49 protein-coding genes (2 of these 49 running past the window's edge) are annotated in these 55938 nt (G+C 65.0%); 20 read left to right on the top strand and 29 right to left on the bottom strand.

What is annotated here, in order from left to right; all coding sequences use genetic code 11:
- The 3 genes from C8C98_RS05255 to C8C98_RS05245 all read left to right on the top strand — a co-directional run.
- On the top strand, positions 1–1000 hold the 3' portion of the coding sequence (locus C8C98_RS05255) for a serine endopeptidase (protein ID WP_233574459.1). The gene continues 125 nt to the left of window position 1, outside the view; 1000 of the gene's 1125 nt are visible here — the last part of the coding sequence; its start codon lies beyond the left edge, outside the window; it ends in the stop codon at positions 998–1000.
- A 29-nt stretch (positions 1001–1029) separates the two neighbouring features.
- Positions 1030–2259 carry a toxic anion resistance protein gene (locus C8C98_RS05250; RefSeq protein WP_121453418.1) on the top strand — a complete coding sequence of 410 codons (1230 nt, stop codon included), beginning with the start codon at positions 1030–1032 and terminating at the stop codon, positions 2257–2259.
- Positions 2260–2322: 63 nt separating this feature from the next.
- Positions 2323–2775, top strand: coding sequence for a YiaA/YiaB family inner membrane protein (locus tag C8C98_RS05245; protein WP_121453417.1), 453 nt, complete (start codon positions 2323–2325; stop codon positions 2773–2775).
- Positions 2776–3079: 304 nt separating this feature from the next.
- On the opposite strand, the gene C8C98_RS05240 is transcribed toward C8C98_RS05245, so the two are convergent.
- The 4 genes from C8C98_RS05240 to araD all read right to left on the bottom strand — a co-directional run bounded on the left by C8C98_RS05240 (position 3080) and on the right by araD (position 8129).
- Positions 3080–3886, bottom strand: a complete 807-nt coding sequence (locus tag C8C98_RS05240; protein ID WP_147436328.1) for a hypothetical protein — start codon at positions 3884–3886, stop codon at positions 3080–3082.
- Between the two features lie 234 nt (positions 3887–4120).
- Positions 4121–5149, bottom strand: a complete 1029-nt coding sequence (locus C8C98_RS05235; protein ID WP_121453415.1) for a tripartite tricarboxylate transporter substrate binding protein — start codon at positions 5147–5149, stop codon at positions 4121–4123.
- A gap of 303 nt (positions 5150–5452) precedes the next feature.
- Positions 5453–6169, bottom strand: coding sequence for a ribonuclease activity regulator RraA (locus C8C98_RS05230; RefSeq protein ID WP_199726552.1), 717 nt, complete (start codon positions 6167–6169; stop codon positions 5453–5455).
- A 220-nt stretch (positions 6170–6389) separates the two neighbouring features.
- On the bottom strand, positions 6390–8129 hold the full coding sequence (gene araD, locus C8C98_RS05225; RefSeq protein WP_121456044.1) for an L-arabinonate dehydratase: 1740 nt from the start codon (positions 8127–8129) through the stop codon (positions 6390–6392).
- A 52-nt stretch (positions 8130–8181) separates the two neighbouring features.
- On the opposite strand from araD, the gene C8C98_RS05220 reads away from it, so the two are divergent.
- Complete coding sequence (locus tag C8C98_RS05220) at positions 8182–8883, top strand: GntR family transcriptional regulator (RefSeq protein ID WP_121453414.1); 702 nt, start codon at positions 8182–8184, stop codon at positions 8881–8883.
- Positions 8884–8910: 27 nt separating this feature from the next.
- Here the strand turns inward: C8C98_RS05220 and C8C98_RS05215 are convergent, their stop codons facing one another.
- The 3 genes from C8C98_RS05215 to C8C98_RS05205 all read right to left on the bottom strand — a co-directional run bounded on the left by C8C98_RS05215 (position 8911) and on the right by C8C98_RS05205 (position 11787).
- Positions 8911–9459, bottom strand: coding sequence for a hypothetical protein (locus C8C98_RS05215; RefSeq protein WP_121453413.1), 549 nt, complete (start codon positions 9457–9459; stop codon positions 8911–8913).
- A 247-nt stretch (positions 9460–9706) separates the two neighbouring features.
- Positions 9707–10714, bottom strand: coding sequence for a tripartite tricarboxylate transporter substrate binding protein (locus C8C98_RS05210; RefSeq protein WP_121453412.1), 1008 nt, complete (start codon positions 10712–10714; stop codon positions 9707–9709).
- Positions 10715–10881: 167 nt separating this feature from the next.
- Complete coding sequence (locus C8C98_RS05205) at positions 10882–11787, bottom strand: TIGR01777 family oxidoreductase (RefSeq protein WP_158600137.1); 906 nt, start codon at positions 11785–11787, stop codon at positions 10882–10884.
- A gap of 269 nt (positions 11788–12056) precedes the next feature.
- Here C8C98_RS05205 and C8C98_RS05200 point away from each other — a divergent pair, with 269 nt between their 5' ends.
- Positions 12057–13412 carry an MFS transporter gene (locus tag C8C98_RS05200; protein ID WP_121453410.1) on the top strand — a complete coding sequence of 452 codons (1356 nt, stop codon included), beginning with the start codon at positions 12057–12059 and terminating at the stop codon, positions 13410–13412.
- 87 nt (positions 13413–13499) lie between these two features.
- Here C8C98_RS05200 and tgt read toward each other — a convergent pair whose 3' ends face one another.
- Positions 13500–14672 (bottom strand): tRNA guanosine(34) transglycosylase Tgt, encoded by a 1173-nt coding sequence (gene tgt / locus C8C98_RS05195; protein WP_121453409.1) that lies wholly within the window; start codon positions 14670–14672, stop codon positions 13500–13502.
- Between the two features lie 143 nt (positions 14673–14815).
- On the opposite strand from tgt, the gene C8C98_RS05190 reads away from it, so the two are divergent.
- A complete protein-coding gene (locus C8C98_RS05190; RefSeq protein ID WP_121453408.1) occupies positions 14816–15277 on the top strand; it encodes a universal stress protein in 462 nt (153 codons plus the stop codon).
- A 102-nt stretch (positions 15278–15379) separates the two neighbouring features.
- Here the strand turns inward: C8C98_RS05190 and C8C98_RS05185 are convergent, their stop codons facing one another.
- The 4 genes from C8C98_RS05185 to C8C98_RS05170 form a co-directional block, all read right to left on the bottom strand.
- A complete protein-coding gene (locus C8C98_RS05185; RefSeq protein WP_121453407.1) occupies positions 15380–15766 on the bottom strand; it encodes a hypothetical protein in 387 nt (128 codons plus the stop codon).
- Between the two features lie 394 nt (positions 15767–16160).
- Positions 16161–17441, bottom strand: a complete 1281-nt coding sequence (locus C8C98_RS05180; protein ID WP_121453406.1) for a phospholipase A — start codon at positions 17439–17441, stop codon at positions 16161–16163.
- Complete coding sequence (locus C8C98_RS05175) at positions 17372–17731, bottom strand: hypothetical protein (protein WP_233574458.1); 360 nt, start codon at positions 17729–17731, stop codon at positions 17372–17374. Before C8C98_RS05175 ends, C8C98_RS05180 begins: the two co-directional genes overlap by 70 nt.
- A 170-nt stretch (positions 17732–17901) precedes the next feature.
- Entirely contained in the window at positions 17902–19977 is a 2076-nt protein-coding gene (locus tag C8C98_RS05170) for an ATP-dependent helicase (RefSeq protein ID WP_121453404.1), read from the bottom strand.
- Positions 19978–20325: 348 nt separating this feature from the next.
- On the opposite strand from C8C98_RS05170, the gene C8C98_RS05165 reads away from it, so the two are divergent.
- From C8C98_RS05165 to C8C98_RS05135, 7 genes are all read left to right on the top strand, one after another.
- Positions 20326–21048 carry a hypothetical protein gene (locus C8C98_RS05165; protein WP_121453403.1) on the top strand — a complete coding sequence of 241 codons (723 nt, stop codon included), beginning with the start codon at positions 20326–20328 and terminating at the stop codon, positions 21046–21048.
- Complete coding sequence (locus C8C98_RS05160; protein WP_370450337.1) at positions 21045–21614, top strand: ATP/GTP-binding protein; 570 nt, start codon at positions 21045–21047, stop codon at positions 21612–21614. The genes C8C98_RS05165 and C8C98_RS05160 overlap by 4 nt, the downstream gene beginning before the upstream one ends.
- Complete coding sequence (locus C8C98_RS05155) at positions 21611–22012, top strand: roadblock/LC7 domain-containing protein (protein ID WP_121453402.1); 402 nt, start codon at positions 21611–21613, stop codon at positions 22010–22012. Before C8C98_RS05160 ends, C8C98_RS05155 begins: the two co-directional genes overlap by 4 nt.
- 113 nt (positions 22013–22125) lie before the next feature.
- A complete protein-coding gene (locus tag C8C98_RS05150) occupies positions 22126–22485 on the top strand; it encodes a hypothetical protein (RefSeq protein WP_121453401.1) in 360 nt (119 codons plus the stop codon).
- 208 nt (positions 22486–22693) lie between these two features.
- Positions 22694–23917: an ABC transporter substrate-binding protein gene (locus C8C98_RS05145; protein ID WP_370450336.1), complete on the top strand. Its 1224-nt coding sequence runs from the start codon at positions 22694–22696 to the stop codon at positions 23915–23917.
- 105 nt (positions 23918–24022) lie between these two features.
- Positions 24023–24976, top strand: a complete 954-nt coding sequence (locus tag C8C98_RS05140) for an AEC family transporter (protein ID WP_121453400.1) — start codon at positions 24023–24025, stop codon at positions 24974–24976.
- Between the two features lie 144 nt (positions 24977–25120).
- Positions 25121–27079 (top strand): gamma-glutamyltransferase family protein, encoded by a 1959-nt coding sequence (locus C8C98_RS05135; RefSeq protein WP_121453399.1) that lies wholly within the window; start codon positions 25121–25123, stop codon positions 27077–27079.
- 170 nt (positions 27080–27249) lie between these two features.
- On the opposite strand, the gene C8C98_RS05130 is transcribed toward C8C98_RS05135, so the two are convergent.
- From C8C98_RS05130 to C8C98_RS21490, 5 genes are all read right to left on the bottom strand, one after another.
- Entirely contained in the window at positions 27250–27522 is a 273-nt protein-coding gene (locus C8C98_RS05130; protein WP_121453398.1) for a cupin domain-containing protein, read from the bottom strand.
- A 293-nt stretch (positions 27523–27815) separates the two neighbouring features.
- Positions 27816–28625 carry a hypothetical protein gene (locus C8C98_RS05125; protein ID WP_121453397.1) on the bottom strand — a complete coding sequence of 270 codons (810 nt, stop codon included), beginning with the start codon at positions 28623–28625 and terminating at the stop codon, positions 27816–27818.
- Positions 28626–29006 carry a hypothetical protein gene (locus tag C8C98_RS05120; protein WP_121453396.1) on the bottom strand — a complete coding sequence of 127 codons (381 nt, stop codon included), beginning with the start codon at positions 29004–29006 and terminating at the stop codon, positions 28626–28628.
- A gap of 227 nt (positions 29007–29233) precedes the next feature.
- Complete coding sequence (gene priA / locus C8C98_RS05115) at positions 29234–31396, bottom strand: primosomal protein N' (RefSeq protein WP_121453395.1); 2163 nt, start codon at positions 31394–31396, stop codon at positions 29234–29236.
- A 343-nt stretch (positions 31397–31739) separates the two neighbouring features.
- Positions 31740–31955 carry a hypothetical protein gene (locus C8C98_RS21490; protein ID WP_147436327.1) on the bottom strand — a complete coding sequence of 72 codons (216 nt, stop codon included), beginning with the start codon at positions 31953–31955 and terminating at the stop codon, positions 31740–31742.
- Positions 31956–32103: 148 nt separating this feature from the next.
- Here C8C98_RS21490 and C8C98_RS05110 point away from each other — a divergent pair, with 148 nt between their 5' ends.
- Positions 32104–32541, top strand: coding sequence for a hypothetical protein (locus tag C8C98_RS05110; RefSeq protein ID WP_147436326.1), 438 nt, complete (start codon positions 32104–32106; stop codon positions 32539–32541).
- A 758-nt stretch (positions 32542–33299) separates the two neighbouring features.
- On the opposite strand, the gene hemE is transcribed toward C8C98_RS05110, so the two are convergent.
- From hemE to C8C98_RS05095, 3 genes are all read right to left on the bottom strand, one after another.
- On the bottom strand, positions 33300–34415 hold the full coding sequence (gene hemE, locus C8C98_RS05105) for a uroporphyrinogen decarboxylase (RefSeq protein ID WP_121453393.1): 1116 nt from the start codon (positions 34413–34415) through the stop codon (positions 33300–33302).
- A 129-nt stretch (positions 34416–34544) separates the two neighbouring features.
- Positions 34545–36125, bottom strand: a complete 1581-nt coding sequence (locus C8C98_RS05100; RefSeq protein WP_121453392.1) for an MFS transporter — start codon at positions 36123–36125, stop codon at positions 34545–34547.
- A gap of 1020 nt (positions 36126–37145) precedes the next feature.
- Positions 37146–38030 (bottom strand): LysR family transcriptional regulator, encoded by an 885-nt coding sequence (locus tag C8C98_RS05095; RefSeq protein ID WP_121453391.1) that lies wholly within the window; start codon positions 38028–38030, stop codon positions 37146–37148.
- Between the two features lie 175 nt (positions 38031–38205).
- Between C8C98_RS05095 and C8C98_RS05090 the strand changes: the two genes are divergently transcribed.
- The 3 genes from C8C98_RS05090 to C8C98_RS05085 are packed head-to-tail and all read left to right on the top strand — an operon-like array spanning position 38206 to position 39922.
- Complete coding sequence (locus tag C8C98_RS05090) at positions 38206–39189, top strand: TerC family protein (RefSeq protein WP_121453390.1); 984 nt, start codon at positions 38206–38208, stop codon at positions 39187–39189.
- Between the two features lie 12 nt (positions 39190–39201).
- The gene (locus C8C98_RS21850; protein WP_199726550.1) at positions 39202–39363 is read left to right on the top strand and encodes a hypothetical protein; all 162 of its coding nucleotides are present in this window, start codon (positions 39202–39204) and stop codon (positions 39361–39363) included.
- Positions 39364–39370: 7 nt separating this feature from the next.
- Positions 39371–39922: a DUF2062 domain-containing protein gene (locus C8C98_RS05085; RefSeq protein WP_121453389.1), complete on the top strand. Its 552-nt coding sequence runs from the start codon at positions 39371–39373 to the stop codon at positions 39920–39922.
- Between the two features lie 17 nt (positions 39923–39939).
- On the opposite strand, the gene C8C98_RS05080 is transcribed toward C8C98_RS05085, so the two are convergent.
- From C8C98_RS05080 to C8C98_RS05065, 4 genes are all read right to left on the bottom strand, one after another.
- Positions 39940–40908, bottom strand: a complete 969-nt coding sequence (locus C8C98_RS05080) for a tripartite tricarboxylate transporter substrate binding protein (protein WP_121456041.1) — start codon at positions 40906–40908, stop codon at positions 39940–39942.
- Positions 40909–40997: 89 nt separating this feature from the next.
- Complete coding sequence (locus tag C8C98_RS05075) at positions 40998–41255, bottom strand: DUF2783 domain-containing protein (RefSeq protein ID WP_121456040.1); 258 nt, start codon at positions 41253–41255, stop codon at positions 40998–41000.
- Between the two features lie 14 nt (positions 41256–41269).
- Positions 41270–42922, bottom strand: a complete 1653-nt coding sequence (locus C8C98_RS05070) for an FAD-dependent oxidoreductase (RefSeq protein WP_121453388.1) — start codon at positions 42920–42922, stop codon at positions 41270–41272.
- 197 nt (positions 42923–43119) lie between these two features.
- The gene (locus C8C98_RS05065; protein ID WP_121453387.1) at positions 43120–44079 is read right to left on the bottom strand and encodes an MBL fold metallo-hydrolase; all 960 of its coding nucleotides are present in this window, start codon (positions 44077–44079) and stop codon (positions 43120–43122) included.
- A 142-nt stretch (positions 44080–44221) separates the two neighbouring features.
- Between C8C98_RS05065 and C8C98_RS05060 the strand changes: the two genes are divergently transcribed.
- Entirely contained in the window at positions 44222–45019 is a 798-nt protein-coding gene (locus C8C98_RS05060; protein ID WP_121456039.1) for an IclR family transcriptional regulator, read from the top strand.
- 204 nt (positions 45020–45223) lie between these two features.
- Here C8C98_RS05060 and C8C98_RS05055 read toward each other — a convergent pair whose 3' ends face one another.
- Complete coding sequence (locus C8C98_RS05055) at positions 45224–45661, bottom strand: CoA-binding protein (RefSeq protein WP_121453386.1); 438 nt, start codon at positions 45659–45661, stop codon at positions 45224–45226.
- A gap of 194 nt (positions 45662–45855) precedes the next feature.
- Here C8C98_RS05055 and C8C98_RS05050 point away from each other — a divergent pair, with 194 nt between their 5' ends.
- Positions 45856–46983, top strand: a complete 1128-nt coding sequence (locus C8C98_RS05050; protein ID WP_099656819.1) for a branched-chain amino acid ABC transporter substrate-binding protein — start codon at positions 45856–45858, stop codon at positions 46981–46983.
- Positions 46984–47062: 79 nt separating this feature from the next.
- On the opposite strand, the gene C8C98_RS05045 is transcribed toward C8C98_RS05050, so the two are convergent.
- The 4 genes from C8C98_RS05045 to C8C98_RS05030 form a co-directional block, all read right to left on the bottom strand.
- Positions 47063–47683, bottom strand: coding sequence for a hypothetical protein (locus C8C98_RS05045; protein WP_121453385.1), 621 nt, complete (start codon positions 47681–47683; stop codon positions 47063–47065).
- Between the two features lie 125 nt (positions 47684–47808).
- Entirely contained in the window at positions 47809–50052 is a 2244-nt protein-coding gene (locus C8C98_RS05040) for a protein-disulfide reductase DsbD (RefSeq protein ID WP_121453384.1), read from the bottom strand.
- 177 nt (positions 50053–50229) lie between these two features.
- Complete coding sequence (locus tag C8C98_RS05035; RefSeq protein ID WP_121453383.1) at positions 50230–54177, bottom strand: DUF748 domain-containing protein; 3948 nt, start codon at positions 54175–54177, stop codon at positions 50230–50232.
- A gap of 265 nt (positions 54178–54442) precedes the next feature.
- Positions 54443–55204: an alanyl-tRNA editing protein gene (locus tag C8C98_RS05030; RefSeq protein WP_121453382.1), complete on the bottom strand. Its 762-nt coding sequence runs from the start codon at positions 55202–55204 to the stop codon at positions 54443–54445.
- Positions 55205–55293: 89 nt separating this feature from the next.
- Between C8C98_RS05030 and C8C98_RS05025 the strand changes: the two genes are divergently transcribed.
- Positions 55294–55938, top strand: the 5' portion of a protein-coding gene (locus C8C98_RS05025; protein ID WP_121456038.1) for a creatininase family protein. It continues 195 nt past the right edge of the window; 645 of the gene's 840 nt are visible here — the first part of the coding sequence; the start codon lies at positions 55294–55296; its stop codon lies beyond the right edge, outside the window.

Below are 55938 nucleotides of genomic sequence, written 5' to 3'. Positions count from 1 at the left end.
GCGGCCGCTGCAGGTGGACGACTTTCTGGACAAAGCCCAGGCCCAGGCGCTGCGCGACAAGATCCGCACCCAGCGCGAGGCCGAGCAAGACGCCCAGACCGTGCTGGAGCAGGCCCAGTTGCAACACCGCAAGGCGCAGAGCGACAACCAGGCCGAGCGGGAGACCTTTAGCAACTGGCTGGCCACCCGCCGCGTGACCGAGCGTGCGGACCAAGACCCCGAGGTGATCCGTCGCACGCGCACGCTGGATGAACTCAAGCAGGCCGAGCGCCAGGCCCTGCGCGCAGTAGAAGCCCAGCAGCAGGCTGCACTCGATGCGCGCCAGACAGCGGCGGCCACGCAGCGGCAACTCAGCGATCTGGAGAGCCAGGGCTATGCGCGCATGCAAGCCGAAAGCCGCAAAGTAGAGCTGCGCGTGTTTTTGTACCGCCTGGCCCTGACATTGCCACTGTTGGTGGCGGCGGGCTGGCTGTTCGTCAAAAAGCGCAAGGGCACTTACTGGCCGTTTGTGTGGGGCTTCATCTTCTTTGCGCTGTTTGCCTTCTTTGTGGAGCTGGTGCCTTACCTGCCCAGCTACGGCGGCTACGTGCGCTATGTGGTGGGCATTGGCATCACGGTGCTGGTGGGGCGCTACGCCATCCTGGCGCTGAACCGTTACCTGGAGCGCCAAAAGCTGGCCGAATCCCTGCCCGATGCCCAGCGCCGCGAAGAACTGGGCTACGACGTGGTGATGGCCCGCCTGGGCAAGAGCGTGTGCCCCGGCTGCGAGCGGGCGGTGGACCTCAAGAACGAGGCCATCGACTACTGCCCCCACTGCGGCCTGTGCCTGTTTGACCGCTGCGGCCACTGCAGCACCCGCAAGAACGCGTTCTCGCGGTACTGCTTTTCGTGCGGCACGCCCAGCGCTGCGGAAAGCGCGGCTGATAGCGCCGCAGAGGGTGTTGCGGAGATACCCCAAGGGGCCGCGATGGGCCGCCCTGCAGCCCCTGTTCGTCCCTAGAATCACCGAGCAACCGAGGAGAGAAGCGCATGTCCAACCCGACCCCCGTGCAGACAGCACAGCCTGTACAGAGCGCCAGCGCCGCAGGCACCTTTCAGCTGACCCCCCCCGAGGTGGTGCAGCCCGTCAGCAACGAAGTGGCCAGCACGGCCGTGCCCCTGGCCCCCGAAGTGGCACGCGCTGTGGAAGACCAGGTGAGCCGCTTTGTTGACAGCCTCATGGCCGAAGACGTGCAAAGCGAAGGCTTTCGCGCCAAGCTCGACAGCGCCTTTGCCCTGGGGCGCGAAGAAATCTCGGTGGCCGCCAGCCTGATGCAGGGGCGCTTCATGGAGCGCAACTTTGTGGGCGTGGAAGACGGCACCGCCTTTCGCGCCATCCAGGATATGCGCCGCCAGCTCGACACGCTCAACCCCGGCAAAGAGGGCGACCTGTTCCAGCCGCAAAAGCTGCTGGGCTTTATCCCCTTTGGCAACCGGCTGCAAAACTACTTTCGCCGCTTTGAAAGCGCGGGCGGCCAGTTGCAAAAAAGCATGGAGCAGCTCTACGCCGCGCGCGACGACATGCAGCGCGATGTGGTCGAGATCGAAGCCACCCGCACCAAGCTGTGGGACGCCATGCAAAAGCTCACCGGGGCCATGCGCTTTGCGCAGGTGCTGGACGAGCGGCTCATGGCCAAGGTCGAATCGCTGAAGGCCACCGAGCCCCAGCGCGCCAAGGCGCTGGAGCAAGAGGTGCTGTTTTATGCCCGCCAGAACCTGCAAGACATGCTGACCCAGCAGGCCGTGTGCACCAACGGCTACCTGGCGCTGGACGTGCTCAAAAAAACCGGGCGCGAGATGATGAACGGCTGCTCACGCGTGGCCACCACCGGCATGAGCGCGCTGGCCGTGGCCCAGACCGTGGCCCGCGCCACGGGCAACCAGATCAAGGTGATGGAGATGCTCACGGGCGTGAACAGCACCATCGAGAACCTGATTGCTGAAACTGGCCGCCAGCTCAACACCCATGTGGACAAGACCACGCAGTTTGCGCAGAACCCTATGGTGGGCATCGACAAGCTCAAGGAAATGTTCGACCAGACCTTCAAGGCCATGGACGCGATGGACGACTTCCGCTCCAAGGCCATCGTGGTGATGGGGCAGAACAACGCGATGATCGCGTCCGAAATCCAGCGCGCTGAGCAGTACATCGACAAGGTGCGCATGGAGCAGGCCAAGAAAGCCACTTCGGCGCAGCTCAGTGGCCCGGTCAAGCTCTGACTTTGCTGATGTCCCGTACCTCTCCCGTATCCCTTATTTTTAACCTGACGAAGGAAAACTGAAATGGCAACCCGCTACATGGTTCAACGCGACACCACCGCCTGGCGCCTGCAAGTGCGCATCTCTTTTGCCTTGTCGGTGCTGTGCGCCGCCATCGGTGTGATCAACCTGCCCGGCCAGGAGCTGGACCGCGCCTTCCTGGCCATCGGCCTGTTCTTTTGCCTGTTCAGCACCTTTGCCGTGGCCAAAACCCAGCGCGACAACCGCGACGGGGCGGTGGACACATCGCAGTGGGTCATCACCGTGTGGGTGGCCTTTGCAGCGGCCATCTTGCTGACCGGCTGGGGCCTGTGGCGCATGAAGATCGACGAATGGCAGAAGTACTACATGCTGGTGAGCTGGCTGTTCCTGGTCAGCTCCACCTTCACGCTGTCCAAGACCGTGCGCGATGCGCAAGAGGCTGAGTTGCTGGAGCGCCGCGCCGCCCGTGCCCGCGAAGGCAGCGACGCGTCCTGATCCTAAGGCTGGCCTTGCGCCAGCTCATCCCCAACCCTGCCCGTTCGGGCTGAGCCTGTCGAAGCCGGGGCACAGTCTGCGCAGCCCTTCGACAGGCTCAGGGTGAACGGGGTGGTGGGTATTCAAGCCAAGGCGTTCTATCCCATGGCTGACCCGTTCGTCCGCACGCTCACCCCACCCCACCCCACCCCACCCCACCCCGGCCCCGGCCCCAACTCCGCCCGTTCGGGCTGAGCTTGTCGAAGCCAGGGCATGCTGCCTGCGCAAACCTTCGACAGGATCAGTGCGAATGGGTCAGGGGTGATCAGCGCGATTTCTTGGATTCGAGAAACCGCTGCTGCCTTGCAAGCTCCTCGGCCGCACTGCGGCCGATTTTCTTTTCGCGGGCCAGAATTTCACCGTGCAGCAAGGCCAGTTGCTGCAGCAGCGCATCGTGGGCCGAGGGCTGGCCTTCGTGCAGCACCTGGCGGCGCTGCGCAGCGGGCACGCGCAGGTAGGCTTGCAGCGTGTCGGGCAGGTAGCGGCGTAGGCACTCGCGCAGAAACAGGCGGTCTTCCACCGTGAAGTGCTCGTCGTGCGTGGGGCGCTCGTGGCCCATGCGTTGGAAGGCTTCCTTGGTCTCTAGCAGGCGCTGCGTGGCCTGCTCGCCCAGCTCGGGCGCGGCGGCCTCCAGGGCACGGTCAAAGGCTTGCAGGGCTTCCGTGTCAAACAAAGCCGCCGCAGGTGTGGCACTGCGGGCGGGTTGGGCAGGGCGCGTGCGCCACCAGCCCAGCGCACCCAGCACGGCAATGCCAGCGCCCGCAGCCAAGGGCAGCATGGCGGCCTGAATCACCCCCAGCAAGGCGACCACGCCCCCTCCCGCCGTCACCACGCTGGTGGCAATGTGCAAGGCAGACGGCGCAGCCTGTGCAGGCGCTGGGGCCGCAAGGGACTCAGCCAGCGGCGTGCCCAGCTGGCTGCGTGCATGCACCCTCTGCAGCCGCTCGGCCAAAGGCGAGTGCTCCGGGGGCTCCTCGGTGGCGCGGGTTTGGCGCTCATGCAGCAGCGCGGTGCGGCGGTTGACGGGGCCATCACCGGCCACAAAGCGGGAGTCGTCCTCTGGAGAGTTCATCAAAGGGGCCAGGGTGAATGCAAAAAGGTGAAGCGAGATTACAAAGGCGCGGGGCTGCAAAGGCAAGCGCGGCGTTCTCGGGTGTGCGATTTTGGATCAAATTGGCATGCTGCGCATGTCAGGAAAGCGCAGGCTGCTATTGAAATCGTAGCTGTGCAGGTGCTGAAGGAGCTGGCTTGGCAATCGCAGAGGGATGTGTTCAACGCCCTCCCTTCCGCTCCGCGATGGTTAAAGTCAGTCCGGCGTTGCGCCCGACTTCTTCACCAAATCCGCCCAGCGCGGAATCTCTTTGTCCATGTGCGCGGCCAGCTCTTCGGGCGTGCTGCCCACAATGTTCATGCCCAGCTGGTCGTGCAGCTTGGCCTGCACGTCGGGCAGCTTCAGGGCCTTGACGATCTCGGCGTTGAGCTTTTGCACAATGGCCTTAGGGGTGCCCTTGGGGGCGTAGATGGCCTGCCACGACGACATCTCAAAGCCCGGCACGCCGGACTCGATCATGGTGGGCAGTTCGGGCGCGAGGGTGATGCGCTTGCCGGTTGTGACGGCCAGCAGCTTGACGCGGCCCGCCTTGGCCAGGGGCAGCGCGGCGGTCATCTGGTCGAACATGAATGTCACCTGGCCTGCCGCCACGTCGGTGAGTGCGGGGGGCGTGCCTTTGTAGGGGATGTGCGTGAGCTTCACTCCAATCAGGTCGCCAAACATTTCGCCCGCCAGGTGGGTAGAGGTGCCTGCACCCGAGGACGCGAACATGCGCTTGCTCGGGTCTTTCTTGAGCAGCGCAATCAGCTCGGCCACGGTGTTCACGCCCAGCGAGGGGTTGATGATGAGCACATTGGGCAGCGTGGCGACCAGGGCCACGGGCTCAAAGTCTTTCACGGGGTGATACGACAGGTTTTTGTACAGGCTGGCGTTGATGGCGTGCGTGCTGATGGTGCCGCCAAACAGGGTGTAGCCATCGGGCGCAGCCTTGGCTGCAAACGATGCACCAATGCCGCCGGCCTGGCCGGGCTTGTTCTCGACCACCACGGCCTGTTTCAGCGACTCTTGCAGCTTGTTGGCGATGGTGCGGCCAATGATGTCGGTGGAGCCACCGGCGGTGAAGGGCACCACGTAGGTGATGGGCTTGGCGTTGGGCCAGTCGCCCGTCTGGGCTTGGGCCGGGGTGGACGTCAGTGTGCCCAGGGCGGGCAGCAGCGCTGCAGCGCACAGAGCCAGCGCGGCGCGGCGCAGTGGGTGGTGAAGGGTTAATGGAACGGGTTGCATACATGTCTCCTGCAAAGGATGAAAAGGCCAGGGCCTCTGCGGGCCCTTGGTTCGGGGGGAGCGGCTCAAAAAACTCTTCTGGCGTCGTTGCGTCTTGTCGTACTACTCGTATTGCCTGCGACGCAGCGCCTAGCCAGAACCGCTGCGCTGAGTTTTGTGAACCGTTCTTCGCACTTGTGGATCCGGTGTGAACCTACTTGAACTGTTCACGCTGAGCCTGTCGAAGCGCCGCGCAAGGTTTCGACAGGCTCAACCCGAACGGACATTTCAAGTTCAAAGCGGCCGGATCCGTAGTGGCACGTGTCAGCGCCCGTGCGCCTGCCGCCAGGCGGCAAAGTCGGTCAGCGCCTGCGGGTTGGTGGGCGGGTACAGGCCAATGATGGTGCGGCCCTCCATCACCTTCTCGGTCACGAAGTCTTCAAACGCCGTCATCTCGGTGGCCTCGGCGGCAATCTCATCGGCCAGGTGGGCGGGGATGACGATGACGCCTTCGCTGTCGCCCACCACCACATCGCCGGGGAACACGGCCACGTCGCCGCAGCCAATGGGCACGTTGATGTCGATGGCCTGGTGCAGCGTGAGGTTGGTGGGGGCCGAGGGGCGGTGGTGGTAGGCAGGCATATCGAGCGCCGCAATGTCGGGCGTGTCGCGAAAGCCGCCGTCCGTCACCAGCCCGGCCACGCCGCGCTGCATGAGGCGCGAGGCGAGGATGGAGCCTGCCGATGCGGCGCGTGCGTCCTTGCGGCTGTCGATGACCAGCACGGCACCGGGCGGGCAGTCTTCCACCGCCTTGCGTTGGGGGTGGTCGGGGTTCTGGAACACGCTGATGGGGTTGAGGTCTTCGCGGGCCGGGATGTAGCGCAGCGTGAAGGCTTCGCCCACCATGTTGGCGCGGCCGGCGCGCAGCGGGTGCACGTCTTGCAAAAACTGGTTGCGCAGGCCGCGCTTGAAGAGGGCGGTGCACAGCGTGGCGGTGCTGACTTTCATCAGCTGGGCGCGGGTGGTGGGGTTCAGTGCCATGGGGGTGGAGCTCAGTGCAAAAAAGGTGAGGGCTGAGAGGGAGGGGGCGGATTCGCGTTCAATTCATCAGAGTCCGAACCAGAACCCAAACCGTTCGGGCTGAGCTTGTCGAAGCCTTGCGCGGCGCTTCGACAAGCTCAGCGTGAACGGGTTGGGGCCTTAGCGCAAACGGTGTGGGTCTCCGGGTAAACGGTTTGGGGTGTTGGGGTGCATACAGGCATCAGAAGATGTCGGGCTCGGGCACAGGCGCGCCAAAGCCGGTTTCCAAAAAGTCAAAGTCGCAGCCCTGGTCGGCTTGCAGGATGTGGCGGCTGAACATCCAGCCGTAGCCGCGTTCAAAGCGCGGTGGCGGTGGTACCCAGGCGGCGCGGCGGCGCTCCAGCTCGGCGTCGCTCACTTCCAGGTGAATGCGGCGCGCAGGCACGTCCACGGTGATGAGGTCACCCGTTTTGACCAGCGCCAGCGGGCCGCCGATGTAGGCCTCGGGCGAGGCGTGCAGGATGCAGGCGCCGTAGCTGGTGCCGCTCATGCGCGCGTCCGACAGGCGCAGCATGTCGCGCACACCTTGTTTGACCAGCTTGGTGGGGATGGGCAGCATGCCCCACTCGGGCATGCCGGGGCCGCCTTGGGGGCCCGCGTTGCGCAGCACCATGATGTGCTCGGCCGTCACGTCCAGGTCGGGGTCTTCCACCGCGGCCTTCATGCTGGGGTAGTCGTCAAACACCAGCGCCGGGCCGGTGTGCTGCTGCAGGTGCGGGGCGCAGGCGCTGGGCTTGATGACCGCGCCGTTGGGGGCGATGTTGCCGCGCAGCACGGCCAGTGCGCCTTCGGCGTAGATGGCGGTTTCGGTGGTGCGGATCACGTCGTCGTTGAACACCTTGGCACCTTCGATGTTCTCGCCCAGCGGCTTGCCGGTGACGGTGGCTGCGCCCAAATGCAGGTGCTCGCGCATGCGCGACATCAGGCCCAGCAGGCCGCCTGCGTAGTAGAAGTCTTCCATCAAATACGTGTCGCCACTGGGGCGCACATTGGCCAGCACGGGCACACGGCGGCTGGCGGCGTCAAAGTCATCCAGCGTCACGGCGCAGTGCGCACCGGCGCGGCGCGACATGGCCACCAGATGCACGATGGCGTTGGTGGAGCAGCCCACCGCCATGGCCACGTTGATGCCGTTCAAGAACGACTCGCGGCTGAGCAGCTTGGCCGGGGTGTCGTCCTGCCACACCATCTCAACAATGCGGCGGCCGCTTTCGGCGCTCATGCGCACATGGTTGGCATCGGGCGCGGGGATGGACGATGCGCCCGGCAGCGTCATGCCAATCGCCTCGGCAATCGCCGTCATGGTGGCGGCAGTGCCCATGGTCATGCAGGTGCCGTGGCTGCGGGCAATGCCGGCCTCCACGCCCAGCCATTCGGTCTTGCTCAGGTTGCCTGCGCGGCGCTCGTCCCACAGCTTCCAGGCGTCCGAGCCCGAGCCCAGGATCTGCCCGTTGTAGTTGCCGCGCAGCATGGGGCCTGCGGGCACAAAGATGCAGGGCAGGCCTGCACTCATCGCACCCATCAGCAGGCCGGGGCCGGTCTTGTCGCAGCCGCCCATCAGCACCGCGCCGTCCACCGGGTGGCTGCGCAGCAGCTCTTCGGTCTCCATGGCCAGCATGTTGCGGTAGAGCATGGTGGTGGGCTTGACGAAGGCCTCTGCCAGCGAGATGGCGGGCAGCTCGATGGGGAAGCCCCCGGCCTGCAGCACGCCGCGCTTCACGTCTTCGACGCGCTGCTTGAAGTGGCCGTGGCAGGGGTTGATGTCGGACCAGGTGTTGACGATGGCAATGATGGGCTTGCCCACCCAGTCCTCGGGCGCGTAGCCCATTTGCATGATGCGGGAGCGGTGGCCAAAAGAGCGCAGATCGTCTGGTGCAAACCAGCGGGCGCTGCGCAGGGAGTCGTAGGTGCGGCGAGTCATGCAAAACATTAAAGCACTAATATATTAGTGCGTCAATGCGACAATCCCGCCCATGCCCGTGATTGAAAAAGTGATCGAAAAAGTCCGCCTGGACCGCTCGCGCCATGCCGCGCCCCAGGTGTTTGAAAAACTGCGCGAGGCCATCGTGGCGCTCGACCTAGTGCCCGGCACCGTGCTGGCCCGCGCCGAACTGGCCGAGCAATTCGGCATCAGCCAGACCCCCATCCGCGATGCGCTGCTCAAGCTGGGCGAGGAAGGGCTGGTCGATATCTTTCCGCAACACGCCACCGTGGTCAGCCGCATCGACATCAGCGCGGCCAAGCAGGCGCACTACCTGCGCCGCTCCATCGAGCTGGAGGTGGTGCGCACCCTGGCGCTGCAGCCCGACCCCGCCACGCTGGAGCGCCTGCGCGCTCAGGTGGAGCGCATGGTTCTGGTGATGGGGCCTGAGCACTACAGCGAGTTTGTGGCTGCCGACCAAGACTTTCACCGCCTGATGTACGAGGCTGCTGGGGTGGTCGGCCTGTGGGACTTGGTGCGCCGCATGTCCGGCCATGTGGACCGGCTGCGCCGCCTGCACCTGCCCACCGAGGGCAAAACCGCCGCGGTGGTGCAAGACCACCGTGCCATCGTCGACGCCATTGCCGAAGGCAACGCGCCCCGGGCGCAGGATCAGCTGCGCGCCCACCTCTCAGGCACGCTGAGCCAGCTCGACGAGATTTGCGCCCGGCACCCGGACTACGTGGTGGCGTGAGCTGAGAGTTGGGAGCTATGGGCTGCGCTACGCCCCCGGGCCGGGCGGAGTGTGGTCACGCCACCAGAGCCGCCAGCGCAACCGCAGTCGCGTGCCCAGCCGCCGCTTGATGGCGCGGCCCGCCCGCCAGGGCCAAGAGGCGCGTGCTCGGGCCAGCAGCGGGTCTTTGAACCCCACCCAGCCCGTGTACAGCCAGGCAAACCAGTGCAGCTGCATGAGGGCCGGGCGCGTGAGCGTAAACAGCCGGGCCAGCACGGCGGTGCCCAGCACTTTGGCTGCCAGGATGATGAGCATGCCCAGCCCCACGTGACCATGCCCCATGGCCCACAGGGCCAGCAGCTTGATGGGCAACAGCAGCAGCGAAGGCAGTACAAACAGTGCCAGCGCCGCCCAGGGCGGCAGCGTGCGCACAAACCCCTCAATCCACCGAAACCCGGGCCAGCGCCCGATGCGCGCGAGCACGCGCTGCAGTGGCTCCCAACCCCATTCCTCAAAGGCCACCAGCACGGCCAGCAGCCAGGTGCCCAGGTGGGCCAGCCAGCGCACAGGGATCAAAAGCCAGTGGGGTTTAGGCATCAAATAGACCTCTGGCGCATATAAATCATGCGCTGGCAGCTATAAAAAATGTAGCGTTTGCACCGGCTGCACCGGCTGCACCGGCTGCACCGGTGATTGAGCCGGCGCTTGTGTCGGTGGGTAGTACCGGGGTGGCAGCCGCCGTATGCCACCAGATGAAGCCAGGCCGGCGCTTCTCAAGCAGGTGTTTTCTCCCGCCGTGGCGCTGGCCTATCTTCAGCACAGGTTCTTCAGAGGCGCCGCCGCGTCAGGCGGGCGATTGAATGCCGGCGACCTTCACCACCCGGCGCCAGCGTTCGATTTCCTTGCGGATGAAGTCGGTGTAATCGACAGACCGGGACACGACCACGACAAGCCCTTGCGCTTCGAGTTGCTTGCGGGCCTCGGTGGCCTTGAAGGCGTTTTCCATTTCCTTTTCAAGCCGGGCCACGACGGCGGGTGGCGTGCCCTTGGGGGCCGAGATGCCGACCCAGGACACGGCCTTGAAGCCGGGGTAGCCTGCTTCGGAAATGCTGGGCACATCGGGCAGTTGGGGGTTGCGGAACAGGCTGGTCACCGCCAGGGCGCGCAGTTTGCCGCTGCGCACCAGGGGCGCCACGGCGTCCAGGTTGGTGATCAACATGCTGACCTTGTTGTCTGCCAGTGCCTCCAGGGCAGGTTTGGCGCCTGTGTAGGGCACGCCCGTCAGCCCCAGCGTTGTGCAGTTGCGGGTGCCGGTAGAGCCGCTCACGCAGGTGCTCACGGTTTGCTTGAGCAGCTCCATCGACAAATGCCCCGAAGAGGCATGCACCTGCGCATAGGTCAGTTTGCCCGGGTTGGCCTTGCCCGTTTCGACCAGGTCTTGCAGCGACTTCAGCGGCGATGCGGTGGCCACAGCCAGCACGTTGGGGCCTTCGGACAGCTGCGAGATGTGCACGAAGTCCTTGAGCGAGTCGTAGTCGAGGTTGGGGTTCAGCGCGTGGCTGATGGCGTTGGTGCCCACGCCGGAAAGCACGAGTGTGTAGCCATCGGGCGCAGCCCCGGCCGCTGCCTTGGTGCCTTTGCTGTCGGTGTTTTCGACCTGCACCGGCTGCCCCAGCTTTTGCCCCAGTTCCTTGGCCATCAACCGCCCCAATTGGTCGCTGCTGCCCCCTGCCGGGAAGGGGATGATCAGTCGCAACGGTTTGGTTGGCCAGGTCTCTTGCGCCAACGCGGGCAGGGCGAAGGATGCGGAAAAAGCGGCGAGCACGCACACCGCAGCATTCAAGAATTGCATGAGTCAGGTCTCCAGTCGTTGTTGTCACCATGCAGGCATGGCGTGCAGGTCTGCGGCTGGGTGTTGGGCACTCCCGGCGCAACCGCCTTCACTGGTGCGGGAGTATAGGAGGGGATGTCGGATGGCTCGTCAATCCTCTTGGTGAAGCGCCGCGCTGCGGTGGGTGCCTAGACCAGGCTGCGCAAGGCTTGCCGAAGGGTGGGGTGGGCAAAAGTGAACCCCTCACGCTGCAGCCGGGCTGGCAGCACGTTTTGCCCATCCACAAACAGTTGTGCCATTTCGCCCATCGCCCAGCGCAGCGGAGCTGCGGGCACGGGCAGCCACACGGGGCGGTGCAGCAATTGGCCTGCGGTGGCGGCGAAGGTGGCCTGGGGCACGGGCTCGGGGGCGGTGGCGTTGTAGATGCCCTGCATCGGTGGGCTGTTCTGCGGGCTTTGCAGGGCGGTGGTGATGAGCGTCAGGACATCGTCGCGGTGGATCCAACTCATCACCTGCTGGCCTGAGCCCATGCGCCCGCCCAGCCCCAGCCGGATGGGTAGCAGCAGCGGCGGCAGCGCGCCGCCAGGCCCCAGCACCACGCCCAGGCGCAGCACCACTTGCCGGATGCCCTGGGCGGTGGCCTGCGCGGCGGCTTGCTCCCAGCGCACGCACAGCTCTGACATGAAGCCCTGGCCAGGCGTGCTGGTCTCGGTGAGGATCTCCTCGGGTGGGCGCACGCCGTAAAAACCGATGGCCGAGGCCTGCACCCACACCGATGGGCGTTGCCCTGTCTGCTGCAGCCACTGAAGCAGGGCTTGGGTGGTGCCGATACGGCTGTTCAGCAGCACCTGGCGCCGTGCGGCCGTCCAGGGTGGGCCCACCACGCGGGCCCCGGCCAGGTTGACGATGGCGTCAATGCGGTCTGTGGCAGCAATGGCATTGAGCGTGGACACGCACCGCACGCCTGCGCCCAGCTGGCGGGCGGCCTGCGTGGGGTTGCGGCTGCAGACGGTGACGGCGTGGCCCGCTGCAATCAACCGTTGCACCAGGGCCTGGCCGATGAACCCGGTGCCGCCTGTGATCAAGACCTGCATGGTGGGAATTTCCTTGTGTCTGCGTGTTTGGGGAGGATGCCCCGTTGCGCCCATTGTGCGCAGCCTGTGGGCGCCGCGGGCTTGCACGCCCAGGATGGCCTGTCGGCAGACTGTGTTTTGCCATCGTTCGATGCGAAGTGTGACATCTTGTATGGAGATGCTGGAGGGTGGGCCTCTTCCTAGGTGCGTGGGCGCTGGTTTTTAAAATCGAGGGTTTTCCCTAGGCGGGAGTCCGGGCGGTTGCCCGCCTTCTGCTGCGAAAGGTTTTGATGTCTGCTTCCCCCGCCAGCGCAGCTGATGCGCCGCACACCCCCCCCCGCAACTCACCCCAAAAGGTGGCCGTTGCCTCGTTGATCGGCACGGCCATCGAGTTCTACGACTACTACATCTACGCCGCTGCGGCGGTGCTGGTGTTCAACTCGCAGTTTTTCCCCAAGGGCGACCCGGCGGTGGCCACGCTGCTGTCGTTGTCCACCCTGGCGCTGGCGTTTTTGGCGCGGCCCATTGGTTCGGCGCTGTTTGGGCATTTTGGCGACCGCATTGGCCGCAAGCAGACGCTGGTGGCTTCGCTGTTGACCATGGGGCTGTCCACGGTGGCGATTGGTCTGCTGCCCAGCTACGAGCAGATCGGCCTGGCCGCGCCGCTGCTACTGTGTGTGTTCCGCATCGGCCAGGGCATTGGCTTAGGAGGCGAGTGGGGCGGTGCCGCGCTGGTGGCCACCGAGAATGCGCCCGCGGGCAAGCGGGGCTGGTTTGGCAGCTTTCCGCAGCTGGGGGCTCCCATTGGGTTGTTTGCGGCCAATGGCGTGTTCTTCATCATCACGGCTCTCATTGGCCCTGACGCCATGATCGCCTGGGGCTGGCGCATTCCGTTCGTGCTGTCCATCGTGCTGGTGGCGGTGGGCTTGTATGTGCGCCTGACGCTGCATGAAAGCCTGGTCTTCCAGGATGTGGAGAAGAGCGGGCGCAAGCTGGCCGCGCCTGTCAGTGCGGTGTTCACGCAGCATGGCGGCAAGGTGCTGCAGGGCGCACTGATCATGACGACCACCTATGTGCTGTTCTACCTGATGACGGCGTTTGTGCAGGTGTATTCCAAGAGCCCGGCGGGCGTCTCGGCCGCAGGCCACCCCACAGGGCTGGGTATCCCGGCCAACACGTTCACCGGCATCCTGTTGATTGGGGCCATCGTGTTTGGCATTTTCTGCATGGTGGCCGGGCACCAGGCCGACCGCTGGGGCCGCCGCCGCTGGATGATGGTCGTCACCGTGGGCATCATGGCGTTTGGTGCCCTGATGCCCGCCTTGCTCACCCATGGCACGCCAGGCTCGGTGCTGCTGTTCATCGTGATCGGCATGGCGCTGATGGGCTGCACCTTTGGCCCCATGGCTGCGTTGTTGCCCGAGCTGTTCCCCACCGAGGTGCGTTACTCGGGCGCGTCCATGGCCTACAACCTGTCGTCCATCGTGGGGGCCTCGTTGCCCACCTTGATTGCGATTGACCTGAACAAAGCCTATGGCCTGGGCGGCGTGGGCTTGTACCTGGCGGCCAATGGCTTGTTCACGCTGGCTGCGCTGTGGACCAGCCGCGAAACCAGCCAGATTGATCTGGCCGACGCAGGCCGCTGAAAGCACAAAGCCGGTGGGCGATCTGATGAGATCGGCCCTACCGGCTCTGGTCGATTGCGCTGCCGCAAAGGCAGCGCCAAGAGGGGGTCAAACGCCGCGAGCCCGGTCCGCCTTGAACTGGGCGCGGAACTGGCTGAAGGTGCCCGCGTCCAGCGCCTCGCGCACTTCGCGCATCAGGTTCAGGTAGTAGTGCAGGTTGTGCACGGTGGTGAGCATGGGGCCCAGCATTTCGCCGCAGCGGTCCAGGTGGTGCAGATACGCACGCGAGAAGCCGCCGCGCCCGCCCGCGTCCCAGGCCACGCCGTCTTTGCCTGCGCAGGCGTGGCAGGTGCAGCTGGTGTCGAGCGGCTGGTGGTCGGCCTTGTGGCGTGCGTTGCGGATCTTCAGGTCGCCGTAGCGGGTGAACAAGGTGCCGTTGCGCGCATTGCGCGTGGGCATGACGCAGTCGAACATGTCCACGCCCTGGGCCACGCCTTCCACCAAATCCTCGGGCGTGCCCACGCCCATCAGGTAGCGCGGCTTGTGCGCGGGCAGGCGGTGCGGCGTGTGGGCCATGATGTCCAGCATCTCGTCCTTGGGCTCGCCCACGCTCACGCCGCCCACGGCGTAGCCAGGGAAGTCCATCTCGACCAGCGCTTCCAGCGACTCCTGGCGCAGGTTCTTGAACATGCCGCCTTGCACGATGCCAAACAGCGCGTTGGGGTTCTCCAGCCGCTGGAATTCGTCGCGCGAGCGCTTGGCCCAGCGCAGGCTCATTTCCATGCTCTTGCGCGCCTCGGCTTCGGTGGTGAGGTGGCCCTTGGTCTCGTACGGTGTGCACTCGTCGAGCTGCATCACGATGTCGGAGTTGAGCGTGGTCTGGATCTGCATGCTCACCTCGGGCGACATGAAGAGCTTGTCGCCGTTGACGGGGCTGGCAAAGGTCACGCCTTCTTCGGTGATCTTGCGCATGGCGCCCAGGCTCCAGACCTGAAAGCCGCCCGAGTCGGTGAGGATGGGCTTGTCCCATTTTTCAAAGCCGTGCAGGCCGCCAAAGCTCTGCATCACATCGAGGCCAGGGCGCATCCACAGGTGAAAGGTGTTGCCCAGGATGATCTGCGCGCCCATGTCGTGCAGGCTTTGCGGCATCACACCCTTGACGGTGCCATAGGTGCCCACGGGCATGAAGATGGGGGTTTGCACCACGCCGTGGTTGAGCGTGAGGGTGCCACGGCGGGCGTGGCTGGAGGGGTCTGTTTTGAGGAGGTCGAACTGAAGCATGGGTGCAATTGTCCCAGAGCCTCGGCCGAAACCTCCAGACACCGGAATTTGCAGCCCGTTTGCGTTGGGTCTGAAAGGGCTTGTGCGGCATGACTACACTGTCCTAGAACAAGTTCTTTTCAGCAACGCACAAGGAGAACAGCATGCTCAAGATTCTGGTGGCGGTGGACGGTTCGGAGTTGTCGCTGGACGGGGTGCAACACACCCTGCAATTGCTCAAGCAAGGGCTGCAAGCCAGCGTGGTGCTGGCCCATGTGCAAGAGCCCGCCACGTTGTACGAGCTGGTCACCAGCCGTGACCCGGACCTGATCGCGGCAGCGAGTGTGGAGGCGGGTGAACACCTGTTGGCCTCAGCGCGCGCGCTGCTGGATGCGGCGGGCGTGGCCTACGAAACCGACATTGGTGTGGGGGATGTGGCCCACACGCTGGTGGACATGGCCGAGCAAAATGGGGCCGATATGGTGGTCATTGGCGCCAAGGGGCATGGGGCCTTGAGCAGCGCGCTGCTGGGCTCGGTGTCGCAAGAGGTGGCGCGGGCCAGTGCCGTGCCGGTCACCATCGTCAAGCACGCACAGGTGGTGGAGCTGCCGGACGCAGAAGACTGAGGTTGACCCGCCCGGTGGTCTTTGTGATCGCCCAGCAAAAAGGCCGCGATGCGGCCTTTTTTGTGCCCCGCGCTACGGCTGTGGGGGTAGTTGATGGCCCGCTCAGGCGGCCTTGCGAAACGGCTCGGTAGGGCGCTGCAGTTTGCCGTGGGGCAGGGTGGCCAGGCGCGAGAACATGCGGCGCACGTAGCCGTTGACCCACAGGCACTTGTTGAGTTCGTCCACCGGCAGGGGGCCGGACACCACGACGATGTCGTTGGCCTCTTGCTGCGCACCGGCTGCACGCAGGCGGCGGCGGGTGTTGTTGGCCCAGGACTGGATGCGTGTGGGGCTGCCGTGCTGGTGCACCTGGCCCGTGTGGGCATCAAAGGCAATGGCGACGGTGTCCGTCTTGAGCTTGAACCTGCGCTCACCCGTCACGGCGCTGGGCGTTTCACGCATGTCGTACAGGTAGTAGCTGCCTGCTTTGAGCTGGTATTGCATGTCCATGGGTGTGTTCCTCTTGATCGGCATTGTCGAGGGCGCACGGAGCAGGCAATGGCTGGTTAAACGATGGGAAAGGGGCTCTTATCGAGCGCTTTTCACAGAGGGCTACGCCTGTTGCTGTGCGCGTGCCATTGTGGCGGCCCGTCGGCACCATTCTGTGAAACTTGAGGAAGATGTCGTAACGAGTTGTGAGTGGGTGTTAGGGCTGCGTTCACCGGTGGTCTTTGCACTGAGCCCTGAGCAGTTCGCAAGGGGGCGCGGCGCACGAAATGGGCGCTGCCCCAGCGCGGGACGCCGAGCAAGGGCCGCCCCGCAGCGAGGGCGTCGTCCCCCTTCCCGACTCGCGCAGCGAGGAGAGAGAAGGGGGAAGCGGCGCAGCCGCTCAGGGGGATGACCGCTAGAAATCCACCAGACTCAACCCCAGGCTGAACACGGTGCGCTTGCGGTTGTAGTCGATCATGCTGTCGCCATAGCCGCTGAACAACGCGGTGTGCAGGCGCAGGTTGCTCTTGCTGCCCCACAGGCCGCTGCCCAGGGTTTGCATCCATTCGAGTCGCACCGACCCCCGGCCGCTGCTGGAAAGCGAGCTGCGCAGCGTGGCGCCCAGGGTGTTGTCTTTGTTGGCGTTCCAGAACACGGACAGCTGGCCCCGGCCGACGTAGTCGCTGATGCCGGGGTTGTCGTCGCTGTCCGCGCTTTCAGACAGGCGCTTCCACAGCTTGGCGTTCACGCTCCAGCGGTTGTCCAGCTCCATGCCCGTCATCATGTACACGCGGTTCCAGCTGCGCGACAGGGGCTCGCTCTGGCCGTTGGACTGGTGCACCAAGCCCACGCCGCTGTAGCGCCAGCGCCAGCCAAAGGGCAACTGGGCCGTGGTGGGGTAGACGTACATCACCTCGGGTTCGTGGTCGGTGGCGCGGAAGGGGCGCGAGATTTGCGGCGTGAACAGTTGCCAGTACGACTGCTGCGAGTAGCCAAACCACACCGAATCCTTGAGCGTAGGGTGCCCTTGCGTGAGTAGCCCCTGGGCCACTTTGGTGCGCACCGACAGCTGGATGCGGTTTTCGGTGGTGCGGTAGGGTGTGCTTTCGGTGGCCGAGTGGCCCGGCGAGGGCGATGTGGGCTGCCGGTTGACCGAGTCAGACGCCACCACCGACACGGTGATGGGGCGATACCCCCGGAAGCTGAAGGTGCCGCAATCGCTGCCCGACTCCAGCTCCCAAAAGCGGGAGAGGTCGCTGTACTGTGGGTCGCGGCAGCCTTCGGTGCGGGCCACTTCGATGATGCGGGTGGCGGGCAAAGTGGTGTCCACCGGGGTGGTGGGGGCGTTGGCATCGGCCACGGGTTTGGTGCTGGACGGCGTGCCAGCGGCAGAAGCTGATGCTGACGCCGAGGCCGCTGGGGCTTGCCAGGCTTGCTGCCCGGCCCAGGCGTCAAAGCAGGCCAGGCGGGCCGTGCTGTCGCCCGACAAGGCCGTGCAGCGGCGCCAGGCGGCCTCGTTGGCGGATGTGGGGGCGGTGGGCGCAGTCTGCGCCATGGCGGCAGCAGGGGCCAGCAGCAGGGCCAAGGCTGCAGGCCAAGTGCTGCGGCGGCCCGAGTGGGCGGGGGTTACTGCCAGCCCGCCTGCTTGCGCAGGACGAAGGGCTGCTGGGTGTTGGGTGTTTGGGCGTTGTTCCATGTTCCGCGTATTTCCTTGCCGCAACTGCCTTCCACCACCCGGCCTGTCCAGGTGGCGCTGATATTGGTGCCGTTGATTGATTCTTCCAGCGTCAGGTCGCCGTCATCGACGTCGCCGCTGACCTGGGCTGTGGTGCCGTCGCGCTGCACGGTACCACGCACGCTGTGTGCCAGCTCGGGGTGCGGGCCCAGTTGCAGCACGGCCAGGGTGGGCTGTGGCTGGGGCGTCGCACCGTGCGTGGTCGCTTGAAGCTCAGCGTTCCAGCGGCCTTGCAGGTGCTGGTGGGTCATGACCACCGCCGCCGTGCAGGCTGCGCCGGATTGTGGGGCGTTTTGGCCGGTAGCGCTTGTAGGACAAGCGCTGATAGCTATCAAAATCAAAGCAACCGTTGTCAACAAGCGATCGGGTGCGCAGCGGGCGGAACGTTTCATGGGGCGAACTCTCAGGGGCGCGAAGCCGGTCAGGCGCTGGGTGGCGCGCTGTCCGTCAGCGCCTTCTTGGCGGCGAACTCGGCGCGCAGGGCTTTGAGCTTTTCGCGGGGGTCTTCGCGCACGGTGGTCTTGTCCAGGCCCATCTCGGCGATGAAGCGGCTGGGCTGCGCGGCCACCATTTCGCGGCCCTTTTTGCGGCGCTTGGTCCAGCTCACGGCCAGCGTGCGCTGGGCGCGGGTGATGCCCACGTACATCAGGCGGCGCTCTTCCTGCAGGCGCTGCAGGGTGTCGTCGCTCACCTTCTGCTGGCGGCCTTCGTCGTCGTCGAGCTTGAAGGGCAGCATGCCCTCGGTCACGCCCACCAGCACCACATGGGGCCACTCCAGCCCCTTGCTGGCGTGCAGGGTCGACAGCGTGACCATGTCCTGGTCCTTCTCGCGCTCGCTGATGGTGGACAAGAGCGCAATGGTCTGCGACACCTCCAGCAGGCTCTTGGTCTCCTTGGCCACCACGGCGCCCGCCGTATCGTCGATCTGCCCGCCCGCGCGCTGGGCCATCCAGTCGCAGAACTCCATCACGTTGCTCCAGCGGGCGGCGGCCACCTTCTCGCTGTCTTCGTTGTCGTACAGGTGCTGCTCGTAGCCGATTTCCTTGAGCCAGTCGTTCAAGAAGGTGCGGGCATCCTCGGCGCCGTGCGTGCGGCGCGCGCTGTATTCCAGGTAGTTGATGTAGCGGCCAAACTCGTGCAGGCCGTCCATGGCGCGCTTGGGCACCGCTGCAGGCAGCATGCCGTTGAACAGTGCGCCAAACATGCTCTGCTTGTGCTGCGTGGCAAACGCGCCCAGGGACGCCAGCGTGGTGTGGCCAATGCCGCGCTTGGGCGTGGTGATGGCGCGCAAAAACGCCGGGTCGTCGTCGTTGTTGATCCACAGGCGAAACCAGGCGCACAGGTCCTTGATTTCGGCCCGGTCAAAAAAGCTGGTGCCGCCCGACACCTTGTAGGGCACGTTGGCCTTGCGCAGCGCCTTCTCAAACGGCTTGGCCTGGTGGTTGGCGCGGTACAGGATGGCAAAGCTCTTCCACTCCGGAATGGGGTTGAGCGAGGCCCGCAGGCTCAGGATGCGCGCCACGGCGCGGTCGGCTTCGTGCTCCTCGTTGTCGGCGTCCACCACGCGCACCGGCTCGCCCTCGCCCAGCTCGCTGAACAGCGTCTTTGGATACAGCTTGGGGTTGGGGCCGATCACGTTGTTGGCTGCGCGCAGGATGGCGCTGGTGGAGCGGTAGTTCTGCTCCAGCTTGATGACCTTGAGGTGCGGGTAATCGACCGGCAGCTTCTTGAGGTTGTCCAGCGTGGCACCGCGCCAGCCGTAAATGGACTGGTCATCATCGCCCACGGCCGTGAAGTGGCCTTCCTTGCCCACCAGCAGCTTGAGCAGCTCGTACTGCGTGGCGTTGGTGTCCTGGTATTCATCCACCAGCACATGGCCCAGCGCAGCCTGCCACTTGGCGCGCACTTCCGGAAAGTCCCTCAGCAGGCGCAGTGGCATGCCGATCAGGTCGTCAAAGTCCACGCTCTGGTAGGCCGTCAGGCGCTCCTCGTAGCGCGCCATCAGCGTGGCGATGATGCGCTCGTTGTCGTCCGCCGCCTGCGCTAGCGCCTCCTCGGAGGTCAGGCCCATGTTCTTCCACTTGCTGATGACCCACTGCCACTGGCGCGCCGTGGCCATATCGGTGGTGCCGCCCGAGGCGTCTTTGAGGATGCCCGTCACATCGTCGGCATCCAGGATGCTGAACTGGGGCTTGAGGCCCAGCACATGGCCGTCTTCGCGCACCATGCGCACCCCCAGGGCGTGGAAGGTGCACACCAGCACGTCCTTGGCGCGGCGGCCAATCAGGTGCTGCGCACGTTCGCGCATTTCAGAAGCCGCCTTGTTCGTGAAGGTGATGGCCGCAATGCGCTTGGGGTCCATGCCTTTTTCGATCATGTGGGCGATCTTCATGGTGATCACCCGCGTCTTGCCCGAGCCTGCGCCGGCCAGCACCAGGCAGGCCCCATCGGTGTAGTGGACAGCCTGAAGCTGGGCGAGGTTGAGACCGGCAGACATGGAGCGCTAGATGTGGGTAGTGAGAGGGTGAGAGCGGACATGCACGGCGGGTGCAAGGGGGGCGAATGATACCCCGCGTTGATTTCAGGCAAGGGGCTCATGCCTCGGTGTTGCGGCCAGTGCTGTGCAATTGTCAACTAGCGTTGCCGCGCGCTCTTAATCCGTTTTTACCCCAGCAATTTATCGTCAGGTGGCTTATTCTTTTGGAGTCTGTTGCAGATTGTGTCCGTTGCCGTTGTTGGACCCGCCACAAAGCAGTTGATGGCCAGGCTGACCTCTTATTGAGCGGCGCCATGCTCTTTTTGAGCCGGTTCTAACGCCCATTCGCAACCCTCCACGAGACCCTGCATGAAAAAGAATTTGAGTGGCGACATTGCAACCGGTTTGCTGTCGCCGGCCCTGCGGACCCGTTTTCTCGAACTGTTTTCCGTTGCATCACGCAAGTCGGTGTTCGCCTGGAGCGAGGCCGCGCTTTCGCGTGCGCAGGTGTTGGTGCTCGATGCCTCGGCGGGCCATGTCGATCTGCCGCACTGGCCCCCGTGCGTCATTTGGGTGGGCGAGCCGCCCGCTCGCTGGATCCGTGCGTCCATCTGGGTCGGGCGCCTGCCACCGGACTACACCGTGGCCGATTTGATCGACATGCTGGACCGTGCCGCCGTCTTCTTGATGGACTGGAAGGCCCGCCAACCCCAACCCCAATCCCAACCTGTCTTCGTGCCCGTGGGCGCCCAGGCCCTGGCGACCGGCCAAGGCGCTGGTGCCACCGCACGCTATCGCCTGACCAGCTGGGTGGCTCTGGCCGCCCCCTTCAACGGGCCCAGCTACCTGCGCGCCCTGGCCATGCTGGCCCGCGAGGCCGTGACGGTGGCACAGCTGCAAGAGCATGGCGGCTTGGCACCTGAACAAGCGAGTGCCTTGCTGGTGGAGCTCCGCCAGCGTGGCGTGCTGCGCACCCAGGTGGCGGCGCTGCCGCCTGCAGGCAGGCCGCTTGCGCATCCGTCTGCAGGCGCTGGTCAGCGGCGTCTGGTGCAGCGCCTGACGCACTGGCTGCGAGGGGCGATCCGCGCATGATGCCCCCGGAAACCCCTGCCCAGGGCCTCGGCGGTATGCACCGCATTGCCTTGCTGGGCCCCATGGGCATTGGCAAAACCACGGCCATCCATGCGCTGTGCGGCAGCGATATGGTCTCCACCGATGTGCCCAACCTCGACCGTGTGGCCCACACCAAGGAATACACCACGGTGGGCGCCGAGTTTGGTGAGATCGACCTGGGCGACGGCGAGCGCGTGCAACTGTGCGGCTGCCCCGGGCAAGACCGGTTCGACTTCATGCGCCAGTGGGCCATCTCGGTGTCGGTGGGCATCTTCGTCATGGCCGACCTGCATGCCCCGGACGCACTGGAGTCCACCAGCACCTTGCTGCACGAAACCGCTGCCACGCCCTTGCCGCCTGTCACTTTGGTGCTCAGTGCCCGACAGGCATCACAAGAGCAGATCGAAGCCTTTGCCGCTGGTCTGATGGCAGCGGGCCATGGCGTCGTGCCTGTGTTGCCCGTGGACGTCAGGGACCGCAATCAGATGTTGCAGGCCCTGGGGGTTTTGGTGACGATGTTGTCATTGCGTAACGAGTCTCTATGAAGCCATCCCACCCCTCTATCCCGGCGTCTTTGGTGACCTCTTCCAAGCAAGCGTTAGACAGCTATGCCGCTCCCATCGATGGGTTGCAGATGGCGCTGCTCACCACCCCCGACGGCTTTGAGATCGCTTCGTTGCGCAATCGCTCAGACCTGCAAATCAACCGTCTGGCCGCCATGGCCAGCTCGCTCATGGCCATGGGCCGTGCGGTGGGGCGTGAGATCCAGGTGTCCCACTGCAATCGCCTCACTTTTGAGGCCGAGGGCAACGTGGTGGTCTTTCAGGCCATTGGCGGCGATTTTCCTTGCATCCTGTGCCTGGTGCTTAGGCCCGGGGCCGTGCTGGGGCGGGCGCTGTGGTCTGCCGGAGAAATCTCCCAAACCCTGGCTGGGCAGCGCTGATGCAGCGGGCCAGGCAGGCCACTGGCCTGCATTGAATTTGAGGGTCGGGTGTGGCGTTTCATTGGCAGCCATGCCTGTTTCATAACAAAGCCAGTGCGATCAAAGGAAAGCAAATGTCCAATCTGAATGAATCCCTGAGCCAACTCGTCGCTGTCGATGGTGCCCTGTGCGCCGCCATTGTGGACAGTTCCAGCGGCATGTTGCTGGGCAGCGCTGGTGGCGGCGTTGACATGGAGCTGGCAGCCGCTGGCAACACCGAAGTGGTTCGCGCCAAAACCAAGACCATGCGCGCACTTGGGCTGGATGATGTGATCGACGACATCCTGATCACCCTGGGCAAGCAGTACCACATCATTCGCCCCATGGCGAGCAAAGAAGGCATCTTTATGTATCTGGTGCTGGACAAGTCCAAGGCCAATCTGGCCCTGGCGCGCCGCAAGGTGCAAGACGTCGAAAAGGCCCTGGAGTTCTGACATTCGGAGGGGGGAGGTTTGTAATATTTGTTTGCATTCCCTTGCGGGAAATCCCGCTTGGGGGCTCTGGTGCTTGTCGAGATACTGCTTCGCACATCCCGGCATTCCAAAAATCAGAGAGAACAACACAGTGCAGGCCTTTCGCTTCTCCTTCCGTTTCCTTTCCCCTGTTTCTCGCAGCTCCCTCAGCGCATCCCATCCCCTGACCGTGCAGCCTGCTGCACGTGTCCGTTTGTGGCGCGTGGCGCTGGTCGCTGCTGGGGCTGCTTTTGCTCTGGGCAGTGCGCCATGGGCCCAGGCCCAGGGCTCGCATGTGCCTGTGCGCATCGGTGTGATCGGGCCGTTCACCGGTGCCTCGGCCGATTTTGGCGTGCCCATGCTCAACGGCATCAAGCTGGCGGTCGACGAAATCAACGCTGTGGGCGGCTACATGGGCCGCCCGATGGAACTGGTGGTGAAAGACGACACGGCTGACCCTGCCCGTGGGCGCCAAGCCGCGCAAGAGCTGCTGTCTGAGAAAGTCACCGCCGTGCTCGGCTTTTGCAACTCTGGCGTGGCCCTAAAGTCGCTGGATTTGTTCCAGCAAGCCAAAACCCCCCTGATCGTGCCCTGCGCCACGGGCTCGGCCATCACCAGCACCTACCCCGCTCCGGAGAGCTACATCTTCCGCGTACAGGGGCGCGATGCGCTGCAGGCGCCCATGATGGTGGACGAGGTCGTCAAGCGCGGCTGGGACAAGGTGGCGATTTTTGCTGACACCACGGGCTACGGCGACGGCGGCTACAAGGATGTGGTGGAGGCGTTGGCCGCCAAAAACCTCAAGCCCGTGCATGTGGCCCGCTTCCCGGTGGGGGTGAAGGACCTGACCGCTGAGTTATCGGCTGCCCGCAATGCGGGTGCCAACGTGATCTACAGCTACACCGTGGGGCCAGAGAACGCCGTCATCGCCAATGGCAAGAAGGCCCTGGGCTGGAAGGTCTCGCAGGTAGGGCCTTGGACGCTGTCCTTCCCCTTCTTCTTGGACGGTGCCAAAGACGCGGCCGAGGGCGCGCTCACGGTGCAGACCTTTGTGGCCGAGCCCAGCAACGAGCGCCGCGCCTCCTTCCTGTCAGGCTACAGCCGCAAGTTCCAGCGCAAGCCCGCCGTGCCCATGGCCGCCGCCAATGCCTACGACGCCACTTACCTGCTGATGTATTCGTTCCTCGGTATCCGCGACGGCAACCTGACGGGCCAGGCTATCAAGGAATCGCTGGAAGGCAAGATGAAGACCTACTATGGCGTGGTCACCACCTACGATCACCCCTTCAGCGCCAGCGACAAAGACGCCATCACCCGCAACATGCTGGTGGTGGGTATGGTGAAAAACGGGGCCATCACCTTTGCCTACCCCGAGGATGCCAAGCGCAACCTGATCGTGCAGCGCAAGCAGTGACCCAGTGCCAGCTCTCGCTACCCACGACCCCACCCACCTGACTTTGCGCTGACCACCTCCGGGGCTGCACGCCTAGGGGGCAGGCGCTGCAAGGACAATGCACGCGTGCTGTCCGTCCTCACCATCACCTTCCCCTTTTTCGCCCTGGTGCTGTGCGGCTATCTGGCCGCCCGGCGGGGCGTGTTGCCGCAGCCCGCCATCCCAGGGCTCAACGCGTTTGTGCTGTTTTTTGCACTGCCGTGCATGCTGTACCGCTTTGGTGCCAGCACGCCCATTGGCCAGTTGCTCGACCCCGCCGTAGCAGGCGTGTACCTGCTGTGTGCCCTGGTCATGGTGGGCGTCACTGTGGCCTTGACGCGCAAGGCACGCATGGGCTGGAACGATGCCGCCTTTGGCGCACTGGTGGCGGCTTTCCCCAACACCGGCTTCATGGGCGTGCCGCTGCTGGTGGCGCTGCTGGGCGCGCAAAGTGCCGGGCCAGCCATCGTCACCATCGTGGTGGACATGGTCATCACCAGCTCACTGTGCATTGCGCTGTCGCGCCTGGATGGTGCAGGCACCCACGGCGTGGGCGTGGCACTGCGCAGTGCCTTCAAGGGCATGGCCACCAACCCCATGCCCTGGTCAATTGCACTGGGTGCTCTGGCATCCGCACTGCAGTTCAAGCTGCCCGGCCCGGTCGATAAAACGGTGGCCATGCTGGCCGATGCGGCATCGCCCGTGGCGCTGTTCACCATTGGCGCGGTGTTGGCCCGCTCGCAGATGAACGCGCATGAGCAGGTGCCCGCGCGCGACTACGTGCCCATCGCCTTGGCCAAGCTGCTGGTGCACCCGCTGCTGGTGTGGGGCGCGGGCTCGGCGGCCATGGCCTTGGGTGTGCCGTTGACGCCCTTTGCGCTCACGGTGCTGGTGTTGCTGTCGGCCCTGCCCAGCGCCAGCAATGTCTCGCTGCTGGCCGAACGGTTTGGCGCCAATAACGGGCGCATCGCCCGCATCATTCTGGTGTCCACCGCGCTGGCGTTTTTGAGCTTTTCTGCGGCTGTGGCCCTGCTGACCTGACCTATCTGATCCGGCGGGCCCCAAAACGGTGCACTCCGGGTTTTCCCTTGATTCGGACCCCATGGCCACGTCGGCACGCTTGTTGCGTCAAAATGTTTCCGCAGTGTGACACTGCAATCCGTTTTGACATCACAGGAGTCTGGAATGAAGAAAAAAGTGTGGCTGTGGGCGCTGACGCCCGTGGCCGTGGCCTTGTCGCTGTATGGGTGCGGAAGCGGCTCCGACTCTGACCTGATCGTAGACAGCAACGCTCAGAGCTGCTCGATCGTCTCCAGTACGGGCGCGCCTGTGGTGGTGGGCTCGGGCCTGGCGGGCGACCCCGCAGCGCCCGAGGCGGCCTCGGGCTACCGCCTCGGTTACAAGGCCAAGCAATCCAGCAACTACATGGTGGTGGCCAACACACCGCTGGCCACCAAGGCCGGATGCGACGTGCTCAAGGCCGGCGGTACCGCCGTGGATGCCGCCGTGGCCGTGCAGGCCGTGCTGGGCTTGGTCGAGCCGCAGTCCAGCACCATCGCAGGCAGCGCGTTCATGATGTATTACGACGCCGCCACCAAGAAAGTAGTGGCCTACGACGGCCGTGAAACCGCCCCTGCAGCCGCCACCGGTTACTACCTGGTGCGCCAGAACCAGACCGATGCCTCATCAACCGCGCCCGTGCCCAGTGCCCGCCGCAGCGGCCGCTCCATCGGTGTGCCCGGCGTGATGCGCATGCTGGACATGGCCCACAAGGAGCATGGCAAGCTGGCCTGGGGCCAGTTGTTCAACGAAGGCGTCAACCTGGCCACCAACGGCTACAAAATTCCCACCCGCATGGGCGATGCCATTGCCTCCAATGCCGCCAGCCTGCGGCTGGACGCCAACGCCGTGGCGGCCTACTTCAACGCCGACGGCACCCCCAAGACCAGCGGCACCGTGACTACCAACCTGCCTTATGCGCAGTCGCTGCGCTCCATCGCGTCCGGCGGTGCAGAGGCCATGTACTCTGGCGCCATGGCCGATGCCATCGTGGCCAAGGCCGCCCAGTCGGTGGGCGATGACACGGCCAAGACGCCCATCACCCCGAGCCTGATGACTACGGCCGACCTCAAGGCCTACCAGGCCAAGAAGCGCGAGCCCGTGTGCACCACGTACCGCAGCAGCTACTACATCTGCACCATGTCGCCACCTTCGTCGGGTGGTATCGCCATTGCGCAGTCGCTGGGCATTCTGGAGAACTTCGATCTCTCCAAATACGGCCCCACCAACCCCGCCAACGAAGGCGGCGTGCCCAGCGTGATGGGCGTGCACCTGGTGTCTGAAGCCGAGCGCCTGGCCTATGCCGACCGCGACAAGTACGTGGCCGACACCGACTTCATCCCGCTGCCTGCCAACGGTGTGTCGTCGATGATCGACAAGACCTACCTCAAGCAGCGCGCCGCCTTGATCAACGCCGATGGCAAGTCCATGGGCACTGCAGCCGCTGGTGATTTGGGCAGTGTGCCCCTGGGCGTGGACAAGACCGTGGAGAAGGGCACCACCCACTTCTCCATCGTCGATGCCTACGGCAACGTGGTGTCGATGACCTCCACCGTGGAGTCCAGCATGGGTTCGTACCACATGGTGGGCGGCTTCTTGCTGACCAACCAGCTGACCGACTTCTCGGCCCAGCCCGCAGACACCGCTGGCGTGCCCGTGGCCAACCGCGTGGCCCCTGGCAAGCGCCCCCGCAGCACCATGGCCCCCACGCTGGTGTTCAAGGGCACCGCGCCTGGCGACTTTGTCATGGCCACCGGCTCGCCTGGCGGCGGCACCATCATCCAGTACGTGCTCAAGACCGTGGTCGGCGCGCTGGACTGGGGGCTCGATGCCCAGCAGGCCACCTCGTTGGTGAACATTGGCGCCACCAACAGCGCCACCACCAACGTGGACGGTGCCAATACGTCGCTCAATCTCACGGGGCTGATCGACGGCCTCAAGGCCAAGGGCCACACGGTGAACAACGGCGCGCAGTCCAGTGGCGTGTCCACCATCATGCGCGTCAACCGCAACGGCCAGACCAAGCTCGAAGGCGGTGTAGACCCCCGCCGTGAGGGCATCGTGCTGGGCGATGGGGCACTGTGATGCCCGTGCCCCGATGACCGTGATGTGATCCAGGCCTGAACTAGGCAGCGGCTTTTGGGGCCGTTGCCCTGCTGGTCCCCAACAAGAACGGCTCACTGCCCAGGCAGTGCGCCGTTCTTCATTTCAAGCGGTTAGGGCGGCAGACGGCGGTGCCCCGGGGCACCGCCAGCTCACCCTGCCTTGCGCCCCACCAGATAGGTCACGCCCTCGGGGCCATAGTGCTCGGTGTGGGGCTCGTGGGCGGGTAAGTGAAAGATGTCACCGCTGCGGTAAGTGCGCTCAGTGCCTTGTGCGGCGATGCGGATCTCGCCCGCCAGGATCAAGGCCTTGGCCTCGAAGGGGTGGGTGTGCTGGGCCAGCATGCCGTGGGCTTCGCGCTGCACGGTGACTGGGGGCTCAAAGCCTTGCACGGCCAGGGTCTGGGCAAATGCATCGGGGGCCATGGTTGTCTCCTCTGGGTCTTGAATGGGTTTTGACTGGAGGTTGGTGTGGTTTTGCTACTGTTTTTATAGCTTCTAGCGCTTTCTGTGAAAGCGCTAGAGCCGAAATTTACTCAATAAACAAGCGGCGCTGGCGGTGTTTGGCTCTGCGTCGTGCAGGCGCTCAAACCGTCCGCAGGCCCACATCTGCCAGCCAGCACACCGGGCACCATGTGCCCATGGTTTTGTCATCAGGGCATTTTCAATCACATCGCACAGGGGCCCTTGCACAGGACGGTTGCTGTTTGAACAGGTTCTTAGCAAGCCCGCTGCACCGATTCCACCAGGGCTTGCCGGGCGTGGTACAGCGCATACGTGGTTCCTGCCCAGATTGCCCCTTCGACGCAGAGCTGAAACAGAAAACCCGGCTTGTACATGCGCGTGGCCATGGTGTACAGCGCCTTGGGCACGATCAACAGGGGGACTGCCAGCGAAGCGGCATAGGCCATTGCCTTCCAGTCTTGCAGATAGGTGCCCATGGCGGTTTTGGGATGGCAGCGGAGGATGGCGCCGTGGCGCTGCCAGTCGCCATAGGCCTCCAGCAGCATCATCACGTTCAGAAAGCTGAAGACCGCCATCGGCACCAGCCAGAGAAGGAGCAGGCTCGTATCAGACGGGTTCCAACTGGCTTCGTCGGCCCGCCCGGCTTTCTGCTGCGGGCTGTCATTGCGGCGCATGCCTTCGGTGCGGATCACCTCCTCGGCCGCGTCCACGGCCAGGTCCAGCCAGTGAGTCCATGTGCGCACACGGGGGCGCTGCCCTAGTGCAGCGGCGTAGACGCAGGCGTCGTCCACGCACACCTGCTGCTCGGGCGTAATGTGGTGGCTGGGCAGATACCAGTCCGGGGACTGGTGCGGCAGCCGAACCACAAAGACGGTGGTGGTGACGTACGTCTCTTGGAACATGCCCGTGGGCCGGTGGTCAAGCTCGATGGCCATCCAGTCATAGCCCCGGTGCTGGCCTTTGACGATCCATTCAGGCCGCACGCCAACCAGGCCCAGCCGCTCCCACAGCGGCGCCGAAAAGCTGGCCAGCAGACCGCTTGGCGGCCTCTCTTTGACGGCCATTTATAGTTTCTCCAGATCGGCATCGTCCTGTGCCGTGCGCATGGCCTGGAGCCCCACAGACAGGGCGAGGGCGGCGCACAGGAGCAGGTTCCACGGGCCAGGCACGCCAAACACGGCAAAGCCAGCCCCGATCACTGCCAGCACGATGGCCATGCGCAGCCAGGGCAGGCCCTCGCAGAGCCTGAGGATAAAACCCAGAGCCAGGTAGATGGCGGCCAGCATCAGCGGCCACCCGAAGATGCTGTAGACCATCAGCACCGCCAGGCCTGTCCCTTTGGCTTTGATGAACCACGATGCCCAGATCCAGTTGGTCGCCAGGGTGGCCACTGTAACGGCGATGGTGGTCCACAGCGGGGGCAGGAGGTTGGTGTAGTAACGCATTGGGGCAGGGATGGACGGTGTCCGGAGTATGTACTGTGGTGGCGGTGTCCGGGAGTGTCCTGGGGCGTGCTGCCTGTGGTGTCAGATTTCAGCCCCTGCCCAGCCAGGGGCTACCGGCAGTAGCGCCGTGCAATACCTTCGATAAGCGCCCTCTTGGATCCGCGCAGTTGGCTGTTCCGCCTATCGATTGAGCGCTTCTGCCCCCTGGACATTGCCGCAAATGCAGCTCAAATCGTCAGCGGGTCCACATCCACCAGCCAGCGCACCAGGCCCTTGTGCTCTGGCTGGCTGCGCGTGGTTTGCAGCACGGGCTGCCATGCGGCCAAAAAGCGCTGCAGTGCGGTGCGGCTGCTGCTTTCCATCAGCATCTGTGCGCGCTCTACATTGGCCACGCGCTGGATGGTCAGCGGCACGGGCGGGAACAGGGTTACCAGCTCCAGCCCGGGCAGGCCTGCCGCGTGGGCTGCGGCGGTGGCGGCGCTCAAAAATCCCTGGGCCACTTCCTGCGTGCGCGCGTCGGCCCGCACCAGGGCCTGGTAGGCAAACGGGGGCATGGCGGCCTCTTGGCGCTCTTTCAATTGCTGCGCGGCAAAGGCCTCGTAGTCGTGTCGGCGCAGGGCTTCGAACACGGCATGGTCGGGGTGAAAGCTCTGCACCCACATCTCGCACGGCGTGCCTTGGGCGGCCATGTAGGCGGCATCGCGCCCGGCGCGGCCTGCGGCCTGCATGAGCAGCGCAAACAGCCGCTCGGGCGCACGAAAGTCGCTGCTGAACAGCGCGCCATCGGGCTGCACGGCGGCCACCAGCGTGATGCGGCGAAAGTCGTGGCCCTTGGCAATCATCTGCGTACCCACCAGCACGTCCACCTCGCCCGCGTGCACCTGGGCCAGTTGCGCCTCCAGCGCGCCTTTGGCCTTGGTGGTGTCGGCATCGATGCGGGCCACACGGGCGGCGTTGCCGTCAGCGCGTTGCACGTTGCGCAGCAGGGCGGCCAGTTGTTCTTCCAGCTGTTCGGTGCCCCGGCCCATGGGGTGGATGTCGGGGCTGCCGCAGCTGGGGCAGTGCGCTGGCACGCGCACCGTGAACCCGCAGTGGTGGCAGCGCAGGGTGCGGTCGGTCTTGTGGAACACCTGGTGCGCGCTGCAGTGCGGGCAGTCGCTTTTCCAGCCGCAGTCCACGCAGTGCAGCACGGGCGCGTAGCCCCGGCGGTTGAGCAGCACCATGCTCTGCTCGCCGCGCGCCACGCGCTCGGTGATGGCTTGCAGCAGCGGCGCGCTGAACATGGCACGCCGGGGTTGCTGGTTCATGTCCACCCGCCGCACGCGGGCCAGGGCGCCCGCGCCAATGCGGCTGGGCATGTGCAGCCGCACGTAGCGCCCGCCCTCGGGGTCTTCGGGCGTGGGCGGGCGGCTGGCGTGCCAGCTCTCCAGTGATGGCGTGGCCGAGCCCAGCAGCACCTTGGCGCCCTGCTCGCGCCCCCGCCAGATGGCGAGGTCCCGCGCCGAGTAGCGGGCGCCTTCTTGCTGCTTGTAGCTGGGGTCGTGCTCCTCATCGACCACGATGAGCTTGAGCCCTGGCAGGCTGGCAAACACGGCCATGCGTGTGCCCAGCACAATGCGCGCCGCGCCACTGTGCGCGGCCAGCCAGCTTTTGAGGCGCTGCGGGTTCGTCATGCCGCTGTGCAGCGACACCACTGCGCCCGCACCAAAGCGCGGGGCAAAACGGCCCACAAAGCGTTCTTCGAGCTGGGGCGTGAGGTTGATTTCGGGCACCATCACCAGCGCCTGGGCCGTGGCGTCGGCCTCCAGCATCTCTTGTACGCAGCGCAGGTACACCTCGGTCTTGCCGCTGCCGGTGCTGCCAAACAGTAGAAACGGGCCTTTTTCTGCAGAAATTCGGGCCCTGGCGCTTTCCTGTTCAGCGCTAAGCGCTATGTTTTGTATAGCATTTTGTGGGTCGCCCAACTCTTCTGTTGTTCCTGCTTTTCCCGCTTTCCCAGTCTCTTTGGCCGGGCGGCGCAGGCGCCGGGCCAACTGCTCGGGTTGGAGGTCGCGCAACTGCGGGGGCAGGGCGGCCAGGGCCACTTCGCCCAGCGCGCGCTGGTAGTAGCGCGCCGCAAACGCCACCAGGCGGCGCCAGTGTGCATCCAGCGGCGCCACGCCCTCCAGCACCCCAGTCAAGGCGCGCAGGGTGGCACCATCGGGCAGCTCGCCGGTGGCCTCTTCGGCGTCCCACACCACGCCCAGCACTTCGCGGCGGCCCAGGGGCACGCGCACCAGCGTGCCTGCAGGCAAGGGCGCGTGGCTGGCGTAGCTCAGCAAATCCCCAACGCCGCTGTGCGATGGGGTTTGCAAAGCCACTTGGACAATGAATGGGGCGGGGGCAGACAAGGCGGTGGTGGAATGGGATGAGCGAGACGCTTGATTGTCGCTGCCAGTGTCAGCAGGTAAGAACAGGTTCTAAGTTCACAGACGATTCACAAGTCTTCCAGCCTTTCTGTGGATAACTTTGTTGAAAGCCTGTAGCCACCCGCGCTAAACCCGCATGGCATAAGGCTTTCAACAGAATGCCCAGGAAATGGGCAATGCCAAAAAAATCCTTATGAATCAATCATCTGAACGATTTTTGAGGGTTTTTTCTGTGTTAAAGCCTGGGCTGGGTGGGTGTGGCTGCCGTAGCGGGCGCCGTGTGCATAAGTCAGTGCGAGGCTGGCGTCAATAGCGTTGGCACCGGTCAATTTGTGCTAGCGCCGTGCGGTGAGATTCCTGCTTCAGATGCACTGTGTTGGCTAAATGGTTGATTTTTCAGGGGTTTGCGAGAAATCCCAAATTTCTGTGGATAACTTTGTTGATATCCGCTGTGCACCGCGCGCCAGCCCCGTGAAATCGGGCCTTTCAGTGGTTTGCCCATGAAAAAGGCAGCGGCGCCGGTGTAAACAAAATCAACCACTTAGCGGTGCCTTGGCCTTTTTTTTAAGAAAATTGTGCCGGATCAGAAAAAAGAGGCTGGGTGCGGTGCACCTGTGCGTAGGTGCCGCGCCGTGCACTGTGGTGGGGCAGTGGCTGCCGTGTTGGGGTGGCGGGCGAAAGGGGCGTTGTTGGACAAAAAAACCCAAAATTGGACGCTGGTGGCTCTGGGCTTGCTGGGGCTCGCCGGACTGCTCTTTGGCCTCTGGGCCCGGTCTGCGCACCAGCCTACCGAGCCCATGGCGGTGGCCGAGCGCTTTTTGGGCCATTTGCAGCAGGACCACTACGCCGAGGCCTGGGCCCTGACGCTGCAAGGGGGCTACACGGGTGCCACACCGCAGGCGCTGCAGGCCGTAGCCGCCAGGCACAGTTGCCGCTCGGGGCGGGTGGTGGGTGCATCGCCACTGCAAACCCATGGAAACCGCCTGCGCCGAGCACTGCGAGGGCAGCGCGTGGACATGGACGAGGTGCGTGTCGAGTTTGAAGGCACTTGCCTGCTGGGCGTGCGCCTGCGCTGGTTTCCGGGCCATGGCTGGCGCGTGGTTTACTTTGCCAGCCACGCAGGGTAGCCGATCCTGTCTGGGATCCTGCCGTGCTGCAGTGTGTGGATTTGCTACTGTATTGATAGCTGCTTGCGCTTTTTACATAAGCGCTAGGGGCCAATTTGGCCTATATCCATGTGTGCACACACTCGCCCATTGACGGGCTCCATCGGGTGTCGTGCACTCATCCCGCTTTTCTGTGGATAACTTTGTTGAAAGCCTGTAGCTACCCGTGCTAAACCCGCGTGGCATAAGGCTTTCAACAAAATGCCCAGCAAATGGGCAGTGCAGAAAAAATCCTTATGAATCAATCATCTGAAGGGTTTTTGCGGGTTTTTTCTGTGCTATGACGTGCTACCCGATGGTGGCTCTGCTGCCTGCCGCTGCGTGTGCATAAGTGCAATGTCCAGCGTCGTCAATAGGTGGGGCCTGCGCAATGTGTGAGCGGCCGTCACCAGTGCTTGGCGTAGTGGGTGCACTTTGGCTGCTAAGTGCTTGATTTGGCAAGGGTTTGCAAGAAATCCAAAATTTCTGTGGATAACTTTGTTGATATCCATTGGATGCGCGCCGCAACCCCTTGAAATACCGGGGCTGTGGTAGGTTGCCTAGCAAACTGGCAACCGGTGTGGTGCTATACGAATCAACCACTTAGCGGTGTAAGGCCCATGGCGTTTGAAAATATCAATCGCCACCGGCCTAGCGTTTGGGATTTTTAGGTGTGCACCAGGGCTGTGCACAACCGGGGCTGCGCAGGCCCGGTGGGCTCCGGCGGGGCGGTGTCCTGTTCAGCCGCGCAGGCGCTGCGCGCGCGAGTGGCTGTGCACCGCTTCGACCAGCGCCGCCACATGCTCAGGGGGCGTGAACTGGCTGATGCCGTGGCCCAGGTTGAAGATGTGGGTCGGGCCGGTGGTGCTGCGGTCGGTGTGCGGCGTGCCAAAGCTGTCGAGCACGGCATGCACCTGGGTGACGATCTGCGCGGGCGGCGCAAACAGCACGTTGGGGTCGATGTTGCCTTGGAGCGCTTTGCCAGGCCCTCCGACTTGGCCGCCGACGATGGCGCGCGCCTTGCCCAGGTTGGCCGTCCAGTCCAGGCCCAGCACCTCGCAGTCGATGTCCCTCATGTCGTCGAGCCAGATGCCGCCGCCCTTGGTGAAGACGATGCGAGGCACGTCGGTGCCATCCACGCCGGTGCGCTTGAGCTGGGAGAGCACGCGCTTGGTGTACGCCAGGCTGAACTCCTGGAAGGCGCCATCGGCCAGCACGCCGCCCCAGCTGTCAAACACCATCACGGCCTGGGCGCCTGCGTCGATCTGAGCGTTCAGGTACGCGGCCACGCTGTCGGCGTTGATGGCCAGAATGCGGTGCATCAGGTCAGGGCGGCTGTACATCAGGCTCTTGACCAGGCGGTAGTCGTCGCTGCCCTTGCCTTCGACCATATAGCAGGCCAGCGTCCAGGGGCTGCCCGAGAAGCCGATGAGGGGAACACGGCCATTGAGCGCCTTGCGGATGCTGGTCACCGCATCGAACACGTAACGCAGCTTGTCCATGTCGGGCACGGCCAGTTCGGCCACGGCGGCTTCGTCACGCACTTGCCTTGCAAAGCGCGGGCCCTCGCCCTCGGCAAACGTCAGGCCCAGGCCCATCGCGTCGGGCACGGTGAGGATGTCGCTGAACAAAATGGCGGCATCGAGCGGGAAGCGCTCCAGCGGTTGCAGCGTCACTTCGGTCGCATACTGGACGTTGGTGGCCAGGCCCATGAAGCTGCCCGCCTGGGCACGCGTGGCCTTGTACTCCGGCAGGTAACGGCCGGCCTGGCGCATCAGCCACAGGGGGGTGTAATCGGTGGCCTGACGGCGGCACGCGCGCAGGAAGGTGTCGTTGGTGAGGGGGGCGTAGCTCATCCGCTGATTGTCGCAGGCTGAGCGCCAGGCCTTCCAGGCCCTGTGGCGCCGACGCCTTGGGGATTGCGTCCACATTGATCTAGGGCAAGACCGTAGTCCTGCCTTGCTTGCCTCGCCGTGGTGCGCGCTTCAGCGTTCTGCGATGTAGTGCGACATGCTGGCAGTCTCGCCGGGCGCGAGGAAGGTACGCACCTCGGTCTCCAGCGTCTGGTCGGCCACCGTAGCACGGGCGCGCTGGTGCAGGTAGTCGGCCCACGATTCCACGATGAACCGCTCCACGTAGCGCGAAGGCTCGCCCAGGTCTTTGTACACGCGCCAGAAGGTGGCGCCATCGCGGCGGCGCGGGGCCTTGAGGCGGCTGATGGATTCGAGGAAGGCGGCATCGGAGCCTGGGGCAATGCGGTAGCCAATTTCCACCGCCACGGGTCCGGCCTCCGGCAGCGGTTCGGCTTCGATGAACAGCTCGTCCCACGGCGTGGCGGGGGTCACCTCGTGCAGTGCGCCCATGCGCAAAGGCATGGAGCGCGCCAGCAGCAAACCAATGCCCATGGCTGCCGCCGCAACGCACAGCGTGGGGGTCAGGCCCACCACGTCCGACACCGCGCCCCAAAACGCCGAGCCAATCGCAAACGCCCCCAGGGTAGACACCATGTGCAGCGCCACGGCCCGCGAGCGCACCCAGGGTGGGGCGCTGGCCTGGGTGGCCGTGTTGAAGGTGGACATGGCGGACATCCACGCCGCGCCACCGAGCACCATGGCCAGGTACACCAGCGGGGCCGATTTGGTGAGTGCTGCCACCAGCATGGCCGCCGCAAACACCAGGCAGCTGACCAGCACGATCGCATCCAGGCTGAAGCGCGCGCGCAGCTTGCCAATGACCAGGCCCACGGCCACCGCCCCGGTGCCCAGGCAGCCCATCAGCAGGCCAAACCCTTGCGCGCCCGTGCCCAGCTGGCGCGCTGCAATCACCGGCAGCAGCGCCCACAGGGCCGATCCCGCACCGCTGAAGGCCATCACCCGCACCAGCTGGGCGAGGATCAGCTCAGAGTGCCAGGCAAAGCGCAGGCCGCTGAGCATGCCGCCCCACAGGCGTTCGGGTGGCAGTCGTGAGGGCGGATGTGCACGCGGCGGCCAGCGGCGAATCGACTCCCACATCACCACCGTGGACACCACCGACACTGCAAACACCCACCCCGCACCCAGCTGTGCAAACACCAGCCCGGCCAAGGTGGGGCCCACGGCGCGTGCGGCGTTGTAGGCAATGCTCACGGCGGTGATGGCCTGGGGCCATTCGTCGCGCGGCACGGGGTCAATCACCGACGAGTTCCACGCCGGGGTCAGCATCGCCGTGCAGCACCCACCCACAAACACCAGCAGCAGCACCGTGGCCGGCCCACCCCAGCCCGCCAGCACCAGCAGCGTGAGCAGTGCAAACGCCAGGGTCTGGGCGATCAGCGCGCCCGAAATCAGGCGTCGGCGGTCGGTCGTGTCGGCCAGCACCCCGGCGGGCAGCGCCAGCAAAAACATGGGTAAAAACACGGCGGTTTGCACCAGCGCCGCCAAAAACGAGGAGCCCGTCAGCTCCACCATCAACCAGGCCGCTGCCATGGCTTGCATCCCGTTGCCAATGAAGAACACGCCGCCACACAGCCACATGCCCCGAAAGGCAGGCTGGCGCAGGGGGCTCCACAGGGAAGTCGATGAGGACATGGCGTTGGCGTGTGCAAGAGCGCCGCAGGCGGGCGGCGGGTGGCTGTAAAGGCTGGGGATGGGTGGCGTGTTATGAGCGATTTTGGGCCACGCGCCACAGCATATCGCCGTAATGCGGTGTCTGCCGGCCACAGACATCGCCTTGCACTTCGCCTCTCAGGCAAACCACTGGCCCTTGCAAGCCTGGTGTGCATGGCAAGAATCATCCCAAATTTCTGTGGATAACTTTGTTGACATGCTGTCGGCACCCGCGCTAAACCCGCATGGAATAAGGCTCCGGACACATTGCCTTGAAATTGTGCAGTACAAAAAATCGTTATGAATCAATCATCTGACGAGTTTTGGTGATCGGGTTTGTGCTAGGCGCTGAAACTTCGCCTTGCGGGCAAACCACAGGCCTGCGTAAGCCCTGAGTGCATGGCAATAATCATCCCAAATTTCTGTGGATAACTTTGTTGACATGCTGTCGGCACTTGCGCCAAACCCGCATGGCATAAGGCTCTGGACAGATTGCCTTGAAATTGGGCAAAGCAAAAAATCCTTATGAATCAATCATCTGACGGATTTTTGGGGCTGGGCTTGTGCTAGGCGCTGGCATGGGGTCGCACGTGTTGCACCCTAGGGCTTGTGTGCATAAGTGCCGAGGAGGCCAGTTCACCATGGTGCTTGGTTGCACGCCTTTTTTTCTGTGGATTGTGCAGAGTGCACTGCAAGTGTTTGATTTGCCAAGGCTTTCGCTGAAAGTTCAGAATTTCTGTGGATAACTCTGTTGATATCCCGGTGGCACCTTTCGCAAGGCCTTGTCGGCATTGGCTTTGGTTGCGTTGCCTGCGAAAAAGGCAGGCGACGCGGTGCTATACAAATCAATGGGTTACGGCGGCTCTCACATTTCGCCACATTTTGTGGTGCCGTTGGTCGTGATGCAGATCGCTGCCCTTTTTGTGTGCGTAACTGTCCGTGTTTTGAGCAGGGTGTGGCAGATGGGGTGAGCGATTCTTCAGGCCGTAACTGACCAAGCTCTCAAGCGGCGGGGTTCAGCAGCCGCAGCAGCAGCGGGTGCATCACCTTGCGGGCGCTGTAGATGAGGTGAAAGTGCTCTTCCACCTCTGGCGTGGTGCCCACGTGTACCAGGCCGTGGGTGGCTTTCAGGTGCTCGCCCAGAAACACGGGCGCAGGCATGACGCCCATGCCAGTGGCGGCAAAGGTGCTCAGCAGCGCACTGTCTTCAAACTCACCCGCAATGCGGGGCCGGATGCGTTCGCGCTCCAGCCAGTGGTCAATGCGCGCGCGCATGGCGGCGTGGTCGGTGGGCAGCAGCACGGGCACTACGCCCAGGCTTTTGGGAAAGGCGTGGCTGGCCGCATCAGCCCACACGGCGGGGGCGTACCAGGCCACAGCGCTGGTGCTCAGCAGCTGGCTGGTGGTCTTGAGGGCGGGGTTGGGCGGCGCGGGGCGGTCGGCCAGTACCGCATCGAGCTTGTGCATCGCCAGCTCGGCCAGCAGGGGCTGGAATTCGCCCTCATGGCACAGCAGTTTCAGGTGGGGCTCGTCCAGCACCGGGGTCAGCAGTCGGTGCACCGCCAGCTTGGCAATGCCGTCTGAGATCCCTAAGTTCAGCCGCAGCGTGGGCCCGGTGGCAGCCTCTCGCACCCGGTGGGGCAGTTGCTCGCCCAGGGCAAAGATGTGGTCGGCCTCGTGCAGGGCGGCCACCCCGGCGTCGGTAAGCACTAGGTTGCGCCCCTCGCTGCGCAGCAAGCTCACGCCCAGCGCTTTTTCCAGCTCGCGCACCTGGGCGCTGATGGTCTGCACGGCCATGTCCAGCCGCTCGGCGGCGCGGGCAATGCCGCCCTCTTTGGCCACCACCCAAAAGTAGTACAGGTGGCGGTAGTTGAAGCTTTGGCTCATAGTGGCCTCTGGGGTATGGTGCGGTTGGGGACGCTGAATGGAGAGATTTGGTTCGTAAAAACCGAACCAATGCTACCAATATGACAGGTTTTTAAGGGACTGTTGTGCCCCTACAGTGCGGAGCTATGGGCTGGCCTGCTGCGCGGGCCTACAAAAAACTTTTTGGAGAGGACGCATGGAAACAATAGGAACTTGGTGGATGTGGGCGGGCTTTGCCGTCTTTGTGGTGGTGGCCATCGGCGTCGACCTGCTGGTGATGGAGCGCCAGGGTGCGCACAAGGTGACCATGGGCGAGGCCGCGCGCTGGAGCCTGCTGTGGTTCTCGCTGGCATTCGTGTTCGTCGCCATTTTGTGGTGGTACCTGGACAGCAGTCAGGGCCGCGAGATCGCCAACACGGTGTCGATGCAGTTCATCACCGGCTATCTGGTGGAAAAGAGCCTGTCGATCGACAACATCTTTGTCTTTTTGATGCTGTTCAGCTACTTTGCGGTGCCACCCCAGTACCAAAAGCGCGCGCTCATCATCGGCATCATTGGCGCCATCGTGCTGCGCACGCTGCTGATCCTGGCGGGCGCATGGCTGCTGGCGACCTTCCACTGGCTGCTGTATGTGTTTGGTGCGTTTTTGGTCATCACGGGCGCCAAGATGTGGTTTGCTGCCGGGCAAGAGCCTGACATCGCGACCAACCCGGTGCTGAAGTTCCTGAAAAAGCGCATTCGCATCACGGACCAGTTCGACGGCGAAAAGCTGTCCACCATGATCAATGGCGTCAAGCACTACACCCCGCTGTTCGTGGTGCTGGTGCTCATCGGCACCACCGACATCATCTTCGCGGTGGACAGCATTCCAGCCATCTTCGCGATCACCAGCGACCCGTTCATCGTGCTCACGGCCAACATCTTCGCCATCCTGGGCCTGCGCGCCTTGTACTTCTTGCTGGCCGACCTGGCGAACCGCTTTCACCTGCTGGCTTATGGTTTGGCGCTGGTGCTGGTGTTTATCGGTAGCAAGATGCTGCTCATTGACCTGGTCAAGATCCCGATTGGCTACGCGCTGCTGGTGACTGCTTCGTTGATTGCAGGCTCCATCATCCTGTCGCTGCGCAGCTCTGGCGAAAGCGCCCACGGCAAGCCCGCTGCTTTGCCCCCCAAGGATTGAACGGAGCACACCATGGACATACTTGAATCAGTGATGGTGTGCCTGCTGGCCGCCTTGGTGGTGGCCACGGTGGCGGCCCGCAGTGTGGGGAACGAGTCGCGGGATGTGGGGCTGCTGGCAGTCTTCACCGCCCTTTGGGGTGCAGGCACGGCAGCTGCGGTGCTGATGGGTTGAGGGGCACATGATGCAAACGCTGTGCACCCTGCGCCGCTGGCTGCGTGGGCTGGAGCCACAGGTGCGTGCTCGGCTAGAGGGGAGCTGGCTGGCCCGCTTTCAGCCCTGGCTGGAGCAGCGGGCGATGTTCCGCTTCCAGCGCCAGCCCCTGGCGCGGGGCGTGGCGGCGGGCATGTTCTGTGGGCTCATCCCCGGCCCGCTGCAAATCCCCGGTACCTTGCTGGCCTGTGCTTGGCTGCGCGGCAACATCGTGGCCGGTGGCGTGGCCACGTTCTATACCAACCCCCTCACCACGGTGCCGTTGTACGCGGCGGCGTTTTACCTGGGTGCTTTGGTCATGCCGGGTGAGCAGGCCTTGCCTGCCTGGAGCAGCGTATCCCCCGGCGGTGACTTCTCGGTGCAAGCGCTGGCCACCTGGATGCAGGCCTTGGGCACGCCGCTGCTGGTGGGGCTGCCCACCTTGGCAGTGGTGATGGCCTTGCTGGGCTACACCACCGTTCAGCTGTTGTGGTTGGTGCCCGCATTGCAGCGCAAGCGCCGCTGGGGCCGGTGCTGCTGAGCAAGGCAACGCCAGGCTCAGTCGAGCTTCACACCCACTGCGGCGATCACTCGGCCCCATTTTTCGCGCTCGCTGCGCACAAAACTCGCCATCTGAGCGGCAGTACCCGGCATCGGTTCTACCCCCAGAGCCTGCAGCCGGGCTTTGGTGCGGGTATCAGCCAGGGCTGTCTGCAAGGCTTTGCTGAACTGGGTCACAGTGTCTGCGGATGCAGCTGAAGGCACTACCAACCCTTGCCACGCAAAACCCTCAAACCCCTGCAGGCCCTGCTCGGAAATCGTGGGCACATCGGGCATGGTGGGCACGCGCTGCGGGCTGGCCACGCCAATGGCACGCACCTTGTTGCCCGCGAGGAATGGGTACACCGTGGCACTGTCGATCCACATGGCCGACACCTGGCCACCGATCACGTCCTGGATGGCCGGGGCCGCGCCGCGATAAGGCACGTGGGTGAGCTTGAGCCCGCTTTGTTCGCGGAACAGCTCGCCCACCAAGTGATGCGGGCTACCTGGCCCGGCCGATGCCCAGTTCACCCCATCGGGCAGGCCCTTGGCCCAGGCCATGAACTCCTTGAGGTTCTTAGCGGGCACGCTGTTGGACACCACCAGGAACATGGGGAAGCGCACCAGCAGGCCCACGGGCTGAAAGTCCTTTTCAGCGTTGTAGGCGAGCTTGCTGAACAAAAACGGGTTGGCGGCCAGCGTGGCGAAGTCGGCCGAGAACATCAGGTTGCCGTAGTCCTTGTTGCGCGCGCTGTACTCCGCAGCGATGTTGGTGCCAGCACCGGGTTTGTTGTTGATGATGATGGGGCGGCCCAGCGTGGCCGACATCGACTCGGCAATCGTGCGCGCCACGATGTCTGATCCGCCGCCGGCGGCGTAGCCCACCACCCATTCCAGTGGCTTGGGGTCCTGGGCGTGGGCCAGGTGGAGCGTGGTGGCCAGGGCCAGTCCGGCGAGGGTGGCGAGGAAATGTTTGCGCTGCATGGGGTTGTCTCCGTAGTTGTCAAAGTTCAAGGCGGGGCGGACCCCGCACCGTCTGCGCGGTGCTGAAGTGCTAGGTGAAAAGGTGCGGGCTAGGCCGCCACCGCGTGGGTGGGCACCACGGGCGTGATGGCCGGGGTGGTGCGCCGGTCGGCCGTGGGCACGGCACTGCCGCGCGCCAGTTGCAGCGCGTGCTGTAGCGTGGCCTGGTCGCCAATGTGGTTGGCCAGCAGCAGCACCAGGCGTGCGTTCATGGCGTGGCTCTCGGGCGTGGACAGGCCCTGGTGCGTCGCAATCAGCGCTTCATAAAAGTCGTCGCAGGCCTGCAGGTTCGGTTGGGTGTTTAGCATGGGCATGTTCCTTGTTAGAGGGCTGCGGCCGTGGCATGGGCCAGTGCGCTGCGCACAGCCGCTTCGGTGGGCGTGCGCCAGCGTGCGCACACATGCTGGTCGGGTCGCACCAGATAGGCTGTGCCCGGCAGCGCGTCCAGCCGCTGTGCGGCCCGCGCCTGGTGGTCGGTCACGTCTATGCCGATCTGCAGCACCTTCACACCGGGCAGGTCACGCGTCCATGCAGGGGCCGGGCCAAACACCAACAGCGTGAAGTCCGGCCCCAGCTCGCGCAGCAGCCAGGTGGGCTGGCCCTGCTTCGTCAAGGGTGCGTCCAGCAGCACGGCCCCGGGCACTTGTGTGCCGACAAACGCATCGGTGTCGGGTGTGCTCAAAGGCGATGCATACAGCGTGGCCGGCACCGACAGGCGCCCGCTATTGACGATGCGCCGCGCAAACGCATGCTCGCGTGCCAGGTGCAGTGCGGCATCGCGGAACAGGCGGCTCACCTCGCTCTTGGGCGTGATGAAGTCGGTGGCACGCGTGGAGTTGCACAGGTTCTCGTCGGCCGCGTATTCGCGCTCTGGGCCATACGTTGCCACCAGCGCGGGGCTGGCACGGCCCTTGAGCACCCAGTCCAACTTCCAGGCCAGGTTCTCGGCGTCCTGCACGCCGCTGTTGGCGCCGCGTGCGCCAAAGGGCGACACACCGTGCGCGCTGTCGCCCGCAAACACCACGCGGCCGTGCACGAACTGGTCCATGCGCAGGCAGGCAAAGGTGTAGACGCTCGCCCAGTCCAGCTCGAACTGCGCATCCGCACCCAGCAGCGCCTTCACGCGCGGGATGATATTCTCGGGCTTCTTTTCTTCCTCGGGGTCGGCGTCCCAGCCCAGCTGGAAGTCAATGCGCCATACGTTGTCGGGCTGGCGGTGCAGCAGCACGCTTTGGTTGGGGTGGAAGGGCGGGTCGAACCAGAACCAGCGCTCGGTCGGGAAGTTCGCCTCATCGGCCAGCTTCACATCGGCAATCAAGAAGCGGTCCTGAAAAATGCGGCCCTTGCTCTCCAGCCCCAGCATCTGCCGCGTGGGCGAGCGTGCGCCGTCGCAAGCCACCAGCCATTGCGCGTCGATCTGGTAAGCGCCGTCGGGGGTGTCGATGCTCAGCAGCGCGCCGCCGTCGCGGCTCTGCACCGCAGTGACCTTGTTGTGCCAGCGGATGTCGATGCCCGGCAACTGCAGCGCGCGCTCCACCAAGTAGGCCTCGGCGTAATACTGCTGCAGGTTGATGAAGGCGGGGCGCTCGTGGCCCTCTTCGGGCAGCAGGTTGAATTCGTACAGCTGCTCGTCTTTCAAAAACACCTTGCCCAGGTTCCACGACACGCCCTTGTCCACCATGCGCTGGCCCACGCCCAGGCGGTCCCAGATTTCGAGCGTGCGCTTGGCAAAACAAATGGCGCGCGAGCCGATGGAGAGCTTGTGGTCGTTGTCCAGCACCACCACCCGCTGCCCGCGCTGGGCCAGGTCGATGGCGAGTGACAGGCCCACAGGGCCCGCGCCGATGACCACGACGGGGTGCTGCGCGGGCGTGGCGTGGTCCTGGTCGGGCGAGCGCACGTAGCCGAAATCGAGGGCCTGCACCTCGGCGCCGCTGGCGTGAAAAGCCTCGGGGGGAATGTCTCTGGGGTTCATTGTTTTTTTGACCTCTTTTTTGTGTGTCGGACCGATCCTTGGTGCAGAGAACAGACCTTTGGAACTGGCGCGACCCAAGCCAGGGCAGCCGAGCAAGGGCCGCCCCGCAGCGAGGGCTGCGTCCCCCGTCTCTCGAACCGCACAGCGGTTCGAGAGACGGGGGAAGGCGCGCAGCGCCTCAGGGGGTTGTTCTCTATTCAACCCTCCAGGGCTTTCCACATGGCAATGTCGCGCTCGGCAGTCCAGATGCGTGGGTCCGGGTACTGCGTGGCCTCGTCATACGCGCGGGTCACGTCAAACGGCATGCAGTGGTTGAAGATCACCCAGTGCCCGTACTTGGGCTGCAGCTTGGCGAACGTGGCTTCGTAGACCTTGCGCAGGTCTTCACCCTTCGCAGCGCTGGCCTTCACGCTCTCGTACAGGTCGCTGATAAACGCGCGTGTGCCCGCCAGCCCGGCCTGTACCTGCTCGGGCGTCTGCAGTGCGGCACCTCGGCCGGGCACCAGCTTTTCGGGCTTCAAAGCCGCCAGGTTGTCCAGCGTCTGCGGCCAGTCCTTGAAATACGCATCGCCCGCATAGGGCGTGGCGTCGAACTCCACCAGGTCGCCGCTGAACAGAATCTTTTCCTGCGGCAGCCAGGCCACTGTGTCGCCCTTGGTGTGGCCACGGCCCAGTTGCAGGATCTGCACTTCCACGCTGCCCAGCCACAAGGTCATCTTCTTGTTGAAGGTCATGGTCGGCCAGGTCAGGCCGTTGGGCACGCTCTCCACGTTCTGGAACAGGCGGGGGAAGCGGCCGATCTCGCTGTCCTTGTCGAACTGGCCGCGCTCCACGATGAGGTCGCGCGTGTCCTCGCTGGCGATGACGTGCTCGGCCCCGTAGGCGCTGGCGCCCAGCACGCGCACCGCGTGGTAGTGCGAGAGCAGCACGTATTTGATGGGTTTGTCGGTGACCTCACGGATGCGGCGAATCACGTCCTGCGCCATTACGGGCGTGGCCTGCGTGTCGATGACCATCACGGCGTCGTCGCCAATGATGATGCCGGTGTTGGGGTCGCCCTCAGCCGTGTAGGCATAGGCGTGGTCGGAGAGCTTGTCGAAGCTCACCTTCTTCACTTCGAGGTCAGCGGCGGAGGCAAAGGTTTTGACGTTGCTCATGGTGGTGGTTTGTTAATGGTGAATGCATTTATCTAAACGTAATTATTTGATGTTAGGCAAGAAGTTTGTTTATGTCTAATGCATTTGATTAGGTGAAAACCCGAAGGGCGTGGCTGTGCCACGGTGCGTGGACAATCGCCGCATGCCCACGATGACCCCCGACCTGCCGCCCACCGACGACGAAGACACGCCCCGCAGCCCGCGCGGGATCCAGAGCGTGGAGGTGGGCGGGCAACTGCTGAAGGTGCTGGCGCGCACCGGCCGCCGCATGGCGCTCAAGGACCTGGCCCGCGCGGCCGACATGACGGCTGCCAAGGCCCACCCTTACTTGGTGAGTTTTGGCAAGCTCGGCCTCATCGAGCAGGACGCCGTGAGCGGCCACTACGGGCTGGGCCCCTTGGCCATGCAGTTGGGCCTCATCAGCCTGCAGCAGGTAGACCCCGTGCGGTTAGCGATCGCCGAGCTGCCCGCGCTGGCGCAGCGCATTGGCTACACCGTGTCTGCCTCGGTTTGGGGAGACAACGGACCCACCATCATTCGTGTCGAGGAAGGCCCTACGCCGGTGTATGTGGCTATGCGGCATGGCACCACGGCATCGGTACGGCATACGGCCACTGGCAAGGTGTTTGCCGCCTGGGGGCCGCGCGAACGTGTCGCTGCGGCTTTGTCTGTCGAGGGATTCGCCGGAGCCCTGGACGACCCCGCATTCGCGGCCGAGCTGGAGGCTGTGCGTACCCACCAGATCAGCCATGTGACCGACCAGCTGTTACCCGGTATCAGTGCCATGGCCAGCCCGGTGTTCAACGGATTTGGGCAATTGGTGTTGTGCCTGGCCGCCATTGGCCCCAGTGCGACCCTGCAGACGGGGCCACACTGCGCGGCCGCACTGTGCCTGCGGGATGCTGCCCAAGCCTTGTCTCGCCGTCTGGGTGCAAGTTAAGAAACTTGCCAGAACGCTTCTCTGGGGACCCTCTGCACAAATCACCGCGTCGCGTGTATCTGCGGCCTCGGGCGGTCTGTGGCGTTGCAAATACTCGCAATAGCTGCGGCTATTGCTGCGTTTTGCGTCTTGCAGCCCATTCCGATCCACAGCGCCCACTTTCCGCTCGATTCGTGCAGAGGATCCCTAGGGTGCCAGCTGGTTTTAAACCGGATTGGCTCGGGATAACAGACCGGCGGCCCGCAGCCGCTGGTGCTCCACCAACGTGCAGTGGTCTTGCACCACCGCCAGCCCGGCCGCCTGGGCTTTGGCCAGCGCGGCATCGTGGCGCACGCCAATTTGCAGCCACAGCGCTTGGGCGCCAATGGCGATGGCTTCGTCGGCAATCGGGGGCACTGCGGCGCTGTCCCGGAACACATCCACCAGGTCAATGCGGTGGTGCTTCGCGGCCTCGGTCAATGAAGGCCAGCAGCGCTCGCCCAGCACTTCGTTGGCCGCAGGGTTGATGGGCACGATGCGAAACCCTTGCGCCTGCAGGTACTGCGCCACATGGTGGCTGTCGCGCTCGGGTTTGGGCGAGAGGCCGACGATTGCGATGGTCTGGGTGCGCTCAAAGATGGGCAGATGTGGATCAGCTTGCATGCGAGGGTCCTGTCTTTGTGGCCCATTGTGGCAAAGGGGGCGGCAACCCTGCCAACAGCGAGGTTGGGACGCAGGCCGGACAGCCCCGAAGCGGTGGGACCTTTGCTGCATACTCCGGCGCGGGCGGCGTGCCGGACACAATCTGCGCGCTGCCCTCTATCCTGAGGAGTACCTTTCCAATGAAAAAACAAGCTATGAAAAAACAAGCCCTCGTGCTGGCGCTGGCCGCCTGCGGTCTGACTGCCGCCTTCTCCGTGTCTGCCCAAGAGCGGGTGCGCATCGGCTTCATGAGCCCCGTGACCGGCCCCCAGGCCGCCAACGGCATCGACAACCGCGACGGCGCCTTGCTCGCCCTCAAGGAAATCAATGCCAAGGGCATCAAGGTGGGCGGCAAGGCCGTGCAGTTCGAGCTGGACATCAACGACGACGGGGCCGACCCCAAGCAAGGCGTGCAAGTGGCCCAGCGGTTGTCTGACCAGAAGGTGAAGTTCGTCCTGGGCCCCTACAACTCGGGCGTCACCATGCCTGCATCCCGCGTGCTGGCCGACGCTGGCATGGGCGTGTTCACCGTGGCATCCAACCCCAAGGTGACCGAGCAAGGCTATGCCACGCTGTTCCGCATTGGGGCCAGCGACAACCAGCTGGGCGCCAAGATGGCCACCTACGCTGCACAAGACCTGAAGATCAAGACTGTGGCCGTGATCGACGACCGCACGGCCTACGGCCAGGGCGTGGCGCGCGAATTCACCGAGCAGGCCAAGCGCCTGGGCCTGAAGATCGTCGCCAACGAGTTCACCACCGACAAAGCCACCGACTTCAGTGCCATCCTGACCAACATCCGCGCCGCCAAGGCCGATGCTGTGTTCTACGGCGGCTACTCGCCCCAAGGCGGCCCGCTGCTCAAGCAAATGCGTGCGCTGGGCATTACGGCGGCCCTGCTGGGCGGCGACGGCATCTGCTCATCTGAGACCGCCATGCTGTCGCAGGTCACGGGCGACCTCAACACCTTCTGCACCCAGGGCGGCTCCATGCTCGACCGCAGCGACAAGGGCCAGAAGTTTGCCGCCACCTACCGCGCCGAATACAAGCGCGACCCACTGACCTACGCCGCCGCGTTCTACGATGGCATGCACCTCATCGCTGCGGCCGTGGAAGCCACGCAGTCGCTGGACGTGAAGAAGGTGACCGAGCACATCGCCGCGGGCAAATACATGGGCGTGACGGGCGAGTTTGCTTATGACGCCAAGCACGACCTGCGCTCCTCGGCCGTGACCGTGTTCACGTTCAAGGGCAAGGACGTGGTGGCGCTCAAGAGTCTGTAAGCAACCGGCCCGGTCTGCGTTGCGTGGCCGGGCTTGTTCACCGCAGCACCTCTGCGCTGGGTGCTGCGGTATCAGCGAATCAGGGTGCTGATCTGCGCAATCCTTGTTCGGTGCGGATGCGCCAGGCGACGGCGAGCAGGCATCCCAATGCGGCCAAGCCGAACCCCGCTGCCCACACCGTGAGTCTGTGGTCCTGCGGCGTTGCCCAGTAGCAGCCTGCGAACCCCACGATGCTCAGCAAAGTCATCCAAGGTTTTCTGCGCGAAGACGCGGTGCTGCGCGCCAAGACAAAGTGACCTGTACCTTGGCCCGCCGTGGTCCACAGGGCAGGCCGCACGGCCAGGAAAAAGAGCCCGATCACTGCCAGCGGCGTCAGGATGACGAACCCCCAGCCCAGTTGTGTTTTGATCCATTGATTGAGTGCGGGCGGAATGGTGATCCAGAGCGCCCAGGCCGCACCTAGCGCAATGCCCTGCAAGTCTTGTGGAAGTTGCGGGGGCTCCGGCAAGCGCTTCCATTCCAGCGGCGCCGCGCACCTGGGGCAGGTCGGCTTGTGGTCTTGTGGCACATACCAGCGCGCATTGGCTGGATGCAGCGCGGTGGTGCAGTGGTCAAATTTTCCGTGGCACGCGGGGCATTGAAAGCGGCCCCCGGCGCCCGTGAGATCCGGTACGGCTTCGGTGGACTGAGACAGCTCCACGGCACACACTGGGCAAATATCCTCAGCATGCGTCAGTGGGCGATGGCATTGTTCACAGTGCATGCCCGCATCGTAGTGAGCGAGCCACTGCCGCGCTAGGGGCGAGCCGCGCGCCTGTCGTTGGCCTACAACTGGGCGATGGTGCTGCGTACTTCGTCCACGCTGAGCACCTCGGTCAGTACCACCGGGGGCTTGCCTGGGCGGTAGAACACATACACCGGCACTCCATTGCGCCCCAGCTGCGCCAGGGCGGTGGTGATGCGCGGGTCGCGGCGCGTCCAGTCGGCGCGCAGCAGGGCGACGTTTTTGGCTTGCAGGTCGGCCAGCACGTCGGCGTTGGCGAGGGTGGTTTTCTTGTTGTATTGGCAGGTCACGCACCAGGCGGCGGTGAAGTCGACAAACACCGGGCGGCCGCTGGCCACCAAGGCATCGGGGGCGCCGGGGGCCCAGGGCTGCCAGCCTTGTGTGGAAGTGGCCATGGTGGCCGTGGCGCTGGCGGCTGTCGTCGCCACATCTTCCATGCGGGTAACGTGGGGCCCAAAGGCCCACAGCAGCAGGGCCATGGCCACGGTAGATACGGTGCCCAGCCAGCGCCGTGCGCGCCCTTGCTGCGCCAGCGACCAGGCCAGCAGGCCCAGGCCCACCAGCAAGATCAGCAGGGCGGCTGCGCCATCGATGCCGCTTTGCTGGCCCAGCACCCACACCAGCCACACCACAGTGGCGAACATGGGGAAGGCCATGAAGCGGCGGAAGGTGTCCATCCACGCGTCGGGGCGGGGCAGGGCGCGTGCCACGGCGGGCCACAGGCTGGCAGCCAGATAGGGCAGCGCCAGGCCCAGGCCCAGGGCCGCAAACACCGCCAGCGCCTGCACGGCAGGCAGCGTGGCCGTGAGGCCCATGGACGCGCCCATGAACGGCGCCGTGCACGGCGATGCCACGGCCACGGCGAGCACACCGGTCAAGAAGCTGTCGGCCACTGGGTGGCGCGCCTGCAGGCTGGCCACCGAAGACGGCAGCATGTTCCCAAACTCAAACACCCCCGCCAGGTTCAGCCCGATGAGGGTGAACAGCCCGGCCAGCGCGGCCACCACGGCGGGCGACTGCAGCTGAAAGCCCCAGCCCACGGCCTCGCCCGCAGCCCGCAGGCCCAGCATGAGGGCGCCCAGCGCGAGGAAGGACAGCACCACGCCTGCGGTGTAGGCCAGGCCGCTCGCGCGGTGGGCGCGCCGGTCTTGTGCATGGCGGGTAAAGCCCACCACCTTGATCGCCAGCACCGGGAACACGCAGGGCATGAGGTTGAGGATGAGACCGCCCAGCAAGGCGCCCAGCAGCGCGGCGGTGAGTGTGAGGCTGGGGGCTCCCGAAGGCGCCGCCGCAGCGGGCAATCCGCCCGCAGCCTGCGCCGCATTGGCCTGCAGCGCAGCCTCCAGCGCGGGCGACACACCGGCCTTGGCGGCCACGGCGGGCCAGGTGCCCAGCACCTGCAGCTCGGCCCGATAGCCGGGGCGCAGCGTGTGGCCTGGCACGCGCTCGGCCAGCACCACGGGCAGCAGGGTGGGGCTGCCGCTGCGCTGCTCGGCCAGGGGGATGCGTGCGGTCCACACCGCGCCGTCCCACTGCTGGGTGCCGGGGGCAGCATTGTGCAGCACTTCAGGCGTCTCGGGGTACAGGTCCAGCGTTTTGCCGCGCAGTGCAGCGGGCAGGCCCGCCACCCGTACTTGCAGGCTGTCGCCGTCCACCTGGGCCTGGCGGTCGTCGCTGGCTGTGGCGTTGGGAAGTGCCTGGGGTTGCGCCTTCAGGGCCGCATCAAAAGCGGCGCCGTTCAGCGCGGTGGTGCTTTGGATGGGCAGTTGCAGCGTGAACTGGCCCTCTTCGGGAATGCACTCCTTGCGGCATACCAGCCACGAGGCTTTGAGCTGCACGGTGATGTCTTTGGCCAGCGGGCCGGGGGCAAAGGTGCTGGGCACCGTGACGGGCACGGGCAGCAGCACGGTGCCTTCGTAGCCGTAGTTGGCCAGGGTGCCGATGGCAATCTTGTGGGGCACGGGCCAGGCGATGTCGCCCGCATCCAGCCCGGCGGGCAGCTGCCAGGTCAGCTCGGTGGGCAGGCCAGAGTCGCCGGGGTTCTTCCAGTAGGTGTGCCAGTCGGGCTGGTGGGTGATTTGCAGGCCCAGCCACAGCGGCTGGCCGGGGGTGACGCCCTGCGGCGCGTGGGCGATCAGCTCGGCCTGCACATGGGGCGTGGTGACGGTGCTGCTGCCCGGGGTGGCAGTTTTGGGGCCAAATTGGGCGCTAGCGCTTATCCCTAAAGCGCTGGCAGCTATAAAAAAGAGAGTGGCTGCGAGGCGGTGGGACAGGCGTGAAGGCATGGTGCAGTGTGGGAGCGGGCGGGGCGGGTTTGGTTCCGGCCCCGCCATGGTTTCGATTCTCAACCCACCATTGTGCTCGGAGCCCCCCAATCCCTTGGAAACTGGCGCGGCGCCAGTACCAGTGCCCCCGCGCAAGGGCAGCCCCGCCGCGCCGCAGGCGACTCACGGGGGTGTTGTTCACTGCGTCGCCAGGCTCAGTTCCGCATGCGGTGTGCCCTTGGGCGCCTGGCTGCCGGTTTTAGGGGCGGCCAGGAAGAGGCGCTCGGCAGGCAGCTTTTGCGCGGCCAGATAGCTTTGGATGGCGTAGCCGCGCTGGGCGGCCAGCTCTGCCGCCATGGCTTCGGTGGCGGGCTGGTTGGCCATCAGCAGGGCCTCCATTTCGGGCACCGTGAGGTCTTTGGCCAGGCCCACCAGGTTGCGGGGCTTAGGGATGCTGGCGCGGCCATAGGCGGCCTTGAGCAGGGCGGGGTACTCGTCGGCGGTGACGGGCGTTGTGTTGTCAGGCTGGGCGCGGCGCTTTTCTGCGCGCACCAGCTGCTGCAGGCGTTCGCGCTGCAGGCCCTCGCGTTCCTCGGCCAGGTTGGCGGTGCCTGTCACGGTGAGCTTGAGGGTGGGGCGGTCGGCCAGGGCTTTGGCGACCTTGCCCAGGTTTTGCTGCGCCTCGGGGCTGAGGGTGGCGCTGCCGGGGGCAAAGGCCACGCTGCTCATCTCGTCACCGCCACCAAAGGCGCTGGCCAGCAGGCTGAAGGGCGAGGTCAGGGCTTTACCGATCAGGTTGACGATGACCTTGCCGATCACTGGCCCCAGGCGGAACTGCGGGTCATTCAGCGAGCCGCTGATGGGCAAGTCCAGGTCAATCACGCCTTGCCGGTCTGCCAACAAGGCCACGGCCAGGCGCACTGGCAGGCTGTTGGGCGCGCCCGCCACCGGCTCGCCAAAGGTTAGCTGGTTCAGCACGATGCGGTTGTTGGCCGTCAACTGCCCGTTGGGCAGCACCTTGTAGGCCACGTCCACGCTGAGCTTGCCGCGTTCAATGCCATGGCCTGCGTACTTCACCGCATACGGCGAGAGCGGGGGCAGGTCCAGGTCGCGCACCTTGCCCGCAATGTCCAGCGCCAGCGGCTGGGCCAGGGGGTTGAGCTTGCCCGTGACCTCCAGCGAGGCGGAGCCCTCGGCGCGGCCTAGCAGCTCCAGCGTGGCCAATTGGGGCTCGCCGCCCGGTGCCTCGGACGAGAAGGCGCCCAGCTTGCCAGTCAGCTCGCTCAGGTCGGCCGAGTAGTTGGGTTTGATGAAGAAGTCAGAAAACAGCACCTTGCCGTTGACCAGGCTCACGGGACCGAACTGCACCACGGGCGCGAGCGGGTCGCGCGCTGCGGTTTGAACGGGCTGCGGGGCCGATGCCGCAGACGCCGCAGGCGCGGGTGCCGAAGCTGCCGTGGTGGATGCCGTGGTTGCAGGTGCCGTTGCAGTGGCCTCTGCATCGCCCTTCACGATGTCGCGCAGGTTGATGCGCCCGGCCTCGTTGATGGTGATGCGCGCAAAAAAGTCCTGCAAGCTGGTCTCGCTCACCTGCACCTTGGGGGCGGTGCCGGGGGCCGTGGCCACGCTCAGGCCGCGCAGGTTCAGGCTCTTCCAGGCCAGCAGTTCCTCGCCCACCTGGGCTTCGGTCAGCGGGGTGGATGCGCCTGTGCTGTTGGCCTTGAGTTCTTCAATGGCCGCGTCGCCCGCCAGCTTCAGGCTCGCGCCTTTGTCAGACTGCGCAAACGCCACCTGCCCGCGAAAGCCCACATCGGCGCGCAGCAGCTCAATGGCCAACTGCTGGGCGAGGTAGCCGTCCAGCCCGTGCACGGGCACGCGTGTGGCGTCCAGTTTGCCCTGTGTGGCCAGGGGCTGCAGGGCCAGCGTGCCCTGGTAGTCAATCTTGCCGGCGGCACTCTTGGCGTTGCCCTTGCCCGCTGCTGCGCGGGCGCTCAGCGTGAAGGCGCCGGGCTTGCCGCTGTCAGTGGCCAGGTTTTTGGCGCTCACGTCCAGGGCCGTTACCTCCAGCGCCACGGGGCGGGGCTGGGCGTTGTCGGCAAAGGCCACAGCGCCGCCTTGCAGGGCCAGTTCGCCCACGCGCACCACCCAGGGGGATTCGGTGGGTGTTTTTGCTGCCGTGGTCTCGCTCTCTGCGGTGGGTGTCTGTGCCTGGGCCTTGGCCCAGCGCTCAAACATCCAGCGCCCGTCGCTGCCGCGCTCCACGGCCAGTTGGGGGGTGTTCAGGCTCAGCGATTCCAGCGTCACGGTGCGCTCGTCCAGCGGCACCTGCAAGCCCTTGACCTCCAGCTTGCCCAGGCTGACCAGCGACTTGCCGTTCTGGCGCAAGGCCAACTGTTCCAGTGCGAGCGGGCCCGCAGTCACGGTGAGGCCGGTGGCAGCTTTGCTGCCGGTCGGGGCCTGCCATTGCAGCCCCAGGGTGCCGGTGAGCTGGCCTGCCACCGTGGGCTCCAGGTACTGCGCCACGTAGGGTGCCGCCAGTTGCAGCGCCAGCGCTTCGGTGGTGATTTGCAACTGCGCTTTTTGGTCGGTGGCTTCGCCTTCAAACGCCAGCTTGCCTTCAGGAGCCGCTGGTGCGTCTGCCTTCGCTGCCACCGCTTTGGCCGTACCCGCCTTGGCTTTGACTGTCTGCCGGGCGGGGGGCATGGTGGCGTTGGTCGCACTTGCATCGGGCAACACCATGGCGCCCTTGAAGGCCACAGGCTTCTCCAGTGGCAGCGCCAGCCCGGTCAACTCCAGCGCCAGTTGCTGCGCCTGCAGCGCGGCAGCGGGGCGGGTGGTCTGGTCGTCCCAGTGCACGGTACCTTGGTGCACCACGGCGCGGGCCACGGTCACCTTCCATGGGGCGGGCGGTTGTGTGGCTGGCGGGGTGCCGGGTTTGGCGGGCCTGCTGGCGTTGGCTGTGCGGCTGGGGGTGCTGGCTGCACTGGCAGGTTCGCTGGCCTCTGCACTGGCAGTGCCGGAGGCCGCTTGCGCAGGGGGTGTGGCGGCTGGCTTGGGCGCCCCTGCGGCCGGGCTGTTGCCCAGTTGCGCCAGGTTCAGCAGCCCGGCGGCATCCCGGCGGGCGTGCAGCACGGGGGCGGCCAGCTCCACCTGGGCCAGGTCCACCACCTGGTCCAGCGGGCGCACATCGGCCATGTCCACCGTCAGGCGTTCATAGGCCAGCAGGTCCTGGCCTTCGCGGTCGGTCAGTTGCACATCGCGGGTCTGCACCTTGCCCGAGAGCTTGACAGCCATGCGCGGGGCCTGCTCAAAGGCCAGCTTCACGTCCACGTCCAGCGTGGCGGCCTTGATCTGGACGGGCAGGCTCGCGGGCAGGTAACCCAGGTACGGGGCCAGGTTCAGTCCCTCCCAGCGGATGTGGGCATCGGCATGCCCTGTTTGGGCAAAAGGTGTGCTCTGGGCCGACGAGTCAAAGCGACTGCCCTCCAGCGTGAAGGCCAGCCGGGGCTCCACGCGCACTTCCTGGGTGTTGGCCAGCGTGCTGATAAAGGGCACAGAGAGCAACAGGTCCTGCACCGAATGGGTCTTGCCCACGGCGTTGTCGGTAAAGTCCACGCGCCCGCCCTGCAGCAGCAGGTTGTACAGCGCCAGCCGCGCGGGCTCGGTCGATGGGGGCGTTTCTGGTGCGTCCTTGGTGGCCGTCAGCTTGGCCATCACATCGTCCACGTCATAGCGGCCCTGGCCCAGGTGGGTGATGCGCAGCACGGGGTTTTCCACGGTGAAGGCATCTACCACCGGCGCCATGCGCAGCAGCGACTGCAGCTCGGCATCGACATACACGCGTCCAATGGTCAACTGCGCGGGGCCTGCCTCGCTACCTTTGGCACCTGCCACGGCAATGTCGCGCAGCGTCAGCTCCAGTGACCAGGGTTTGAAGTCGAGCGAGCCCACCGTGACGGTGCGGCCCAGCTGCTCGCTGGCCAGGCGCTCCAGCGGCCCTTTGACCAAGGCGGGGACCGACAGCCACGACAGGGTCCACACCCCCAGCAATGCGGCCAGCGCCCGTGTGGCGGGCTTGAACCAGCGGCGTTGCCGCAGGGCGATGAGTTGGGGGTGGCCGAGCAGGGCGCGCAAAGGGGCTGGCATGGAGGGTCAGAAAATGAAGTGGGCTGGGGCCCTGCACACCGTGGGGTGCTGCGGGCCCGTGGCTGGTTTCAACGCGGACAGAGGTGCAAAGGTAACAGCGCCCGGTGCGTTGCAGAAGTATCTTTTTGTAGTGCGCTGCAGCGTCACGGGGCAAAGCCCAGCACCACCCTGCGGGTGGTGGCGGACATTACGCGGCTTCTGGTGTGCCCCCACTGGCGCTGCGCGCCAATGAGTGCACCCCGAAGAAAAGCGCTATTCGCTGCGCTCATGGGGCAAAGCCCAACACCACCCTGCGGGTGGTGGCGCTTTTCTTCTCAATCTTCGTAACTACGATGGCGCCGATCTCGGCCGTGTTGGCTACGTGCGTGCCGCCACAGGGCTGCAGGTCGATCAACGGCGCTCCGCCCTCACAGCCATCGCCGCCAATGCGGATGGTGCGAATACGCCCCGTGCCCCGGGGCGGCTGCACGCTCATGCTCTTGACCAGGGTGGGGTTGGCGTCTAGCTCCTCATCGCTGATCGACGCCACCGTGAGCGGGTGGGCCGCAGCCACCAGCGCAGCGATGGCGGCGGTGAGCTGCTCCTTGTCCAGCGGGTCGGTCATGGCGAAATCCAGCCGGGCGTAGTCGGGGGTGATGGAGCAGCCGTTGACCAACTGCGGCACCACGTGGCACAGCAGGTGCGATGTGGTGTGCAGCCGCATCATGCGGTGGCGGCGCTCCCAGTCGATGCGCGCGGTGACAGCGGTGCCGGGTGTCAGCGTGGCCAGCAAAGCTTCCTGCCCCGGTGCGGGAATGTGCACGATGTCGCTGGTGGGGTTGCCCTCGGCATCCTTACCCTTGCGGGTGTCGGCAATCGCCAGTGCAGTGCCATCGGCCATCACCAGCATCCCGCTGTCGCCCGCCTGGCCGCCGCCCAGGGGGTAGAACACCGTGCGGTCCAGCACGATGCCGGCTTCGGTCACGGCGGTGATGTGGGCGCTGCATTCGCGCAGATAGGCGTCTTGGCGGAAGAGGTCTTGGGTCATGGGGTGATGTTAGCGGGCGCTGGCCAACTTGCCGCAGCGCTGGCTGCATTTCAGTCACACGGCGCTGCTGCACCGCTACCATGCGGGTCATGACTTCTGCCACCGCACCCTCTGCCTTGTCCTCCCGCTTCTGGGCCGACCTGTCCACCCGCGACTTTGCCGCGCTGCAGGCCAGCGGCCAAGCCGAGCAGGTGGTGGCCGTGCTGCCCGTGGCGGCGGTGGAGCAGCATGGCCCGCACCTGCCGCTGTCGGTGGATGCCACGCTGCTGCAAGGCGTGATTGATGCCGCCCTGCCGCACCTGGGGGCTGACGTGCCTGCGCTGTTCCTGCCCCCGCAAAACATTGGCCTGAGTACCGAACATGAAAATTTTGCGGGCACGCTCACCCTCTCGCCCGCCACGGTGATCGCCCTGTGGACTGAGCTGGGCGCCTGCGTGGCGCGGGCGGGGGTCAAGAAGCTGCTGATCTTCAACAGCCACGGCGGCAATGTGGCAGTGATGGACATCGTGGCGCGCGAGCTGCGCCAGCGCCACGGCCTGCTTGTGTACAGCGCCAGCTGGTTTAGCCTGCCCCAGCCGCCCGAGGTGCAGGGGCTGTTCAGCGCAGCCGAGCATCGGTTTGGCATCCATGCGGGCGATATAGAAACGTCGATGATGTTGCACCTGGCGCCCCACACGGTGGCGATGGAGCACGCGCAGCATTTCCGATCCACCTCGCAAGACCGTGCTGAACGC

The sequence above is a fragment of the Acidovorax sp. 106 genome, assembly GCF_003663825.1.
GTDB lineage: Bacteria > Pseudomonadota > Gammaproteobacteria > Burkholderiales > Burkholderiaceae_C > Acidovorax.
Note: the sequence above shows the minus strand (reverse complement) of the source record. Positions and strands in the feature narration are given on the sequence as shown.

Excerpts from the sequence above, each read along its gene's own strand:
- C8C98_RS05030 (WP_121453382.1), bottom strand. The coding sequence starts at position 55,204 with ATGACCCAAGACCTCTTCCGCCAAGACGCCTATCTGCGCGAATGCAGC.
- C8C98_RS05185 (WP_121453407.1), bottom strand. The coding sequence starts at position 15,766 with ATGGACATGCAATACCAGCTCAAAGCAGGCAGCTACTACCTGTACGAC.
- C8C98_RS05250 (WP_121453418.1), top strand. The coding sequence starts at position 1,030 with ATGTCCAACCCGACCCCCGTGCAGACAGCACAGCCTGTACAGAGCGCC.
- C8C98_RS05040 (WP_121453384.1), bottom strand. The coding sequence starts at position 50,052 with ATGCCTTCACGCCTGTCCCACCGCCTCGCAGCCACTCTCTTTTTTATA.
- C8C98_RS05150 (WP_121453401.1), top strand. The coding sequence starts at position 22,126 with ATGTCCAATCTGAATGAATCCCTGAGCCAACTCGTCGCTGTCGATGGT.
- C8C98_RS05135 (WP_121453399.1), top strand. The coding sequence starts at position 25,121 with ATGAAGAAAAAAGTGTGGCTGTGGGCGCTGACGCCCGTGGCCGTGGCC.
- C8C98_RS05050 (WP_099656819.1), top strand. The coding sequence starts at position 45,856 with ATGAAAAAACAAGCCCTCGTGCTGGCGCTGGCCGCCTGCGGTCTGACT.
- C8C98_RS05125 (WP_121453397.1), bottom strand. The coding sequence starts at position 28,625 with ATGGCCGTCAAAGAGAGGCCGCCAAGCGGTCTGCTGGCCAGCTTTTCG.
- C8C98_RS05130 (WP_121453398.1), bottom strand. The coding sequence starts at position 27,522 with ATGGCCCCCGATGCATTTGCCCAGACCCTGGCCGTGCAAGGCTTTGAG.
- C8C98_RS05060 (WP_121456039.1), top strand. The coding sequence starts at position 44,222 with ATGCCCACGATGACCCCCGACCTGCCGCCCACCGACGACGAAGACACG.
- C8C98_RS05095 (WP_121453391.1), bottom strand. The coding sequence starts at position 38,030 with ATGAGCCAAAGCTTCAACTACCGCCACCTGTACTACTTTTGGGTGGTG.
- C8C98_RS05065 (WP_121453387.1), bottom strand. The coding sequence starts at position 44,079 with ATGAGCAACGTCAAAACCTTTGCCTCCGCCGCTGACCTCGAAGTGAAG.
- C8C98_RS05120 (WP_121453396.1), bottom strand. The coding sequence starts at position 29,006 with ATGCGTTACTACACCAACCTCCTGCCCCCGCTGTGGACCACCATCGCC.
- araD (WP_121456044.1), bottom strand. The coding sequence starts at position 8,129 with ATGACTCGCCGCACCTACGACTCCCTGCGCAGCGCCCGCTGGTTTGCA.
- C8C98_RS05075 (WP_121456040.1), bottom strand. The coding sequence starts at position 41,255 with ATGCTAAACACCCAACCGAACCTGCAGGCCTGCGACGACTTTTATGAA.
- C8C98_RS05035 (WP_121453383.1), bottom strand. The coding sequence starts at position 54,177 with ATGCCAGCCCCTTTGCGCGCCCTGCTCGGCCACCCCCAACTCATCGCC.
- hemE (WP_121453393.1), bottom strand. The coding sequence starts at position 34,415 with ATGAGCTACGCCCCCCTCACCAACGACACCTTCCTGCGCGCGTGCCGC.
- C8C98_RS05055 (WP_121453386.1), bottom strand. The coding sequence starts at position 45,661 with ATGCAAGCTGATCCACATCTGCCCATCTTTGAGCGCACCCAGACCATC.
- C8C98_RS05230 (WP_199726552.1), bottom strand. The coding sequence starts at position 6,169 with ATGGCACTGAACCCCACCACCCGCGCCCAGCTGATGAAAGTCAGCACC.
- C8C98_RS05160 (WP_370450337.1), top strand. The coding sequence starts at position 21,045 with ATGATGCCCCCGGAAACCCCTGCCCAGGGCCTCGGCGGTATGCACCGC.
- C8C98_RS05240 (WP_147436328.1), bottom strand. The coding sequence starts at position 3,886 with ATGAACTCTCCAGAGGACGACTCCCGCTTTGTGGCCGGTGATGGCCCC.
- C8C98_RS05190 (WP_121453408.1), top strand. The coding sequence starts at position 14,816 with ATGCTCAAGATTCTGGTGGCGGTGGACGGTTCGGAGTTGTCGCTGGAC.
- C8C98_RS05070 (WP_121453388.1), bottom strand. The coding sequence starts at position 42,922 with ATGAACCCCAGAGACATTCCCCCCGAGGCTTTTCACGCCAGCGGCGCC.
- C8C98_RS05165 (WP_121453403.1), top strand. The coding sequence starts at position 20,326 with ATGAAAAAGAATTTGAGTGGCGACATTGCAACCGGTTTGCTGTCGCCG.
- tgt (WP_121453409.1), bottom strand. The coding sequence starts at position 14,672 with ATGCTTCAGTTCGACCTCCTCAAAACAGACCCCTCCAGCCACGCCCGC.
- C8C98_RS05245 (WP_121453417.1), top strand. The coding sequence starts at position 2,323 with ATGGCAACCCGCTACATGGTTCAACGCGACACCACCGCCTGGCGCCTG.
- C8C98_RS05100 (WP_121453392.1), bottom strand. The coding sequence starts at position 36,125 with ATGTCCTCATCGACTTCCCTGTGGAGCCCCCTGCGCCAGCCTGCCTTT.
- C8C98_RS05155 (WP_121453402.1), top strand. The coding sequence starts at position 21,611 with ATGAAGCCATCCCACCCCTCTATCCCGGCGTCTTTGGTGACCTCTTCC.
- C8C98_RS05085 (WP_121453389.1), top strand. The coding sequence starts at position 39,371 with ATGATGCAAACGCTGTGCACCCTGCGCCGCTGGCTGCGTGGGCTGGAG.
- C8C98_RS05210 (WP_121453412.1), bottom strand. The coding sequence starts at position 10,714 with ATGCAATTCTTGAATGCTGCGGTGTGCGTGCTCGCCGCTTTTTCCGCA.
- C8C98_RS05200 (WP_121453410.1), top strand. The coding sequence starts at position 12,057 with ATGTCTGCTTCCCCCGCCAGCGCAGCTGATGCGCCGCACACCCCCCCC.
- C8C98_RS05175 (WP_233574458.1), bottom strand. The coding sequence starts at position 17,731 with ATGACCCACCAGCACCTGCAAGGCCGCTGGAACGCTGAGCTTCAAGCG.
- C8C98_RS05215 (WP_121453413.1), bottom strand. The coding sequence starts at position 9,459 with ATGCCTAAACCCCACTGGCTTTTGATCCCTGTGCGCTGGCTGGCCCAC.
- C8C98_RS05090 (WP_121453390.1), top strand. The coding sequence starts at position 38,206 with ATGGAAACAATAGGAACTTGGTGGATGTGGGCGGGCTTTGCCGTCTTT.
- C8C98_RS05235 (WP_121453415.1), bottom strand. The coding sequence starts at position 5,149 with ATGCAACCCGTTCCATTAACCCTTCACCACCCACTGCGCCGCGCCGCG.
- C8C98_RS05170 (WP_121453404.1), bottom strand. The coding sequence starts at position 19,977 with ATGTCTGCCGGTCTCAACCTCGCCCAGCTTCAGGCTGTCCACTACACC.
- C8C98_RS05220 (WP_121453414.1), top strand. The coding sequence starts at position 8,182 with ATGCCCGTGATTGAAAAAGTGATCGAAAAAGTCCGCCTGGACCGCTCG.
- C8C98_RS05205 (WP_158600137.1), bottom strand. The coding sequence starts at position 11,787 with ATGCAGGTCTTGATCACAGGCGGCACCGGGTTCATCGGCCAGGCCCTG.
- C8C98_RS05180 (WP_121453406.1), bottom strand. The coding sequence starts at position 17,441 with ATGGAACAACGCCCAAACACCCAACACCCAGCAGCCCTTCGTCCTGCG.
- C8C98_RS21850 (WP_199726550.1), top strand. The coding sequence starts at position 39,202 with ATGGACATACTTGAATCAGTGATGGTGTGCCTGCTGGCCGCCTTGGTG.
- C8C98_RS05080 (WP_121456041.1), bottom strand. The coding sequence starts at position 40,908 with ATGCAGCGCAAACATTTCCTCGCCACCCTCGCCGGACTGGCCCTGGCC.